Source organism: Halanaerobium saccharolyticum, assembly GCF_003053565.1.
GTDB lineage: Bacteria > Bacillota > Halanaerobiia > Halanaerobiales > Halanaerobiaceae > Halanaerobium > Halanaerobium saccharolyticum_B.
In genome coordinates this window covers 1-54288 of sequence record NZ_QAXS01000022.1, presented here as the reverse complement: position 1 = coordinate 54288, position 54288 = coordinate 1, and the positions used below count along the sequence as shown (strand labels likewise).

The 54288-nt window shown below is 29.9% G+C and carries 38 protein-coding genes, 3 pseudogenes and 1 riboswitch; of the genes and pseudogenes, 32 read left to right on the top strand and 9 right to left on the bottom strand.

Features of this window, described 5'->3' with window-relative positions:
• Window positions 1–264 (bottom strand): annotated as a pseudogene (locus C8C76_RS09495) (RNA-guided endonuclease InsQ/TnpB family protein); the annotation flags it as partial.
• Between the two features lie 300 nt (window positions 265–564).
• Complete coding sequence (locus C8C76_RS09490; RefSeq protein WP_166637186.1) at window positions 565–819, bottom strand: AbrB/MazE/SpoVT family DNA-binding domain-containing protein; 255 nt, start codon at window positions 817–819, stop codon at window positions 565–567.
• A gap of 190 nt (window positions 820–1009) precedes the next feature.
• Between C8C76_RS09490 and C8C76_RS09485 the strand changes: the two genes are divergently transcribed.
• Entirely contained in the window at window positions 1010–1450 is a 441-nt protein-coding gene (locus C8C76_RS09485) for a hypothetical protein (RefSeq protein WP_108141049.1), read from the top strand.
• 242 nt (window positions 1451–1692) lie between these two features.
• On the opposite strand, the gene C8C76_RS09480 is transcribed toward C8C76_RS09485, so the two are convergent.
• Window positions 1693–2340, bottom strand: a complete 648-nt coding sequence (locus tag C8C76_RS09480; RefSeq protein ID WP_108141047.1) for a hypothetical protein — start codon at window positions 2338–2340, stop codon at window positions 1693–1695.
• A gap of 193 nt (window positions 2341–2533) precedes the next feature.
• Here C8C76_RS09480 and def point away from each other — a divergent pair, with 193 nt between their 5' ends.
• The 10 genes and pseudogenes from def to C8C76_RS15370 all read left to right on the top strand — a co-directional run bounded on the left by def (window position 2534) and on the right by C8C76_RS15370 (window position 10425).
• Entirely contained in the window at window positions 2534–2986 is a 453-nt protein-coding gene (gene def, locus C8C76_RS09475; protein ID WP_108141046.1) for a peptide deformylase, read from the top strand.
• Window positions 2987–3081: 95 nt separating this feature from the next.
• On the top strand, window positions 3082–4152 hold the full coding sequence (locus tag C8C76_RS09470; RefSeq protein ID WP_108141045.1) for a glycerol dehydrogenase: 1071 nt from the start codon (window positions 3082–3084) through the stop codon (window positions 4150–4152).
• A gap of 236 nt (window positions 4153–4388) precedes the next feature.
• Window positions 4389–5348: a hypothetical protein gene (locus tag C8C76_RS09465; protein ID WP_108141044.1), complete on the top strand. Its 960-nt coding sequence runs from the start codon at window positions 4389–4391 to the stop codon at window positions 5346–5348.
• A gap of 29 nt (window positions 5349–5377) precedes the next feature.
• A complete protein-coding gene (locus tag C8C76_RS09460; protein WP_108141043.1) occupies window positions 5378–5887 on the top strand; it encodes a hypothetical protein in 510 nt (169 codons plus the stop codon).
• 170 nt (window positions 5888–6057) lie between these two features.
• Window positions 6058–7200, top strand: a complete 1143-nt coding sequence (locus C8C76_RS09455) for an XRE family transcriptional regulator (RefSeq protein ID WP_108141040.1) — start codon at window positions 6058–6060, stop codon at window positions 7198–7200.
• Between the two features lie 290 nt (window positions 7201–7490).
• A complete protein-coding gene (locus C8C76_RS09450; protein ID WP_108141038.1) occupies window positions 7491–7865 on the top strand; it encodes an HIT family protein in 375 nt (124 codons plus the stop codon).
• 128 nt (window positions 7866–7993) lie between these two features.
• The gene (locus C8C76_RS09445) at window positions 7994–8317 is read left to right on the top strand and encodes a helix-turn-helix domain-containing protein (protein ID WP_108141036.1); all 324 of its coding nucleotides are present in this window, start codon (window positions 7994–7996) and stop codon (window positions 8315–8317) included.
• 59 nt (window positions 8318–8376) lie between these two features.
• Window positions 8377–8476: riboswitch (SAM riboswitch) on the top strand.
• Between the two features lie 77 nt (window positions 8477–8553).
• On the top strand, window positions 8554–8856 hold the full coding sequence (locus tag C8C76_RS09440) for a hypothetical protein (RefSeq protein ID WP_108141034.1): 303 nt from the start codon (window positions 8554–8556) through the stop codon (window positions 8854–8856).
• 55 nt (window positions 8857–8911) lie between these two features.
• The gene (locus tag C8C76_RS09435) at window positions 8912–9280 is read left to right on the top strand and encodes a hypothetical protein (RefSeq protein ID WP_108141032.1); all 369 of its coding nucleotides are present in this window, start codon (window positions 8912–8914) and stop codon (window positions 9278–9280) included.
• 173 nt (window positions 9281–9453) lie between these two features.
• A pseudogene (locus C8C76_RS15370) lies at window positions 9454–10425 on the top strand (type II restriction endonuclease).
• On the opposite strand, the gene C8C76_RS09420 reads toward C8C76_RS15370, so the two are convergent.
• A complete protein-coding gene (locus C8C76_RS09420) occupies window positions 10426–10656 on the bottom strand; it encodes a helix-turn-helix domain-containing protein (protein WP_375135307.1) in 231 nt (76 codons plus the stop codon). It lies immediately after the preceding pseudogene.
• A 130-nt stretch (window positions 10657–10786) separates the two neighbouring features.
• On the opposite strand from C8C76_RS09420, the gene C8C76_RS09415 reads away from it, so the two are divergent.
• Window positions 10787–11707 (top strand): DNA adenine methylase, encoded by a 921-nt coding sequence (locus C8C76_RS09415; RefSeq protein WP_108141026.1) that lies wholly within the window; start codon window positions 10787–10789, stop codon window positions 11705–11707.
• Here the strand turns inward: C8C76_RS09415 and C8C76_RS09410 are convergent.
• On the bottom strand, window positions 11698–12378 hold the full coding sequence (locus C8C76_RS09410; protein ID WP_108141024.1) for a MutH/Sau3AI family endonuclease: 681 nt from the start codon (window positions 12376–12378) through the stop codon (window positions 11698–11700). The genes C8C76_RS09415 and C8C76_RS09410 overlap by 10 nt on opposite strands.
• Window positions 12379–12465: 87 nt before the next feature.
• Between C8C76_RS09410 and C8C76_RS09405 the strand changes: the two genes are divergently transcribed.
• The 16 genes from C8C76_RS09405 to C8C76_RS09330 all read left to right on the top strand — a co-directional run bounded on the left by C8C76_RS09405 (window position 12466) and on the right by C8C76_RS09330 (window position 36661).
• Window positions 12466–13269 carry a DNA-methyltransferase gene (locus tag C8C76_RS09405; protein WP_108141017.1) on the top strand — a complete coding sequence of 268 codons (804 nt, stop codon included), beginning with the start codon at window positions 12466–12468 and terminating at the stop codon, window positions 13267–13269.
• A gap of 86 nt (window positions 13270–13355) precedes the next feature.
• Window positions 13356–14147, top strand: a complete 792-nt coding sequence (locus C8C76_RS09400; RefSeq protein WP_089655516.1) for a TRM11 family SAM-dependent methyltransferase — start codon at window positions 13356–13358, stop codon at window positions 14145–14147.
• A 134-nt stretch (window positions 14148–14281) separates the two neighbouring features.
• On the top strand, window positions 14282–14737 hold the full coding sequence (locus tag C8C76_RS09395) for a hypothetical protein (RefSeq protein ID WP_089655514.1): 456 nt from the start codon (window positions 14282–14284) through the stop codon (window positions 14735–14737).
• A 474-nt stretch (window positions 14738–15211) separates the two neighbouring features.
• A complete protein-coding gene (locus C8C76_RS09390; protein ID WP_181248186.1) occupies window positions 15212–15349 on the top strand; it encodes a hypothetical protein in 138 nt (45 codons plus the stop codon).
• 545 nt (window positions 15350–15894) lie between these two features.
• The gene (locus C8C76_RS09385; RefSeq protein WP_089655510.1) at window positions 15895–17832 is read left to right on the top strand and encodes a MotA/TolQ/ExbB proton channel family protein; all 1938 of its coding nucleotides are present in this window, start codon (window positions 15895–15897) and stop codon (window positions 17830–17832) included.
• On the top strand, window positions 17832–18599 hold the full coding sequence (locus tag C8C76_RS09380; protein ID WP_200769819.1) for an OmpA family protein: 768 nt from the start codon (window positions 17832–17834) through the stop codon (window positions 18597–18599). Before C8C76_RS09385 ends, C8C76_RS09380 begins: the two co-directional genes overlap by 1 nt.
• Window positions 18600–18603: 4 nt before the next feature.
• Window positions 18604–19800 (top strand): EH signature domain-containing protein, encoded by a 1197-nt coding sequence (locus C8C76_RS09375; RefSeq protein ID WP_181248185.1) that lies wholly within the window; start codon window positions 18604–18606, stop codon window positions 19798–19800.
• 2 nt (window positions 19801–19802) lie between these two features.
• Window positions 19803–22622, top strand: coding sequence for a DEAD/DEAH box helicase (locus C8C76_RS09370; protein WP_108141015.1), 2820 nt, complete (start codon window positions 19803–19805; stop codon window positions 22620–22622).
• Window positions 22623–22698: 76 nt separating this feature from the next.
• Window positions 22699–24480 carry an ATP-dependent nuclease gene (locus C8C76_RS09365; protein ID WP_108141014.1) on the top strand — a complete coding sequence of 594 codons (1782 nt, stop codon included), beginning with the start codon at window positions 22699–22701 and terminating at the stop codon, window positions 24478–24480.
• Window positions 24464–26425, top strand: a complete 1962-nt coding sequence (locus C8C76_RS09360) for a UvrD-helicase domain-containing protein (protein ID WP_108141013.1) — start codon at window positions 24464–24466, stop codon at window positions 26423–26425. Before C8C76_RS09365 ends, C8C76_RS09360 begins: the two co-directional genes overlap by 17 nt.
• Window positions 26426–26520: 95 nt before the next feature.
• Window positions 26521–29613: a DUF499 domain-containing protein gene (locus tag C8C76_RS09355; protein WP_108141012.1), complete on the top strand. Its 3093-nt coding sequence runs from the start codon at window positions 26521–26523 to the stop codon at window positions 29611–29613.
• A gap of 12 nt (window positions 29614–29625) precedes the next feature.
• Entirely contained in the window at window positions 29626–30162 is a 537-nt protein-coding gene (locus C8C76_RS09350; RefSeq protein ID WP_108141010.1) for a DUF3780 domain-containing protein, read from the top strand.
• 42 nt (window positions 30163–30204) lie between these two features.
• On the top strand, window positions 30205–33120 hold the full coding sequence (locus tag C8C76_RS09345) for an anti-phage-associated DUF1156 domain-containing protein (protein WP_108141008.1): 2916 nt from the start codon (window positions 30205–30207) through the stop codon (window positions 33118–33120).
• A gap of 10 nt (window positions 33121–33130) precedes the next feature.
• Window positions 33131–35812, top strand: a complete 2682-nt coding sequence (locus C8C76_RS09340) for a phospholipase D-like domain-containing anti-phage protein (protein ID WP_108141006.1) — start codon at window positions 33131–33133, stop codon at window positions 35810–35812.
• Window positions 35813–35864: 52 nt separating this feature from the next.
• Window positions 35865–36254 carry a hypothetical protein gene (locus C8C76_RS09335; RefSeq protein ID WP_089655495.1) on the top strand — a complete coding sequence of 130 codons (390 nt, stop codon included), beginning with the start codon at window positions 35865–35867 and terminating at the stop codon, window positions 36252–36254.
• 167 nt (window positions 36255–36421) lie between these two features.
• Window positions 36422–36661: a DUF4357 domain-containing protein gene (locus C8C76_RS09330; protein WP_258222465.1), complete on the top strand. Its 240-nt coding sequence runs from the start codon at window positions 36422–36424 to the stop codon at window positions 36659–36661.
• 129 nt (window positions 36662–36790) lie between these two features.
• Here C8C76_RS09330 and C8C76_RS09325 read toward each other — a convergent pair whose 3' ends face one another.
• Window positions 36791–37318 (bottom strand): hypothetical protein, encoded by a 528-nt coding sequence (locus C8C76_RS09325; RefSeq protein ID WP_108141004.1) that lies wholly within the window; start codon window positions 37316–37318, stop codon window positions 36791–36793.
• 113 nt (window positions 37319–37431) lie between these two features.
• Between C8C76_RS09325 and C8C76_RS09320 the strand changes: the two genes are divergently transcribed.
• From C8C76_RS09320 to C8C76_RS09300, 4 genes are all read left to right on the top strand, one after another.
• Window positions 37432–39219, top strand: coding sequence for an McrB family protein (locus C8C76_RS09320; RefSeq protein ID WP_108141002.1), 1788 nt, complete (start codon window positions 37432–37434; stop codon window positions 39217–39219).
• A 29-nt stretch (window positions 39220–39248) separates the two neighbouring features.
• The gene (locus C8C76_RS09315; RefSeq protein ID WP_108141000.1) at window positions 39249–43349 is read left to right on the top strand and encodes a hypothetical protein; all 4101 of its coding nucleotides are present in this window, start codon (window positions 39249–39251) and stop codon (window positions 43347–43349) included.
• Window positions 43350–48203 (top strand): DEAD/DEAH box helicase, encoded by a 4854-nt coding sequence (locus C8C76_RS09310; protein ID WP_108140998.1) that lies wholly within the window; start codon window positions 43350–43352, stop codon window positions 48201–48203.
• A 517-nt stretch (window positions 48204–48720) separates the two neighbouring features.
• On the top strand, window positions 48721–49722 hold the full coding sequence (locus C8C76_RS09300; RefSeq protein WP_143422718.1) for a plasmid pRiA4b ORF-3 family protein: 1002 nt from the start codon (window positions 48721–48723) through the stop codon (window positions 49720–49722).
• A 63-nt stretch (window positions 49723–49785) separates the two neighbouring features.
• On the opposite strand, the pseudogene C8C76_RS09295 reads toward C8C76_RS09300, so the two are convergent.
• The 3 genes and pseudogenes from C8C76_RS09295 to ppk1 all read right to left on the bottom strand — a co-directional run.
• Window positions 49786–50043, bottom strand: a pseudogene (locus C8C76_RS09295) (transposase); the annotation flags it as partial.
• Window positions 50044–50430: 387 nt separating this feature from the next.
• Entirely contained in the window at window positions 50431–52206 is a 1776-nt protein-coding gene (locus C8C76_RS09285) for a methyl-accepting chemotaxis protein (RefSeq protein ID WP_258222466.1), read from the bottom strand.
• Between the two features lie 188 nt (window positions 52207–52394).
• Window positions 52395–54206: a polyphosphate kinase 1 gene (ppk1, locus tag C8C76_RS09280; RefSeq protein ID WP_181248184.1), complete on the bottom strand. Its 1812-nt coding sequence runs from the start codon at window positions 54204–54206 to the stop codon at window positions 52395–52397.
• Between the last annotated feature and the right edge of the window lie 82 nt (window positions 54207–54288).

The window sequence follows — 54288 nt, the reverse complement described above, 5'->3', positions numbered from 1 at the left end:
AGCTTTGAACTCTATATTTTCTTTTTTAGAGTTAGACTTTAAAAACTGTTTATAAAGTGCTTTAACTTCTCTAATATTCTGATTTTTAACAGCAGAGGGAAGGTTAAGCTCTTTAAAATCAGCAGAACTCAAGTTGATTTCTCCTGCTTTAAGTTTGGCAGCGACAGCCTGACGATTTTTAACTACTTCAGCAATGTTATTTAAGAATATATTTTCTTTTCTTTTGGTTGGTTTTAATAACTCCAGCACATATGTTAATTGCATATCAAACACCTTTTTCATTAATTATTAATATCAATGATATTTTAATCCCATGCAAAAAACTTTATTACTAAGTATATTATACCACTAAAAGAACAAGTGTTCAACATATAAATTAGCCGATTCATCCCCGCCCATTGACATAAGCGAGGCTTTCTCGGCTAAATTAGGTAAAAAGTATAAGAAGTGCTGTCTGGGGAAAGACTAGAGCAATCCCTGTTTTTTAAGAATTTCAACTCTTCTTTTTGATGTTTAAGACTTTTTAAGTCATCTTTTATTGATTTAATAATCTCAATTGAATAATTATTCATCTAGAATAATCCCTTCTTCTTCTGCAAAATCTCTTAGATTTTGTGTGTTTCCATCTTTATATTCTTTTTCTGCATAGGCAGCTAATTCTACCAGATGGTCCTCAATAGCTCGGGTTAATTCTACCCTGCCCGGGCTTAAATTCATAAACAGAATATCCCCTGATTCAATATCTGCTTTTTTGCGCGCTTCTTTAGGAATTGTAATTCTGCCTCTAGAATCTACTTTTACTACTAATTTATCCCTCATTTTATCACCACCTTGAATTTTTGTGGGTTCTACCCACATATATACTATATTATAAGCTAAATAAGTTAAGCAAATATTTGGAGGAAATTTAATGCAGCAGTTTGATGTGACGGCTCATAATTATTACTTCGTTTTGCTTCCTATGACCTAAAGTTGTATAATAGATATAAAATCAATATTTCTTCCCCTGATGAACAGTGATCAGGATATGGTTAAACGGGTTAAAGAAACTATTGAACTGGAAGATAAGCTGGATGCCGATCAAAAATTTAAGAATAATTTGGCTGCTCTGACTATTGTGTTGTGTGATAAATTTTTAAGCAGTGAAAATATGATAGAATTATGGAGGGATCGCAAAATGGTTAAATTTTTTAAATATGTTGAAGAGCAGGGTAAGAAAAAGGGAAAAGAAGAAGGTAGAATTGAGGGTAAGATTGAGGGTAAGATTGAGGGAAAACAGGAAGAGGCAAGATTAATCCTGATGAGGCAAGTTAAGGCTAAATTTAAGAATTCAGATAATGAAATTATTGATTTAATTAATAAAGCTGAGTTGAGTAAAATTGAAGACTTAAGCGAAAAAATTATAACTGCAGATTCTAAGGAAGAAATAATTGATTTTTTAAAGCATTAGAATATAAACTAAAAACCCTTTCTCATATTGAACATGCCCTGTCAAGTAGACAGTAAAAATAATATGAAATTATCTAAGCGGCTAAGTCCCTAAACTCTAAAGGACTTAAGCCGTTTAGTTTTTTTTTGCAATCTTTTTTCATTATAGAATTATTTTTTCCCCTAAGCAGCACAAAAAAGTTTATTGTTTAAAGATAAATCTATAAACCAAAAATGAAGTTATTGATATTATAAAAGCCAAAATCAAATAGGTAGAATTCTCTTTTTCGACAAAGATTCTGGTATCCCACCAAATTTTGGCATTTTAATTAGATCCCTTAGACTCCAGACTTCTTTCCGGCCGATGGCAAGGGTATATTTGCCCTGGGCTTTTTCTGCTAAAAATACTTCCAGATAATAAGTTCCTGCTGCTGGAGCTGCAGTTGAAAACTGCTGCCGCCTCCAGTAAGATGTCCTGGTAAAGGGTTCAAAAAAGATTTTGGGATCAGCCTGATCATCTCTAACAATAATTATCTTTTCATCTGGATCAAGTTTTAAGAAGGAATTAATATAATTTTTATCATAACCGGCATAATTATTTTCTAAACCCGGACCAATTAGGGCAACATCAGGTCTAAAATTCTGATATCTTTCAATTTCAGGGATAACCATACTGAAATAAATTTCCTCACCCTGCTCGACCTGAAAACTGTAGTAATCTACATCACCTGCATTATCTAATTGATTGTAGGCTGCCCAGGAGATTTGATGATCCTTCACAAATATCGGCTCTGCTTTAGTTGCAGAAACAGAAGTATCTAATGGTATATGAGCCAGTGCAGTTGATTTTATAATTAAGCTAAGAATCAGGATAATTAATACTGCTGAAAATGAATTTATCATAATTCTCATTTTTATTCCCCTCCTGATTTTCAATTCCCCTCTATATATAATTATACTCCTAAATATGAATAATTAATAGTATGTGATTTAAGAGCAGTTTTTTTAACTTTAAGGGCAGCCTCAATATCTGCTGTTAAATCTCAAACAGTTTATTGACATATGTTCAAAAGAAACTTATAATATGATTTAGGAGGTAGATATTATGAGCCCTTTGCAAATCAGAAAAATTGGTGACCCAGTTTTAAGAACTAAGGCTAAAAAAATAGATGAGATCACTGAAAAAATTAATGATTTAATTGATAATATGTTTGAGACAATGTCTTCAGAAGATGGGATTGGTTTAGCTGCTCCCCAGGTAGGTATTTTAAAAAGAATAGCAGTAGTTGATATTCAGGAAGATAATAAAATTGTTTTAATTAACCCTGAGATTATAGAAGAAGAGGGAAAAGCAGTTATGGAAGAGGGATGTCTGAGTATTCCCGGAGAAACCGGTGATGTTATTAGAGCTGAAAAAATTAAAGTTAAAACTTTAGATCGAGATGGAAATGAAATTGAGTTTAAAGCAGAAGGTCTGGAAGCAAGAGCAATCCAGCATGAAATTGATCATTTGGATGGGATTTTATTTCTTGATAAAGTTGTAAAGATTGTGGATTGATTTTATTAAAATTTTCAATCAAACTCTAATTTGATATCTTCAAATAACTGTAGTATAATTAAATTGTGAAAAAAATATTAAAAGGAGTGGTTTTAATGATAAAAGTTTTAACATCACCAGGTAAATATGTTCAGGGCAAAAATGTAATTAAGGAAATGAAAGACTATATTAAAGATCTTGGCGAAAAAGCTTTAATCATTGCTGACACTATTGTTGAAGAACTGTTTTTATCTGATCTGGAGGCAGGACTTACGGAATTTGATTATGAAATTGAATTTTTCAATGGAGAATGCTCAAAAGTAGAAATAGAAAGACTAAAGGAAAAAGCTGCTCAAGAAAATGCAGAATTAATAATTGGAATGGGTGGAGGTAAGACTTTAGATACAGCCAAAGCTGTTGCTCATTATTCTGAACTACCAGTAGTTATTGTACCAACTATAGCAGCAACAGATGCTCCCTGCAGTGCATTATCTGTTATTTATACTGAAGAGGGAGTTTTTGAAGACTATCTATTCTTACCTAAAAACCCAGATGCAGTAATCATTGATACTGAAATTGTAGCAAATGCACCTGTTAGATTTTTAGTTTCTGGAATGGGAGATGCGCTGGCAACTTATTTTGAAGCTGCTGCTTCTGCTTTGACCAGAAAAAAAGCAATGTCAGGTGGAGCACCAACAATGACAGCTCTAAATTTGGCTGAACTCTGCTATAATACATTATTAGAATATGGAGTTAGTGCTAAAAAAGCTGCTGAGGCTGGTGTGGTAACTGAAGCATTAGAAAAAATTGTTGAAGCCAATACTTTATTAAGTGGACTTGGTTTTGAAAGTGGTGGCTTAGCTGCAGCCCATGCAGTTCACAATGGTTTCACAGTGTTAGAAGAGACACATACTAAGACCCACGGAGAAAAGGTTGCATATTCTACTTTGGTCCAGATGGTATTAGAAGATAGAGATCCAGCAGAAATCGAAAAGGTCATGAATTTCTGCAGAGAAGTTGGACTACCAACCACTCTAGCTGACTTAGGCATTACAGATGTGAGTGATGAAAAAATACTAAAAGTAGCAGAAGCAAGCTGTGCTGAAGGTGAAACAATCCACAACATGCCTTTTGCTGTAGATGCAGAAATGGTTAAAGATGCAATTTTAGCAGTTGATGTTCTTTAAATAACTTTTATCAAAAACTATAAAAATAACCAATATTTTTAACTGATGTGATCAACCCTTCTCATTTGAGGAGGGTTTTTTGCGTTTTGTTCTTCCTAAATTGCTTTGATTTTTAATTGGTTAAGTTAATAAATAACCAAAAAATTGATACCTATAGACATTATTTCCTTGAACATATGTATTATAAGTATTATAATTAAGTTAATAATACTTTTCACAAGAAGGGGAGATAATAAATGGGTATCGAGATTGGTCTGGCAGTAAATCCAGAGAAAATTGATAGTTTGCAGTGGCAGAATTGTTATTTAAAGACGCTTAAAATAATTGATGATTATCCGGCAATGGCGTTAAAATCTGAAAGCCATCTGGGAGAAAAAAGACTTGTTCTCACTTCTGATGTGGAAAAAAATATTAATGATCTTAAACGCAGACACTGGAGTATCTGTGGAAACATCGAAAATAATTCCCGAGCTGAAACTTTCTCTCTATACTATAATCTGGACTATTATGATACCTGGAGTAGTTATGATAATGACGACATTTTATTCAGCTATCTTGATTTTGATAAAGATCTCCGCTTTATCTATAAACGCAAAACTCAGGGGGAAGACTACCACAAACTAATTCTGGCTATTTCAATTTTAATTGAAAATTGTTTTCCTGATAAGACAATTGTCATGGGAGATTTTGATAGTGAAGAAGTAACTGAGGCAGTTAACTGGTTAGAAGAAATATTTGAGCAAAAATTTGAGTGGCCAGTTTTAGCAGCTAAGGAAAAATTATTTACTAAACTCAAAAGCAGATTTGCGGATCATGATGTTATTAAAAATTTCTATCATTTCTATCGTGGTGATCAGAATGAAATGATGCATTATTTTTTCAAAAAACTGGGTCAAGAAACTGTTTCAGAATGGCTTAAAGACTATTTAAAGGCCCGCGAATATACAGTACACAGCAAAGGTGCTATAGATTTATTTATACTCTGGCTTAATGAAAGTAAAGACCTGGAATCATTAGTTAAAATGGCCTGTATTGATGAGGATGGTCCCTGCTATGAAATGAAAGACTTTATTGAAGTGTTAAATGATATCTGGATATTTGTTTTTGATGAGTACAGAGACTATTTTGACAGATTTGAGGAATTTGAGAAAAAGTCTAATAAAGATCCCTTTTTAAAGATTTATTCATTGTTTTAGATCTTCACATTTCAGGTAGAAAAACAAAAGTGGGTTTTAAAGAAGCTGAATTATTTGAGATATTAGAAAAATATTTTCCTGAAGAAAAAAGCGAATTGATAGAATTTCATCGTGAAAAGGCCGAAGAAACAAAAGAAATATTTGAGCAATTTGAAGAATTAGATAAAGAAGAGTTAGAGGTGGAGAGTGAAGAAGAGACTAATTTTAATAAAGAGTTTAATAATTTCATTAGTGAAGAGACCCAGAATAAGTTGAAAATGAAAATTGAAGAAGTTGAAAAAAAACTGAAAAATGCAGGCGTTGAAACTTTAGATGAGCATTATAAGCTTTTGATATCCTTTATTACTGAAGCCGGAAAAGCACTGACTGAAGAGACCTGGTCTAAACTTGACCAGATTGAAAATGTAGATCTGATTAATTTTTTTATTTTTATGTACTATGGACATGTTGATGACAGATTGTTTAATTTGTTCAGAGACTATATAACTGAGAATGTTGATTTTTTAGAAGCAGAATTAAAAAAATACAAAATTATTTAATTGTTAATCTTTTTGAGAAGCAGCTGGTTGGTGATTATTGGTCGGTAGATGTTGTAAAATGACTTTTAATTAGCTGGTATTAGTGTTATGATGTTAATATAATATAACAAAAATTAATTTATGAATAATATATAAGTTATATATATTTAACATTATAAGGAGGTGCCATTATGAAAGTGGCAGAAGTAATAGCTAATAATTTAAAAGAGCTGCAGGATGAATTTAACCTTAACCAGACTGAAATGGGAGAAATCATAGGTGTTACTAGGCAGACTTTTGCAAAGTATTTAGATGGAGAAAGAGTAATGGATAGCGGCAAATTATATAAATTAGCCAGATATTTTGATAAAGAGATTGATTTTTTTCTAAGCGAAAAATCAAGAAGAGAAAAAGTATCTTTCATGTTTAGAGCTGATGATCCAGAAAATAATTTTGATGACAAATTAAAAAATAAAATTGCAGAGAAATTTAAATTGTATCATGAAATTATAGAACTAAGTGATGACCCTGTAAAAGATTATTTACCAGAAGAATATAAAATAAAAATTGAAGGTAATAAATTAAATAAAAAGGAGAAAGCTGCTATAGAAAAAATTGCAGAAAAACAGAGAAGATATATGGGGGTAGATGATGCATTAAATTTCAATGTCTTTACTCTTTTTGAAGAAAATAATATTAATGTAATTGCTCAGGAAATTAAAGATGCTAATTTAGATGCTGTTTCTGCTTACTCTGAAGATAAAGGAGCCTATATTTTTATCAATGACAGCAGAGATATTCCCGAAGAAAGAAAAATCTTTTCTGCAGTCCATGAATTAGGTCACTTAATACTTCATCGTGATCAATACAGTAAAGATATTAGTGACTTTAAATATGCTAACACTCGGATAAAAGATATAAGAGAAAAAGCAGCAGATCATTTCGCGATGGCATTTTTAGTACCTGCTAAAGTTCTAAAAAATTATAATTATTATTTTGATGGTTATATTGACCTGGATCTGATTATTGAGAAGAAGAAAGAATTTGGTGTTAGTGTAAAATCTCTGATCATGACTTTAAATAAATATGGCTATATAGATGCTAAAATATTAGGTGCTCTATTCAAAAAACTCAAAGAAGCTGGATATGATAAAAAAGAACCAGAACCGAGAGATTATATAAGAAAAAATGAAAAGCTATTCGCTCTGGTTAGAAAATTAGTTATTAAAGAGGAAATAACCATTAATAAGGCTGCAGAAGTATTAAATATTCCAGTTTTAGAAATGAGAAAACTGGCAAAAAAATGGAAGAATTATGAATACAGAACGGCTTAAAAACTACAGAGGAGAAACAATAGTAGTCGATAATAATATACTAGGGAATTATTGTTGGGACGGCGTACCCACATCTCTTTATACCTGAATTCAGGTGCGGTAGATGCCTGTTCTACCCTCAATAATCCTCTCTAAAAATCTTTTATTGTAAGTTAATCATAATTTTTTAAAATTAAATTGTCAAGTTAAGATCTTCAAAAATAAAAGTATTTAATAATCTTTCAATCAGGAATTACTTAAGCTTCTATATGAATCTAAAAGCTTTGATTAATAGAAAGTAGGCTGAATAAATGAGCTGTGTATTTTGTGAGTATCCAGAAAAAGATTATATTATAGAAAATGAACTGGCTTTTGCGATATACGATAAATCCCCTGTCAATGAAGGTCACATGCTGGTGATTCCAAAACGGCACTTTGCCAGTTATTTTGAGGCGACTGAAGAGGAAGTAATGGCTATCTTTGAACTGACAAAAGAGTGTAAAAAAATATTGGAAGCAGAATATGCTCCAGACGGCTATAATATTGGCTTTAATGTCAACCATGCGGGAGGTCAGACTGTTATGCACCTGCATCAGCATATTATTCCCCGCTATGATGGAGATGTAGAGAATCCACGAGGTGGAATCAGGAAGCTGAAAAAGCAGCTGGTTTATTATGATGGGTGAATAATAAATAAATTCTGCCATAATTTACAATTAAAATATTATCATTATATAAAATCATTCTTTATTAATTATAACATCAATGTTATAATCAATTGAAGTGAGTGAAAGTTGATTAGGGGGTTAATACAATGAACAATTTGGATGAATTTGATCAAATAGTAAAGTCGTCTATGTCAGAAGAAGAGTATGAGCGTCATATTTTAATATCTAAAATTTCAGCTGATTTAATAAGATTAAGACTTGATCAAAACATGACTCAAACAGATCTGGCTAAAAAATCTGGATTAAAGCAGTCGGCGATTGCCAGGCTGGAGTCAGAAGAAGTTCTGCCTAAATTAAGTACACTCCTTAAATTAGCTAAGGTTTTAGATGCTAATATCAATTTAAATCCTAATCAAGAAAGTATAATAAAAATTGAATTTAATAAAATAATTGATAATAAAGCTGGTTAAAAATATTTTGCTATAAATCAAATTCTATGTTAATATATAATCACAATTTAATAATTCTACTCTTATTAAGAGTGGTGGAGGGAACGGACCCGGTGAAACCCAGCAACCCCCGTCAGGGAAGGTGCTAATTTCCGCAGCAGTTGTGCTGAAAGATAAGAAAGAAGCTGATGATTATTTATAAGCTCTTCTCTTATTGAGAAGAGTTTTTTTAATGTCTAAAAAAGGAGGTTTTTACTATGACTTATACTACTGGCCTGACAGTTTTTAATAAAGCTCCAGGTGAAAAAGAAGAAATGTACTGTAATGTCTGTGACAGCAAATGTGAGGTAAAAAGAAATGTTTTAGACTATAAAGATTTTGGCTCAGCAATGGCCAAAAAGAAAACAAGATTTGATCGTTTTAAATGTCCTCATGCAGAAGAAGAGTGGCACCAAAATCTTGAAAATATAGTTAAACAGAAAAGAGATAATTACAGCACAAAAATTGATCAAATGCTGCAGGAAGAGATTGAAGAAATTAAGACTGAGCATCTAGGATAACTTTCAGCCGGGTCCATCTCTCTAATATTAAAAAATAATATTGGGAGATGATTAAATGTTATTAGAACTGCAGAAAGATATTGCTGAATTGGAAAAGAAATATAAGGAACTGGATACTTTTGAAATTGAAATGAAATTAATTGAGTTTGAAATGACAGTAGTTAAATTATTAAATGGGAAGAAATTTTTAGTTAAGCCGCCTGTTGAGGAATTAAAGTCTGATATAAAAAGTATTAAGAATGAGCTCTATAATCTAAAACCTGAGGAACTTAATAATTCAATAAAAGAAATAAAAGATAAAATTGATTATATTATTGATGGGCAGATGACGGCTGAAATCGGTGGAGCAGGTATTTATTTTAGAAATATGAGAGAGGCAGCCAAGAAGAAAAGAGAAGAAATTAATAGAAATATAAAATACTAATTATTAAGACTCCTTCTTATTTTGAGGAGGAGTTTTTCGAAATACATTAGTTTGCTACATAATCGTGTCAGCGGCCTGATTTATAATATATAAAATTACCTTAAAAGAAGGTTTTAAGTTGTTTTCAAAGAATATTAATATTAGTAAATAACAATTATTTTTTATGTATTCCAATGAGTATTTTTTATTTCTATAAGTTATTAAAATTTAGTGAGGGAGGAAATAAATTGAACTATTTAAATTGCTATTCTGAGTTAGGAGCTAATGAAGATCAAATATTTAATTACATAATTAAAAATCTACGGCATTCAAATCGAACTTTTGACTATTTTATTGATTGGTCAAAGATATTTCATAAAGTTAAAAATATCGAAATGGAATTAAATTTGTTAAATTATTTAATTGGGAAAGAAGATATTAAAACAGAATTTAAAGAATTAATAAAAAAACATCCATCAGTAGTAAATGTAATCCCAATACTTGTTGCAATTAGAAAGAAAAGTGTAGAAGTTTTGGTTGATTATCGTGGAGATGACTGGAAATATAAAAAATATAGTTTTAGAAAAAAGAGTAGCTATACAGAAAAAGAGATCGAAGATATAATAGAATTTTGTGATGGTATTGGACTTTTAAAATTATTAAAAAATAAGCAGATTAAAAATATTGTAGATTATATGATAGGCTTAGAAGTTGGAATTGGTACTAATGGCAGGAAAAACAGAAGTGGTTTTTTAATGGAGAAAATCACAAAATGGTAAATAGAAAAAGAATGTAATAAATTAGGATTAGAATATCTTGAGCAGGCCAGCAAAAAGAAAATTTTAAGAAAGTGGAATATAGAAACACCAGTTGATAAAAGTTCTAGAAGATATGATTTTGCAATAAAAAAAGGAAATAAAGTTGTTTTAATTGAAACTAATTTTTATACTTCTGGTGGTTCAAAATTGAAGTCAGTAGCTGGAGAATATATTTCTTTAAATAATCTCTTAAAACCTAAGAATAACGTAGAAGCTTTTATTTGGATCACTGATGGTAAAGGTTGGAAAACAGCAAAACGACCATTACGAGAAACTTTTGATAAAATTGATTATCTGTTTACAACAAAATTGATTGCAGAAGGAGCTTTAGAAGAGGTATTAAGATAGTTAATCAAAAAAATCTTTTATATCTATTTCTAAAGTTTCTGCAATGTTAACTAAAAGATCTAAAGAGAAGCTTTTTCTACAGTTTTTGGCTTCAATTTTTGAAAGATAACTAATACTTATATCTAGTTTTTCAGCTAACTCTACTTGAGTTAGCTTTTTTTCTTTTCTATACTTTTTTATTTTTTGACCAATCTGGTTGTAAATTTCATTTCTTTTTTCCAATATTATCACCTACAATGATATTATAATATAAATTTGAAGAATTATCTTTCACTTATAGTGAAAATATGATAAAATAACAGACAGAAAGTATAAAATATGTTAGAATAAATAAGGAAGTTTTGAATGGGAGGAATTATTTATGTTAGCTACTGAAATTGAAGCAAAACCATTTTTAAAGTGGGCTGGAGGTAAAAGACAACTACTTGGGCAGTTTGAATTAGAGTATCCATTGACTTTAAAAAATAATGAGATTAAAACATATATTGAGCCTTTTGTAGGTGGAGGTGCAGTATTTTTTGAATTAACAAAACACTATAATTTTGAAAAGATAGTATTAAACGATGCAAATCATGAATTGATAAATACCTATAAATCTGTAAAAAATGAAGTAGATGCAGTTATTGAACGGTTAAAGGAAATGGAAGAAGAATACTTACCTTTAGAGACTGAAAATAGAAAAGAAATTTATTATGCAAGAAGAGATAATTTTAATGATGAAAAAAAAGAACTTAATTTTAATCAATTTACTAAAGCTCATATCGAGCATGCAGCTAAATTTATATTCTTAAATAGAACTTGTTTTAATGGTCTTTATAGACAAAATCAGAGTGGAGAATTTAATGTTCCAATTGGACGTTATAAAAACCCGACTATTTGTAATGAAGAAAACTTAATAGCAGTTAGTAAAGCATTAGAAAACGTTATTTTAACTTCTGGTGATTTTGAAAAAACAGAAAAATATATAGAGGATCAGACATTTATTTATATTGATCCCCCATATAGACCGTTACCAGGAACTAAAAGCTTTACTAAATATGCTAGAGCAGACTTCAATGAAGAAAGTCAAAAGAGATTAGCTGATTGGGCAGAAAAAATTAGTGAAGAGGCCTTTTTAATGCTTAGCAATTCTAATCCCAAAAATACAGACTCCAAAGATGATTTTTTTGAAGAATTATATTCTGAATTTGATATTTCAGAAGTATCAGCCAAGAGATCAATTAATTCTAATGCTGCTAAAAGAGGAGAAATTACTGAACTAGTTATTAAGAATTATAACTGAATAGGATAACTAGAAGAAAACTCTTGAATTTTTTTGATAAATTCTTTTTTGAAATAAAAAGCCCTGTTTTTATCAGATACAATCCTATTATAGACATTTGAATAAATAGCATTATATGGTTTACTATCTTTTGTTCTAATTTGAATATACTTACCATTACAAGTGTGGAGATATGAGTTTTGACTTTTATCTAATTGTTTTTTCATTAATTTACAAATATTATAATAATCTTCTTCGAGTTGTTTTTTAAGTTGAGGATGTTCTGATAGTTTTATATGTATATATGGAAGTAGTCTCCATTCTTTTCTATTTACTTTATTTTTTCTTGAACCTTTATACACGGGAACATGAAGTATATTATTTATTTTTTTATATAGCTTAGTCTCAAAAAAATTTTTTTCGGAAAGCAAATCATCAATCATACTTGATATTTGTTTTATGTACATAGTTTCAAGTGGTTTACCATCAATATCTACTTTATTTGATTTTAATTCACCATCTTCAAAATCAAGATTGCGCGAAGAATTTTCTAAACCTAATTGTAATTCCAATAACTGTCCTGTTAAACCTTTATTAATTCTTATACCTTTCATTTGTTCATCAGTTAAAAAATCTTTAAATGGTTTATTTGTTATTGGTTCTAAAACTTGTATTGCATTTTCTAATTTCATATTTTCAACTCCTTTATAAGCTATTACAATAATTGTATCTCAAAATAATAATTATAAAAATTCACTTATAATGAAAGTAGGATTATTATGAAAGAAATATTAAAATCAATTGATAAAGAAAATATATATTATAATAAAAATAATTTCACCTTGCTTAAAGGTGATAGCATAGAGTTAATGAAGAATTTAAAAGAAAAATCTATTGATATGATTTTTGCTGATCCACCCTATTTTCTTTCTAATGATGGCATAACCTGTAAATCAGGTAAAATGGTATCAGTAAATAAAGGAGAGTGGGATAAAAAAGATAATATCAATGAAATTCATGAATTCAACACTCTTTGGATCAAAGAAGCACGAAGAATTTTAACTGAAGATGGAACTATCTGGATTTCAGGAACTTATCATAATATTTATTCTTTAGGAATGGCTTTACAACAAATGGATTTCAAAATTTTAAATAATGTGGTCTGGTTTAAGAAAAATCCACCACCTAATTTAGGATGTAGAACTTTTACTCATTCTAACGAAACAATTATTTGGGCTAAAAGATCTGAAGATAGCAATCATTATTTCAATTATGATTTAATGAAATCAATGAATAATAATAAGCAGATGAAAGATGTCTGGATGATTGGTTCATTGAGAAAAAAAGAAAAAAAGCATGGTAAACATCCTACTCAAAAACCAATAAATTTATTAAAAAGAATTGTTCAAGCTTCAACAGAAAGAGATATGGTTATATTAGATCCATTTAACGGTAGTGGAACAACTGGAATGGCTGCAGCAGATTTAGGTAGAAAATATATTGGTATTGATCTAGAAAAAGAGTATCTTGATCTCACAATAAAAAGACATAAAGAATTTAGTAGGAAATTAAAATTATTTTAAAGGCACATAATTTAATGTGTCTTTTTCTTTTGCTATTTTTTACAAATAATGGTATAATAGTAAAAAATATTAAGAGGGGCGATAATATGACTAATACTAATTTCAAAAGAGAGAATACAACTGTCTGGTCATTTCCTAAAAGAGGAAGTTGGAAAACACATAGTTCTGAATATAGAGGTAATTTTGCACCTCAAGTTCCTAGAAATATTATTTTGAATTATTCTAAAAAAGGAGATCTTATACTAGATCCTATGATGGGCGGTGGCACTACTTTAATTGAATCTAAACTTTTAAATAGGCGCAGTATTGGTATTGATATCAATCCCGAAGCTGTTAAAATAACTGAAAATAAATTAAAATTTGAAGATGATTACAAATATCAGCCTAAAATAATACTAGGTGATGTTAGAGATTTAACTGTTATTAAATCCAGGAGTATTGATTTAATAATAACTCATCCACCCTATTTTAATATAATTAACTATTCTCAAGGTAAAATTAAAAATGATTTATCTACAATAAATAGACTAGAAATATTTTTAAAAGAAATTTCTAAGGCTGCAGCTGAGTTATATAGAGTTTTAAAAAATAATTGCTATTGTGCAATTTTAATTGGTGATACCAGAAAACACAGTCACTACGTGCCTTTATCTTATTATTTATTGAATATATTTTTGAAGAAAGGATTTATTTTAAAAGAAGAAATAATTAAATTACAGCACAACTGTAAAAGAAGTTCTTATTGGCAAAACAAAATCAAAAATTATAATTTTTATTTAATTAAACATGAGCATTTGTTTGTTTTTAGAAAGCCTAAAAAAAATGATGATTTGGACAAATATAAGTATAGCAGTAAAATTGATGTAGACAATAAATAAGATTTTACTGATATTGCTAGATAATGTAAAAAAATAAACTTTATGATGGTAAATATACTAAATTAATCCAGTATCATAATCTGCTCTTTTAGGATATAATATTCTTTAAATAATCCTAAAAGGAGGCAGAAATATTGAGTAAAGTAAATGGATATAAAATGTATATACAACTCCAGCAATTAAAAGAAATGGGGTTCAGCAAATCCCATATTGCAAGAAAGCTTAAAATTAGTCGGCCAACACTCAATAAGTACTATGATTTATCACTGGAAGAAATTGACGAAATACTTGAATCAATGAATACCAGAGCTAAAAAGGCAGATAAATATCACGATGAAATCTTAGATTTGCTTAAAAAACATCCTAACATTCTCTCATCTGTAATATATGATCGAATTGAAGAACTAGCTCAGGGTTATCCTGGATTTACTGAAGGTACTCTCAGAAACTACATCAGATATTTAAGAAAAGAACATGATATTCCCAGATCAAGGCACACTAGAGATTATGAGGCAGTTGAAGATCCAGCAATGGGACAGCAGATGCAGGCTGATATGGGTGAAAATGGGTCTACAAAGCAGATGAATTAACAGGATAAACTCTCTATCTGATAGCTTTTGCTCTCTCCCATTTTCGCTACAAATATGTAGATGGTTTGATAGACCATTAACCACAGCTGATGTAATAGCAGCTCATGAAAATGTTTTTCAATACTTTGAAGGAATACTAGAGGAGGCGGTCTATGACCAGGATAAATTGATAATGTATACTGGAAGTGTATATTAAAATTTCATCCTATAACAAAGCTACACAGCGAAAATATCAAAGGGGTTGGGGATTATAATCTGGATGCCCCCTTCTTCCCCTATTATCGAAGTACTGACATCTATGGAAGTTAGGCAGCTGAAGACAGAAAAGAAGAGATGAATGATCTAGAACCATTCTGAATTTTTGAAAATGAAGAGGAAGAAAATTATGCTATAGAAAGACATATCTCCTGTTATCCGATGAGCAGGGCAAGCAGCCACTTAGATCAGCTGAAAAAATCACTGGCAGTCTACAGAATGGCTTTTGGGCAGGCCAGACAGGAGGATTTAGTTGATTTTATTGAAGAGAATCTTTCTGATTATTATAGAAAAAAAGCTGATGGATTACAGGATAGATTTAGCTCAATAATTTTAATATTATGTTTGATCTACTAATTTAAAATCAATAATAATGCTAAGAATTTCTTGTTGCATTTAAACTATAATGCTATAGTATAAATATAAGAAATCAAAAGTATTGATGGGGTAATTAATATGAACAAAAAAATTGAAATAGAGTATCCTGACACATTACCTGATTTGCTTCAAGAAAGTTCAGAAGTTTTTGAAAGAGAAGCAAAAATGGCAATGGCTGTTAAATTATTTCTGCAATAAATAATGGAGAGAATATTGGTCTTAAAAAGGCTATTAATAATATGAGAAACAATGGTATTTGGATAAGTGAAAAACTTGAAGAAAAAGCATTTGAATTAATTTTGAATAATTTATAATTATCCCTTCTCGTTTGAGGAGGGTTTTTTGCATTTATACACCAGTTCGCGACATAAGGCTGTCATACTTTTATGTTAGGCTAAAGAAAAACACCTTCAAAGCAGGAAAACACCAATATTTAACGAATATTTAATATTAGGAAATAAAAGTTATTATAAAAAATATATGTGACAAATTACGACTTTAATCGACATAATATTTAGAATGAGGTGGTTATAATTAATTTAAATCAACTAATTAATGAAATATCAATAACAATTGGATTATCTATTAATTGGCTAATAGTTATTATTTTTGTTTTATTTACAATTGGATTTACAATTTATCAGTGGTATAAAAATATACTTCCAACTAAAAACTTAAAAAATAATATTTTTAAATTAAGAACTACGCTGGATAAGAAATTAGATAATAATTCTTTAAATAATATTTTAGAAATTGAGTCCTTAATTGGAAAAAATAATTTTATCATAAACGATATATTAGAAGATTATATTATTATGATTAAAAATAACAATAATAAGAACATTATTGATCCAGAACATTACATAAATCAAAATAGTATATTTTCAAATTTTCTTAATAAAAAAGTGTCTGATAATATACCAAGTACATTAACTGCAATAGGTATTTTGGGTACTTTTTTTGGTTTAATTATTGGTTTATGGAATTTAAATATTGCAAATGCTGAGAATATTAGAAATAGCATTCCACCATTAATAAGTTCAATGCAGATTTCATTTATTTCTTCCTTAGTTGCAATTTTTTGTTCTATAATTTATAACTATTGGAATAAAAAATATAATAATATTACTGAAAAAGAAATTAATAGATTAAACAATACATTGAGAAAATATTTGCCAATTAGAATTGAGAGTAATCTCATAGATAATATTGTAGAAAACCAGGAAAAACAGCTGAGGGCTACTCAAGAATTTTATACTGATACTCTTATTCCAGAATTAGTTAACGGAGTTAAAGAAGCAGTTGATCAAAGTTTAAAACCTTCTATGAACAGTATTGATAATAATCTAAATAATTTTGTTGAAGCTTCTAAAGAAAACCAAAAGGATATGATTGAAGGTGTAGAAAAAATTGTTTCTGAAAGTATTGCACCTCAAATTGAAGAAATGCATAATATTATGGATAATTTAGCTGATTTATCAATTGATAAACAGAGTGAAAGTATAGATAAAATGGTTGATAAATTTATGAAAACATTTAATGAGAGTTTTGATAATCAATTTACTGCCTTAAGAGTTACTTTAGAAGATATGATCCGCTGGCAGAAAGAAAGTAAAAAAGAAATGGAAAGTTTGATCTCTACTTTAGAGCAGGGAGCAGTTAAGCAAAATGATATGCTTGATTATACCGAGAAGTTATTAAATAATGTTCAGCAGTATGTGAAGCAGTTTGATGATTTAAATGCTAATTTAAATCATAATATAAAACAGTTAAATACACTGGGGGAGAAACTTAGCGGCTTAGAAGAAAAAACTAATGATAAATTAGAAATCTTAATTGAGCAGCAGGAGAAATTTGATCAGAAGAAAAATTCACATATTGACGAAATGGAAATACAGTTAGATAATATAGAGAAATACTGGGATAATGTGCAGTCCAGTTTTACAGAACTTAATAATAACTTTAATGGAGCGATTGAACAATTTGCAGATAGTACTCATGAAAGTCTTGAAAGAACCTTTACCAGCTTTGATGAAAATTTAAGTGAAATATCCGATAGATTAGCAGTTACAATTACTGAGGTTAATAATTCTTTAGAAGATATTCCAAACTCATTTAATCAATTAAAAAATCTTTTAGATGAATTTAAAATTGATCGAAAGGAAATATTGGATGTTTTAGATAAACAAGAATCGCTTTTAGGTGATAAACTGACAGATATATCTAAGGCTGTCCAGGAAGAAAATAAAAAAATTGAAACAATTTTAGAAGAAAATAATAAAAATTTAAAAAATGATGTTAAAAAAGAAGTTGAAAATAATATTACACCAATTAGTGCTGAATTAAAAGAAGAAAGAGAAAAACAAAAAGAAATTATTGATCAATTAAATTATATAAGAGATAAAATGGAAGAGAACGAAGATAAATCTAGTTTTTTCTCTCGGCTGAGGGGGGATAATTAGTGTTTAATTTTTTTCGTGAAAGTAAGATTGATAGTCAAGAAGAAAAGGCCAATTTTTGGATTTCTTATGCTGATATTATGGCTGCTCTTTTATTAATGTTTATTCTGCTGTTATCTGTAATTATGTTAGATGCAAGAAGTGCAGAACAGGCAGCAGTAGAAGCTGAAATTAAGGCTACTGCACAAGAAGAGAAAATTGAAAAGCAAAAAAATGAAATAGAAACAAAAACAAAAGAGATAGATAAATTGTTAGGAGTTAGAGAAGAAATAATTATTGCTTTACAGCAGAAATTTGCTGATACAGATTTAAGTTTAGAGATTGATTCTCAAACAGGAGCTATTCGCCTGCCGGGCGGAGTGTTTTTTAATACAGACAGCACTGAGATAACAGACGAGGGTATTAAATTTTTAGAAAGCTTTATTCCTCAATATGTTGAAATATTATTGGGTCCTGATTTTAAAGAATATGTAGCTCAGATTATTATTGAGGGTCACACTGACGATGTGGGCAGCTATATGTATAATTTAGAATTATCACAAAATAGAGCGTTTGAAGTTGTTACTCAAATTTATGATGAAAGTTTTACTGATTTTAAATATAAGAATAGATTAAGAGATTATCTAACTGCTAATGGTCGTTCATATAGTCAGCCAATTAAAAATAAAAATGGAGAAATTAATAGAGAAAAATCTCGCAGGGTAGAATTTAAATTTAGACTTAAAGATACTGAAATGATAAATGATATTAAAAATACATTGGGAGAATGATCGTATGAAATTTAATAGCTTTTCTTTTCAGCCATCTAAATTAATTGCAGTGAAAAATAAAATCAAAAAAACATTCCCCACCAAAGCAGACATTTATAAAATTAAATCTCAAAAAGCAAAAGAAGTAGACTTAGAGGAGTTATTAAAGAAAATAAGAGAATTTAGTCTAGATAAAATAATATATTTAGCAGATTCATTAAAAACTGAAGAAATAATTGCCTTAGCAATTAAATATAGCAATATTCCTCATGAGTTGTATAAAAAAATAAATAATATCATATTACATAAAAAAGATAAATTTATAATTAAGATTTTGTGGAATAATTTTGCTGAGGATTATACAAATAAAGATTTAAGCAGTTTGCTTGGTAATTTATTAGCTTCATTTTCTAAATTAAATGATCAGGAAAAAGTTTTAGATACTATATTTAAAGATTCTTCACCTCTAATTAATATGAGAAAGTATATTGAAAACAATAAAATTACTTTATTTTATTTTTTAGACAAGCTAGATTTAATATTTGAGAATAAAATTTCTAAAAGATTAGCAGCAGATTTACTTAGTAAAGGTACTAAGCCGGTCTTTCTTAGAGAAGATAAGAACAATTTAATCAAAGTTTTTAAAGAATTAGAAATCAAAAATCTAAAAGCAGTGGTTGAAAATTATCTATTTGTTTTTAAAGATAAGGAATATGAAGAAGAGCTGATGTATATAATTAAAGATCGTTTGGGTGATCCAAGAGAAGATTACAGCACTGCTTGGAATGAGATTGATAAAAAGGCTAAAGAAAAGGCTGCAGCTTGGTTTAACTATAAAAAACTAAAAGAGTTTTTTGACAGCATAACTACTGACCAAGAAGAAGCTCAGAAAAGATTTTCTTATTGGGAAAAACAGGTTGATATTATGGAAAAGGTAGATTATGTTAAAAAATATCTGCAGTTATTTTTAACTTTTGATAATTTTGTGGTTGTTGAATTTGGTGATTTAGGTAATGCAGTTTATTTTTATAAAAAAGATTTCTTTGAACAAAATTTGGCACAATATATGAATAAACACAATGCTGTAAATAATAATTCATTAAAATATACCTATGAAGCAAGAAATATGGGAAATAAAAATGTATATAAAGTTAATCATATGAGCAGCTGGCAGCATAAAGCAGATAAAATGATTAAAGAACTTAGAGCTGGAAGGAGATAAATATGTTCAACTTCTTTAAAAATAACTTCAAAACAAATAAATCAGAGCCTGAGATAGAAATAAAGCGGACTCTTTTAGAAAATGGAATTGAGTTTGAAATTAACAAAATTGATAATGGGCAAAGAGAGAAGCTAAGTTTTCCAATTACTTATGGCAAATATTTTGATTTAAGAAATTTAATCAATAAAGATTTTTATCTTTCTCTGCAGATTCTTGAAGGTACCTGGCACAGTGAGGAATTAATAGAAAAAGGTGATGGAAGTTATTTTCTGCATATTGATACAATATATCAGTATCAAAATTCTGCCGAAGATGAAGAGAGTTTGGGAGAAGGTAACAGAAAATTAAATGAACTGCTCGGACTTAAACCTGATGAAGACTTAGAAATTACTATAGATAACAGTGGTGTTATCGGCAGCAGTAATTTCAAATTAAAATATATAATCAAAGCTGAGCAGGAAGGGTATATAAGTAAGTTTTATCAAAGAGCTGGCCCATTTTTTCCTTTAAATGATAATCAGGCTTATGTTTTAAATAAAAAACTAACTGAAGTCCTTGATTTAATAGATAATCCTCCAGAGGAAAGAGAAGAGCAATTTGAATATTTTGCTAAGGTTAAATCTAAAGCAAAAAAATTAAATATTAAATTCAACCCATATTTAGAGGGAGAAGAATATTTCTTTCCTGAAGATTTAGATATAGATATTGAATTAGAATCTATTGATTATTTAAAACTCAACCCTAAATTTAATGATTTGGATGATCAGTTAAATCAAGATGCTGAAAAAGCAATAAATAATAATGATAATTATACAGTTAATAAAACTGGCGGCAAAAACCAAAGAGTCTTTATTGGGCCTGAAAGTAAAGAAAGTTATAAACAGGCATCAGCAAATAGAGAATTAACAGGATCCCAGGTGCCTGACTTTATTGAAAATCCTATGAAGTATCTACCAGATAACATAGATTTAGAAAAGTTTAGTGAAAGAGTAAAAGGACTTAAAGAAAGAGTTTACAAAGCTCAGCCATATGTTAGTTCTTCCAAAACTGATCAGATTGACTGGTTTGATATCGATGTTGGAGTTAATATTAAAAATGAAAGTGATGAAGCTGATGAGGAACAAATTGAGCTCAGTGAATTTGAAAGGCTGGTAAAAGAAGCTAGAGAAAAGGGTGAAGACTATGTGCTTTATAATGATAACTGGGTTAAAATTCCTAAAGAAAGTGAAGATTTTATAGAAGGAGCAAAAGAAGTAGATAAAATCAAGACCAATGGTAAAGTAAATAAAGAAAATCTTAATTATATTTTTGACATTTATGAAAATATTGATCTGCTTGAATATAATGAGCAGATGATAGATTTTAGAAGTAAGCTGCAGGAAGATGGTGTTATTTATCAATCACCAAGCTTATTTAAGGGTGAATTAAGACCCTACCAAAAAAGAGGATATGTTTGGTTGCATAAATTAAAAGATTCAAAATTAGGTGGTTTATTAGCTGATGACATGGGTTTAGGAAAAACAATACAGGTTATTGCTTTGATGGCCAGCTTAAAAGCAGACAATAAATTGTCTCCCTCCTTAATAGCTGCCCCTAAATCTCTATTAGAAAACTGGCAGCATGAAATAAAGAAATTTTCACCAGAAATCAACAAAGTATATATCCACTTAGGTGGTTCTCGTAATAAAAATAGCAGAGTTATTAAGCAGTCTGATGTAGTTTTAACTACCTACAGCACTTTAGTTAGTGATCAGGTTCTGTTGGGAGAAATAGATTGGACCATATTAGTCTGTGATGAAGTTCAGGCTATTAGGAATCAAAGCACTTTAAAAGCTCATGCTGTTAAAGCTCAAAAGGCAAAGCTGAGGTTGGGTTTATCCGGCACACCTGTTCAAAATACTGTTGCAGATCTCTGGTCTATTTATGATTTTGCCCAACCTGGTCTTTTAGACAGTTTTAAAGAATTTAAAAATAATTTTGTGAAACCAATTGAGAATTCAAATACTCCAGAAGAATATGAAAAATATGAAGCTATGCTGAAGGAAAAAATTCAACCTGTATTTTTGAGAAGGACAAAAGAGGGTGAGCTTAAAGATGAACTGCCTGAGAAAAAAGATATTACCAAAACAATTGAAATGAGCCAGAGACAAAAAGAAAGATATAAAGAAATAATAGAAAAAGAAAAAAATTCTAAGGGTAGAACTCATTTAGGGACACTGCAGTCTTTACTACAGTTATCTTCTCATCCAGCTCTTTTGGATAAGGATTGGAATCTAAAAAGCGCAGAAGAATTATTAAATGAGGGTCCAAAGCTGAAATCTGTTATTAATATATTAAGAGAAGTAGAAAAAAATAACGAAAAAGCTCTAATTTTTACTACTTTTAAAATTATGCAGCTTATCTTGCAGAGAGTAATTCGGGAAAAATTTGGACTGCAGGAGATTCCAATAATTAATGGTGATTCAAAACAGCGTTTAGCTTCAGTGGATAGGTTTAATGAAAGTGAAGGCTTTGGCTGTATGATATTATCTCCAAGAGCGGCTGGAACCGGCTTAAATATTACCGGAGCAAATCATGTTATTCATTATACCCGCTGGTGGAACCCAGCTGTAGAACAGCAGGCCACTGATCGTGTCTATAGAATCGGCCAAGAAAAGGAAGTTAATGTCTATTATCCGATTATGACTGCAGATAGAGAAACAGTTGAAGAAAAGCTGCACCGTCTTTTAGAGGAAAAGAAAAGATTAGCCAAAAACATTATTGTACCTAATAACCCTATTCAGGGAGAATTGATGAAAGAAATGGATCAAGAAATGGGATAAATAATTAAAAGGTATTATAATATGATTAGAGAATTATTATTAAGTAAGCAATTACTAAAATTAGGAATGATAATTAATGTATTTATCAAATTTAAAACTCTGGAACTTCAGAAAATTTGGTTCAAAAGAATTAGATATTGAATCTCCAGATCTTAATTTAGATTTTAACAAAAATTTAAATGTTCTTATTGGAGAAAATGATTCAGGTAAAACAGCAATAATTGATGCAATTAAGATGGTATTAAAAACTCATAGTTATGAATGGATTAGGGTAACTGAAGATGATTTTTTTTATAATTCTGATAGATTTAGAATAGAATTAGAATTTAAAGATTTACAACCTGAAGAAGCAAAATATTTTACAGAATGGTTAAGTTGGGAAGGCGAAAAAGAAGAAGCTGACCCCTTTTTAAAAGTTAATTATGATGTGAGTAAAAATGAGGAAAGAATTCTTCCAGCAGATATTAGAGCTGGGAGTGATAAAGAAGGTTATCCTTTAAATGCTGAAGCAAGGCATTATTTAAAAACAACTTATCTAAAACCATTAAGAGATGCTGAAAGTGAGTTAATTCCTAAAAGATATTCTCGCTTATCCCAAATCCTAAAAGGCCATGATATATTTAAAGATGAAGAAGAAAATGATTTATACAAGAAATTCAAAGAGTTCAATGAAGATATTTCTAGTTATTTTAAAGAATCAGAGAATGAAGGTTACCAAGTTAAAGAAGTAATTGATGATTTTATTCAAGGTTTTTATGATAAAAATAAGGAAAGTGAGTTTAGAACTTCTGAAGCAAATTTAAGAAGTGTTTTGGAAACTTTAGAATTGACGATCTCAGATGTTGATAATCCTGGTTTAGGAACTTTAAATCGTTTATTTATGGCTGTTGAATTATTACATTTAAAAAGAGATAGTTGGCCTGGTTTAAAACTGGGGTTAATTGAGGAATTAGAAGCACATCTTCATCCTCAAGTGCAGATGAAAGTAATAGAAAAATTACAGGATAATAATGATATCCAATTAATTCTAACAACTCACAGTCCAAATTTAGCTTCAAAAATAAAACTTGAAAATTTAATAATTTGTACTAATGATAATGCTTTCCCTATGGGGAGTGATTATACTGAACTAAATGAAAAAGATTACATATTCTTAGAGAAATTTCTTGATGTTACAAAATCAAATTTGTTTTTTGCTAAAGGTGTTATTTTAGTAGAAGGTTGGTCCGAAGAAATACTTATTCCCACCTTAGCTAAGGAAATTGGATATGATTTGACTGAAAATGAAGTTTCTGTTATCAATGTTGGGAATGTGGGTTTTAATCATTATTACAAAATATTTTTGCGAAAATATAATCCTGATGCCATGAATGTTAAAGTATCGGTTGTAAATGATGTTGATGTTACAGCATATACAAAAGATAATATAGAGAAAAAGGATGAAGAATTTTATCAAAGAAAATGTAAAGAAGAAATCACTAAAAAGAAAAATAAAATTAAATATCTTGGCAAAAGTAGTCTGGAAAAACCACAAACAATTGTAAAACCATTCATTTCATCTGGATGGACTTTGGAATGGTGTTTTTATAAATCTGATTTTTTGAACAAAATTTTTATAAAATCAACAAAGCAAGTTCATCCTCAGATTTTTGATACTGAAAATTATGAAGAGGAATTAGCAATTAGATTGTTAGATTCTAATTTAAGTTTTAATAAAACAAAAATTGCTTACCAAATAGAAGAGTCACTTAGAAATGAAAGTGTTTTAAAAGGAATTAATCTAAATGAAGAAGAGACATACCAGGATGATCCAATATCATACTTAATTGAGGCGATAAAATATGCCTGCGGAGACTAATATAACTGATAAAGATATTAAATATGCTGAATCAATATTATTAAATGAGGATGAATCGTTTAAGGATGATAAAAATGAGAGAATTGATTTTATAAGAAATCTTGAAACAATAGATTTGCATGCTGTTCCAGGAAGTGGTAAAACAACAGCATTATTGGCTAAATTATTGATTTTAGAAAGAAAATTGCCATTTGAAGATGGTTCAGGGATACTGGTGATTTCTCATACCAATAATGCAGTTGATGAAATAAAAAATGAAATAGGAGAATATTGTGCTAAATTATTTTCTTATCCCAATTTTATTGGAACTATTCAAAGTTTTGTTAATCAATATCTGGCTAAACCGTTTTTTAACCAGGTTACTAAAGAGAAAATTTCAAAAATTAATGATGATTTTTATAATGAAAGAGTAGAAAATTATTATAATAATGTTTTAAGAGATAATTTTTGGCTAAATAAAAGAGCAAATACTTTAGATTTTTTGCAAAACATAAGATTTGATGAAAATAATATGTTGATTTCTGGAATTAATAGTAAAACTGATGATTTTGCATTAAAAAATACTTCTGGAAAAACATATAGAAAACTATCAAAAATGAAAAATATTTTACTCAATCAAGGAATTTTATGTTATGATGATGCTTATTATTTGGCTAATAGATATTTAATTAAATATCCTCAAATCAAAAACTTAATACAAAAAAGGTTTTCTTATGTTTTTGTTGATGAAATGCAGGATATGGATATTCATCAACATAATATATTGGAAAAAATATTTTATAATAATGGTAATAGTAAATCTATTTATCAAAGAATTGGAGATAGAAATCAGGCAATATATAGTGGGGGAACTAACTTTAAGTTAGAAGAAATCTGGAAATCTAGAGAAAATACTCTTAAAATAACTGGAAGTTATAGGTTTTCAAAAAACATAGCTGATGTTTTACAGAACTTTGCATTAAATTCTACAGATATTAAGAGTATAAAATTAGAAAATACTGAAATAAAACCACATTTATTAATTTATAATGACGATAATTATCAATGTCAGGTAGTTCAGAGATTCATTAAAATAATTAATGAACTAAAACTTGATGATAAAATTCCTGCTGATTACAAATATCCAATAAAAGCAGTATCTTGGATTACTAAAAAGAAAGAAGATAATAAAAATACTCTTCCAGATTATTGCCCTAAATTTAATAAAAATAAATCTACTTCTAAAACAGAATATACTTCATTAGAGAGCTATCTAATCAATTCTAAGAATAATTACAAAGAAATTTATAATAATTTATTAAATTTACTTTTAAAAATACTTAGGATAGAAAATGTAATTAATATAGATAATGATAGATATTACACAAAAAGGAGTCTCTTTTGGTATTTAAAAAAGAATAATAAAGAGCAATATGAAAAATTGAAGTTAAAATTGTATGATTGGAGCACTAAAATAATTAAAGGGAAAAATTCTGAGGTTTGTGAAGATATTAAAGATTATTTGGACGGTTTCCTTGGTGTTTTTGGAATTGAGAAAAATAAATCTATTGAATTTATTAATAGGGTTCCTAAAAAAATTATAGTTGAAGAAAAAAATAATTTTGATTGTCATTTGTGCAAGATTAATAATAAAAAAATTGAATTAGGTTCAGTCCATTCGGTTAAAGGAGAAACTCACACTGCTACATTATATTTAGAATCTTTTTATCAAAAAGATGGAAGTGGTGAGAATGCAAAATCTTATGAATCTCAGAGGTTGAATAAGCAATTCAAGAATGAGAAAATTACAGATTCAGATAATAAAAGAACTAAAAAGTCTGCTCGAATAGCTTATGTTGGTTTTAGTAGACCGACACATTTATTAGCATTTGCAGTTCATCAAGATAGATATGAAAAATATCTATTTGATATTAATAAAGATGTCTGGGAGGTAATTGAGGTATAATTATTTCAATTAAATCGCGCTCAAATTTAAAATTTGTTTTGAAAATAGAAAAGAAATTGATATTATATATTATTAAGAGGGGGAACAGATAAATTATGAAAACTCTTGCTAATTCAGTTAAGGTTAGAAAAAGTGTCTTCGATAGAACAATGAAAGATGAGGTCTTAGATCTTTCAGACTTGAAAAATGGTAACATTGATCCTGAAAGATTTTTTAAAGAAACATTTATCACCGACAACATGGAAACAGTTTTTGATACCGCAATGAATAAATTTAGAAACAGATCAGGAAACAGCATTATTAAACTAACCCAGGCCATGGGTGGAGGTAAAACTCACAACATGATTGCTCTGGGATTATTAGCTAAATATCCTAAATTGAGAAAAGAAATTCTTGAAGGCAAATATAATGATGTAGAAGGTGAGATTAGAACAATATCTGTTACAGGTAGAGAATCTGATATGAATTATGGCACCTGGGGAGAAATTGCCAAACAGCTGGGAAAAAAAGAACAGTTTAGTGAATATTATTCTCCACTTCAGGCGCCGGGTCAAACTGCCTGGATTAACCTGCTGGAAAGTTCTACACCTACTCTTATATTATTAGATGAGCTGCCGCCATATTTAAATAATGCTAAGACTAGAACTTATGGTCAGGGTACACTTTTAGATATTGAAACAACAGCAATCGCAAATTTATTAAATGCTATAAATAAAAAAGAATTATCTAATGTCTGCTTAGTTATATCTGATCTTGAAGCTACATATGAGGAAGAATCAGAAATAATTCAGGGTATGTTTAAAGAACTCGATGGAGAAATAAATCGTTTTTCTTTAAATCTAGAACCTGTATCAAGCAACAGTAATGATCTTTATGATATTTTGAAAACTAGAATGTTTGAAGGATTACCAGATGAATCTGAAATCAATAAAGTAGCTAATGGCTTTAAAAACAGCGTCAAAGAAGCTGTAGAAATGGGTTATACAGATGAGGCGCCTAGTGAAATTGCTTCAGCAGTTAGAGATACATATCCCTTCCACCCTTCTTTTAAAGATTTAGTCGAAAGATTTAAGGAAAACCAGGGTTTCCAAAAAACTCGTGGTGTTATCAGGTTGACTAAGAAGATGCTTAAAGGTATTTTTAGAGAGTCAGACAAAGCTGATAATCTATATCTAATTAATCCTTATGATATTGATTTAAATAATGCTGAAATGGCTAATGAAATTAAATCAATTAAACCAGAGTTTACAAATGCCATAAGCCATGATATTGCCAATAACGGCCACTCTGTTGCAGAGAGAATCGATAAATCTACAGATTCTCAGGATGTTCAGGATGTTTCAAAACTTATCTTAATGTCTTCTTTATCAAAAGCTACAGAGGCAATAGTGGGTCTATCAGTGAGTGAGATCTTTACTTATCTTGTTGCTCCAAATAGAGATATCACAAAAATCAGAAGCGGTATTGAAGAACTGCAGGAAAAAGCCTGGTATTTATATAAACATCATAACAAACTGCTCTTTAGACAGACTAAAAATGTAGTTGCAGAAATGCAGGATGAAATAAAAAATCTAAGCCGCAGTCAGGCTAAATTATATATTAAAGACTTACTCGAAGAGGAGTTTGAACCTAATGATAAAGATTGCTATCAAAACTTAATGGTCTTCCCTTCAATTGAAGAAATTGAACTCTCTAAAGAAAAAGTTTCTTTAATAATTTCTGAACCTAGTGAGGGCAGTGATGGCCTAAAAAGTGAATTAAAGCAGTTTTTTGAAGAAGTAGAATATAAAAATCGAGTTATGTTTTTAACAGGTCAAAAAAATGTTATGAATAAGCTTTTAGAAACCGCCAAAAAAGTTAGAGCAATTAATAATATAATTTTTAGAATGCAGGCCGATAATGTCAGCGACAGAGACAGTGAAATGCAGCAGGCTATGGATTTAAAAGATAAAACTGGCAACAGGTTGAATTCCAGTTTAAGAGAGACTTTTACGACTTTGTATTATCCCAGAAATAATGTATTAAAAAATACTAATTTAATTATGAAGTTTTCTCAAAACAACTTTAATGCTGAAAAAGAAATTAAAAACACTTTAATCAGTGAAATGAAGTTTACTACAGATATTGAACCAAAGAAATTACGGAAACGATTTGATAAAATTATCTTCACAAGAGATAGAATGACTTGGAATGAATTAATTGAAAGAACTGCTACTGAAACAAGGTGGCTGTGGCATAAACCGGATGCTCTTGGGGAACTAAAGGAAGATTCACTGCAGAAAGAAATCTGGTTTAAAGACGGTAATTATATTGATAAAACTCCTCCAAAAAAAGAAACTAATGTTAATGTTACAAAAATGAGCACTGTAAGTGAAAGTGGTATTTCTACACTGCGCATTACTCCAGTTAATGCAGATGAAGTTTATTATGAGATAGGTCAAGAGCCGACTACGGCTTCCAAAAAAGTAGAAAACTATAACTCGTTTGAAGCAACTGATTTAGTCTACTACTTTTTAGCAGTTGATTCAGAAGGTGTTAATGAAACTGGAGATCCTGTAAAATGGGAGAATGATATAAATCTGCAGTATAAAGAGTTAACAATTAAAGGGAAAGATGCACTAAAACTGCAGGCAACACCAAGTAATTGTGAAATCAGATATACTACGGATGGTTCTTCTCCAAAAGAAAATGGAGGCGTTTATCAGGAACCAATTATTATACCTGAAAATGCAAAATACATTCAGGCAGTTGCAGTAAATGAAGAACATGATATAGTATCTGATGTGCTGCAGTATGAAGTTAAAGAAAATGAAGTTACAGTTGATAGCGATAAGCCTGTCAAATTAACAGAAGCTCAAACTCCAAAAGGAACAAAAGCGACATATGAGGAGCTTGAATTTTTAAATGAAACAAATGCGACTTTTAAACAGGCACAATTTATTATCACAGGTAGAGGTAAAGCTGATTTTTCTTTGACTTTTATGATAGATAAAGTAGAAATAGATGATATGAATATGTTAGAAGAACAACTAAAAAATATTAAAGATAATTTTGTTGGAGAAAAGCCCCATGATTTAACTGCTAATATTACAGGGATAAAATTCAAAAGCGGCAGAGATTTTTTAAGATGGCTTGAAAAAAATGAATTCAACCTAGAAATGTATAAAAATAGATTTAGTCAATATTAAGGAGATGATCTTTTGAGCCAAGTAAAAACCTATGGATTTGGTTTTAATCCAAAAGAAACCAATCATCATTTCCTCTTAGAAATACCAACTGGAAATGCTAAAATAACAGTATATGAGAGATTTAACTGGGATCAAGATGAGCAGGTTAGTGATTTAAATGATAAAGATAAAAAAGTGATTTTAAGTAAGACCAAATGGAATAAAGTTAAAAATGTAATCAAAAAAGAATTTAATAGGCGTTTAAAAGATGAAGGACTTCCAGCAGGAGATTTTGACAGTTATTATGTACCTTTAGAGCGTTTATATGGTAAAGAATTAATGCTTCTGCTTTGGGCTATAGAAAATGCTGAAGTAGGGGTTATTGATTTAGCCATCAAAAACTGGCTGGGTTTATCACCTGAAGAGAGATGGTGGCTTTTTACAATGACTAATGCTTCAACGGGTCATTACAGTGACAACCGTGGCTGGAGAATAGCTTTAAGATATGCACTAACAGAAAACCCTGTAGATAATAAATTAGCAGGCAGCTTTGTACAGCGATTATTTTAAGATAAACTAGATAAATCTCAAGAAATTTAGAGGAGGATTATTTTGTTAGATTATAATAAATCATTTATTGAAGTTCAATTTCCAGTTTCAAGAATATCTAAGGAAAGTTATAAAGAAAGAAAAGCTAATCTAGGGCAAACACTTACTGGGTTAGGTAAATGGTGGGGTCGAAAACCACTGGTTATGGTTAGGGCAGCTTTATTAGGGACCTTATTACCAGTTTCAAATAATTACAATAAAGATAGAGAAATATTCCTTAAAATTATGACTATGGATGAAGAAGGTTTGTGGTTAAGAAAGTATAAAAATATTTCTAAAAAGAAATTATGGCAGCTTACTACTGAAGAAGAAAAAGAACAATATTTTCGAGAGGGTTCAACTGCTAAAAAGCCTAAATATCCTAAAGGTATGTCAAGAGAGAACAAGAAGGAGATGAAAGAAGAACTACAGAAAATAGCTTTTAATAGATTATCTTATGATGATAAATTAAGATACTGTAAAAGACCTGAAGAAGTCGAATTGACTGATGAAAAAGAATGGGAAATTATTAATGAACATTTAAAAACTAATGCAACAGATTTACAAGAGTTAATTCAAGAGTTAGGGAAGAAAAAGTTTAATCATATTCCTAAAGTTGGTGACTGCTTTTCTGGTGGGGGTTCAATTCCATTTGAAGCAGCAAGAATGGGGGCTGAAGCTTTTGGGTCTGATTTAAATCCAATTGCTGCACTTTTAACATGGGCTTCGTTAAATGTTGCTGGTGCTTCTGATGAACAAATTAATGAATTAAAAGAATTTCAAGAAAAAGTCTATAAAGAAGCTAATAAACAAATAAGTGAATGGGGAATTGAGCACAATGAAAAAGGACATCGTGCTGATTCTTATCTTTATTGCAATGAAGTAGAATGTCCAGAGTGTGGTTATACAGTTCCATTAGCTCCATCTTGGATTATAGGAAAAGGCACAAAAACTGTTGCTATATTAAGGGAAGACAATATAAATGAAAGATTTTTTATAAATATTATTCAAAATGCTAACAAAAATCAAAGAGAAAAATCTAAAAAATCATCTACCATTGACAATAATAAAATTTATTGTCCTCATTGTGAAACTAAGACCCCTATTACAAGCATTAGAAATGATAAAAAAACAAAAGATGGTACTATTTTTGGTTTGAACACCTGGGGGAAAAATAAGTTTCAATATGGAGATGAAGATGTTTACAAAGAGAGATTATATGCAATAAAATATATAGATGGGAATGGAAATAGATATTATTCTTCCCCAACTCAACATGAGTTAAAACAAGAAGAAAAAGTTATTGATTTATTATCAGAAAGATTTAATGAATGGCAAAAAAACGGATATATACCTTCTGGCAGAATAGAAAAAGGTTATAACACTGATCAAATTATGAGAGAAAAAGGTTGGGAGTACTGGCATCAATTATTTAATCCTAGGCAGTTATTAACAAATGGTTTGCTAATGAAGTATTCTGATAAATTTTCTCAAACAAAAAAAGAAAAAGTAATTCAATTACTTGGTGGAAACAAATGTTTAGACTGGAATTCTAAATTAAGTATGTGGGATAGTTATAAGGGGTGTGAAATAGTAAAAAATACTTTTTCAAACCAATCTTTAAATACATTATTTAATTATGGAACTAGAAGCTTATTTCTTTTAAGTAATAGTTGGTTTTATAATATTAACAATTATGATTTTAAAAACAAAAGTAAAGTTTGTCCAATTGATGCTAGACAAATTAATAAAAACCAAGATGTTTGGTTTACAGATCCCCCTTATGCAGATGCTGTTAATTATCATGAATTATCAGAGTTCTTTTTGTCTTTAGATCAAAACTTTTTAAAAGATATATTCCCAGAATGGTATACAGATTCAAAAAGAGTATTAGCTGTAAAAGGGACAGGCCAATCTTTTAATGAGAGCATGGTTGAAATTTACAAAAATTTAGCTGATAACATGCCTGATAATGGCTATCAGATTGTAATGTTTACTCATCAAGATGTAAAAGTTTGGTCAGAACTTACTATGATTTTATGGTCAGCTGGATTAAAAGTTGCTTCAGCTTGGAATATATCGACTGAAACTAACTCTGGGGGATTAAAAGAAGGCAATTATGTTAAAGGAACTGTATTATTAGTTCTTCAAAAACAAAGTTCTGATGATTTTGCTTTTCAGGATGAAGTATATGATGAAATCCAGATGGAAGTTAAAAAAATGATTGATTCAATGAAAGGTATTGACTATAAAGATATTCCTGATTTTACTGATGCTGATTATCTGTTAGCATCTTATGCAGCCGCACTGAAGGTATTAACGGGTTATGGAGAAATTGATGGTATAGATATTGATTATTGGCTTTCCGGTGATAGAAATGAGGAAAGTCCAGTTGAAAAATTAATTAAAAAAGCTCGTGATGTAGCTAACAGCTACCTTATTCCAGAAGAATTTGAAAAAAATCACTGGTTTGAGTTATCTAATGCTGAACGATTCTTTATTAGAGGTTTAGAACTTGAGATGAATAATGAGCATACAATAGGAGCTTATCAGGAGTTGGCAAAAGGATTTGGAGTTAAAGAATATAAAACAATGTTTCACAACTTTGAAGCCAATAATGTCAGACTTAAAACTCCTTCAGAATATAAAACAAGTTATCTTGAGAATGAATTTAATGAAAAAGACTTTAACGGCTCATTGTTAAGACACTTGCTGGTTGCAATTTTAGAATCAGCTAAAAATGATTCTACAAACTCCGGTAGAACCTATCTTAAAGGAGTATTTAATCAAAGCCAGGATTACTGGTATAAAAAACCTTTAATGCGGGAAATACTAACGTTTATTTCTAAAATAGAAATGGTAGATCATATGGAACACTGGCATGAAGAAGCTAAATATGCCAAGTTATTAAGAGAAGCATTAAAAAATGAAGGTGTATAGGTGAATATATATGATAAAAAGATATTCTTCCAGAAGAGAGTCTATTTCAGATTCTCTTCTCAATAAAAAACTAAAAAAAGCAAAATCATATGATAGAATTGCAGGATATTTCAGCAGTTCTATCTTTGAAATTGCAGGTGAAGCTTTAGACAATATTGAAGGAAAAATTAGAATCGTCTGTAATTCTGATCTGCTGCCGGAAGATATAAAGACTGCTAAGAGAGCACAAAAAGCTATCAGAAAAGAATGGTGTCAAAGTGAACCAGAAAAAATGGATAATAAAAATTTTCGTTTCAAAAAATTATACGAATATTTAGTCTCCGATAAATTAGAAGTCCGGGTGCTTCCTAATAAAAAATTTGGATTAGTTCACGGTAAAGCTGGTGTAATAACTTTTAAAGATGGAGGCCAAACATCATTTTTAGGCAGTGTAAATGAATCTAAAAGCGGCTGGAATATAAACTATGAGTTAGTCTGGGAAGATGATTCTAAAGAAGCAGTTGAGTGGGTGCAGGAAGAATTTGATGCTTTATGGAATAGTTCGGCAGCTATTCCCTTACCCGATTTTATTATCAAAGATATTAAAAGAATAGCAAATAGAGAAGTTATTGAGGAAGTTGATGATTTTGAGGAAGAAGATAATGTACCGGCAGCTGCAAACATTGAATCTCCCATTTATAGAGAGAATTTAGGGCTGTGGGAACATCAGAAATATTTTATTGAAAAAGTTTATAATGATCACAAAAAATTTGGGGGAGCTAGATATGTTTTAGCTGATCCTGTTGGTTTAGGTAAAACACTTCAATTAGCTGTCAGTGCTCAGTTAATGGCTCTATATGGAGATAAACCTGTCTTAATAATAGTGCCCAAAACTCTAATGAAGCAGTGGCAGGATGAATTAAATGACATGCTCAATCTGCCTTCAGCAGTCTGGGACGGTACAAACTGGGTTGATGAAAACGGCATAAAGTATCCCAATAGGGGTCGAGAAGATATTGTTAAATGCCCAAGGAAAATTGGAATTATATCACAGGGCTTAGTAACAGCAAAATCTGAATCAGTTGATTATCTGCTTTCAAAAAATTATGAGTGTGTAATAGTTGATGAAGCTCACCATGCTAGAAGAAAATCAATTGATCAAAACAACAACTTTTATTCTTTTCAAAAGACAAATTTATATGAATACTTACTGAGAATAGCTACAAGAACAAAGAGCTTGCTGCTGGCAACAGCTACTCCAATCCAGTTACACCCAGTAGAACTCTGGGATCTTTTAAATGTACTATCTCAAGGCTCAGATAGAGTTTTAGGGACTAAAAGTTCATTATGGAGAAAAAAAGGATCTATCAACCAGGGGTTAGAGTTAATTAAAAATCGTGGTAAAAATTTATCCTCAACTGAAAAGTGGCGCTGGATTAAAAATCCTTTTCCTCCTTCTGATGAAGGACCTAATTATTCAATATTAAGATCATCAGCAGATATGGATGAAGAAGCTGTTGTATATCCAAAACAGTATAATGAATTAAAATATCAAAACAAAGCAGCTGCTGGATTTTTAATGAATGATTTTTTTGAACTGCACAATCCATACATACGGCATGTAGTAAGGCGGGAAAGGGAGTATTTAGAAAATAAAATTAATCCTAAAACCGGAGAACCATATTTAGATACGATTGAAGTGGAGATAATAGATGAGCCCCCTTTAAAATTAACAGGGTATATGAAAGATGCTTATGATTATGCAGAAGAATTTTGCCAGCTAATTTCTAACCGTGTAAAAGGTGGAGGTTTTCTTAAGACCCTGCTTTTAAAAAGAATAGGAAGTTCTATTGAAGCAGGTAAAAAGACTGGGTTAAAGCTCAAAAACAATTGGGGCGAAAATTTGAATGAAATTAGTGAAGAGGAAGAGGAGGAAGGAAGCAGTGGAATTAAAGATTTAACAGCCGAAGAGCAGAAAATGCTTGATAAATATGTTAATGCTCTTTTATCTAATGAAGCTGAAGACCCTAAATTTGAGAAGTTAGTTAAACTCTTAAAAAGGGATAATTGGATTGATGAAGGGGTTATTATTTTTTCTCAATATTATGATACTGTTGAATGGATAGCATCTGAGTTATCGGAAATATTTACTGATCAAAAAATTGGTATCTATGCAGGCAGCGGTAAAGCAGGATATTATATTAATAATAAATTTTATAAAAAAACTAAAGATGATATAAAAGACATGGTAATGAGCTATCAGCTGAAGATCTTATTAGGAACTGATGCAGCGTCAGAGGGCTTAAATCTTCAGGCTTTAAGAAGGTTAGTTAATATTGATATGCCGTGGAATCCAACAAGGCTGGAGCAGAGAAAAGGACGTATTCAAAGAGGGGGACAGAGATTTGATAGAATTTATTTATATAATATGAAATATAAGAATTCTGTTGAAGATAGAGTTCACAAACTGCTTTCTAAAAGATTTAAAAATATTACTGCTATCTTCGGCCAGCTGCCAGATGTACTGGAAGACGCCTGGATTAATGTTGCTTTAGACCAGAAAGAAGAAGCTAAAAAGATAATTGATAAAGTGCCTGAGAAACATCCGTTTGAGGTTAAATATAATGAGAAGGTTGAAGCCTCTGATTGGGAGAACTGTACTAAAATTTTAAGTGAAGAGAGTAAGCTGAAGAAGCTGAGGAGTTCATGGTGATGAAAATTAGTTTTTATCTTTTTGTTTAAATTTTAAAATCGGGGGATTGTAAATGAGTAATAATATTGATAAATCTAAATTAGTTTATGTTAATATAGTCTGGATGAAATATTATAGAGGACTAAGTGAAAAAGATGAAATCAGCCCAGAAACAGGTGGTGGATCTCACCCACAAGAATATCTAGATGCTATAGAAACAACAATGAATTCTAAATCAATACCAAAAGATTATAATATATTTGTCGCTGCAGAAAATGCATATTTAATTAAAGAAAAATTTAGAGATTTCAAAGTGCCACGTCAAAAAGATTTAGGCTATGGTTTTGGTCAATCTAATATCTGGTATGCTGAAGAGGAAAAAGCGGAAAGATTCAAAAATAAAACTATTAATTATATTAATGACTTAAAGGGAAATAATCGATTAAAAATAATTCAGCCTTAAACTGTTGTGTTTTGATTAGAATTAAAGTTTGATATTTTTTAGATAGTGGAAATAAGAAAGATAAACAAAATAAAGATGAAAATTATTTTTATATAGATTCTGTTAGAGGGGCAAAGGGTAAAGGGCAAATTACTAGTGAAGGTTTTGTAGTACTAAAAGGATCTAGAATGTCTAATAATACTGTTGATTCAGCTCAAAATTGGGTAATTAAAAAGAGAAAAGAGCTATTAGAAAAAGAAATTGTAGTTGAAAATGATGAAAATTATATTTTCAAAAAAGACTATTTGTTTTCTAGTTCTTCTACTGCAGCTGCAGTAGTTATGGGTAGAAATGCTAATGGTTTAAGAGAATGGAAATTAAAAAATGGAATGACCTTAAAAGAATTTGAACAGCCTAATGAAGAATAAATTTTAATTATAAAAAAGAAAAAACACCTGATAAAATATCAGGTGCCTTCATAATTTTAATTTTGCCCATTTAAGAGCTCTTTATAATTTTATTTTCTAAATTAATAATACTATTTTATCAGTCAATTGTCAAGTAGTTTCAAACAAAAATTCACTTATTTTTTGGTTAAGATCTGCTGGTTTTTCTTTGATGTCATATATAGATTTTTGTTCATTAATTCGCTGGATATCAATTGCTCTCATATCACTTAAATGAAGTCGAGAAGTTTTATCATTTTTAAAATCTTTAATTTTAATATCAATTTCAATTTTAGAATTAGGAGGATTAGAATTTTCTTTTACTGATGTTGTAGGAATAACCAAATATTTTGATCCAAAATCTTTTAATATATAGCAGTAATGACCACCATAAATTTCTTTTGGATATCCTCTTCTTAAATTAAAATATGCAATTTGTCCTGTGGTTGGCCTAGTTGCTGGTTTTATTTTATAAAAAGAGGTTGATGGATCATTCGTTTCGTTTGGAACAATTATATTGTAAAAAAAGTGTAGTTCTCTAATCCAATATTTTAATTCTCTAGCAAAACCGTTAATATCATAGTTTTTAATTTTTTTGAGCGTAGCTTTAGCTTCCTTCACATCATCAGAAAAACTCATATTTGGTTCACCTCCATTAAATTATATTAATTATAACATAATTTCTATAAAAAGGAAATAAATTTCTGTAAATTTCAGAATATTATACGGAAAAATAAAAAGAGGTAGATACAATGTCATCAATTAAAGATTACTTAGCCAAAATAGTTTCAGAATATAAAGAAGCAAGATTACATGAAGAATTTGCCGGCCATCACCTAGGAGACTTAATGCGACATCAGTTGCCAGAATTTCTAGAAGAAAAGCTTTCTTCAAATTATAAAATAGATAATTATATAATCAAAGGTTCAATTGGAATGGGTAATTGGGCTAAAGTTCCCTGGCTTGCAATAATGAATAAAGATATAACAACTACAACTCAAGAAGGAGTCTATGTAGTTTATCTTTTTTCTCAAGATATGGAGAGAGTCTACTTAACCTTTAATCAGGGAGTAACTCGCAGCACCAAAGAAGAATTTACAAATAACCGTGATAAATTAAGATCTAAGATGGATTTAGGTGATTTTAAAACTGATAATGAAATTGATCTTGCTGAATCTGGTAAAGGTAAGGCTTATGAGTTATCAAATATATGTTATAATAAATATGAAGCTGAACAATTAATTAATAATCAAATTCCAGAATCAGAATTAATAGATGATTTAATTCAAATGATGAAAATTTACCAAAGATATTATGAACAATATTATTTAGAATTAGATGAAGCTGAAATTGAAACAGGAGAAGGAGTTTCTGAAAATATGGATGACTTAACAACAAAAGAAAAACTAACTCAAATCAAAAACTACATCAAAGCTCAGGGCTATACCTATCCTGACAATTTAATCGAAAACTTTTATCTTTCTCTAAAAACAAAACCCTTTGTCCTGCTTGCTGGTATCTCAGGTACAGGAAAAACAAAACTGGTAGAACTATTTGCAAAAGCTATTGGCTGCAGTTCAGATAATGACCTCTTTAAGTTGATTTCAGTTAAACCAGACTGGAATGACAGTGCAGATCTTTTAGGTTACAGCAATATCAGAGGAGACTTTCAGCCTGGCCCGATCTTAGAAACAATCAAAAAAGCTTCTGAAGATCCTGCTAATCCCTATTTGGTCTGTCTTGATGAAATGAACCTGGCTCGAGTAGAATATTATTTCAGTGACTTTTTATCAAAGATGGAAACCCGTCACTATGATGGTGATCAGATAAAAACAGATAGATTATTAAATGAAAATGATTTTGATCAAAATGACAGCAATGATTCTCAGGCCAAATACTCAAATCTACATATTCCGGACAACCTATATCTCATTGGAACGGTTAATATGGACGAAACAACCCATCCTTTCAGTAAAAAGGTATTAGATAGAGCAAACACAATTGAATTCAATCAGATTGATTTAACAGCCTTTTTAGAGGAAGATTATTCAGTGCAGGCTCAGAGCTTAAAGGTAAATAATCAATTTCTAAAAACAGAGTATTTAAATCTAAAAGATCTGCTGCCTGCTAAAAAAGATGAAGTCCAAAGAACAACTGAAGAACTGGAAAGATTAAATAAGATTCTTAAAAAAGCAAACTTACAGGTAGGCTACAGAATCAGAGATGAGATTAATTTTTACATAGTCGAGGCTTTGGATAAAGAATTATTAGATAAGAATACTGCCTTTGATAAGGAAATTCTGCAAAAGGTATTACCCAGGATCCAGGGTAGTTCAGCCATCATTAAAGAAATACTGCTGGAATTATTTGATTTTTTTAGTGGAAGCAGCTTCAGTCAAGAAAACGGTCAGCTGTCTAATAGAGTCTGGAACTATTATCAGGCAAATCAGGAAAGCTTTAAGTATCCGGAGTCAGCAGAAAAAATAGCATATATGCTGCGGCGCTTTGAAGAAGATGGTTTTACTTCTTACTGGCTGTAAAAAATATATTTTTTAAAAGAGGGGTTATTATGTTTTATAAAGCTAATATTGATAAATCTAATAATATAAGAGAATATGAAGAAACTTTTATCAAATTAATTCCTAAAATATCATTATTGGGGCAAATAGATTTAAATGAAAATCAAATAAATAATATTAGTGAGATTATGAAAGATAAAATAAAAATTTTAAATACAAATCCTTCTTATCTTAAACGAAAAGCTCCTATTACTACTGCACTCTTTTTGTTATATACCGGAATTAAAGATTATCAAGAGGGCAACTTCTGGGGACCTGTATATAAGGAACTTGAATTAGAAGAGGACAATACACGGTTGCATGAAAAACTAGGAGAAGTATTTTATTATACCCTTGAAAAATATAATTTAATTAAATTTGACCCAGGTAGAAATAAATATGTCAATCAAATACTGGCCCATGCTTTAATAGTTAATAATTATTTACAGGAGTATTTTGAGGAGTTTTTATATAAAGAATGTGGAGATTTCCTGGATTTTTCTTTCACTATAGAAGATGTAGAAAAAAGAATTGTTAATATTCGTAAGGATCATAAAGGACATAAAAATTTATGTGAAAATATCTCTACTCTTAAAAATAAAACAAAAAATCTCAGAGCAAAAATTAATGATTATCAGCTTGCTTTAGAGAATCATCAACAATTAATAAAAATAAATAAACTTATTAAAAATAGAAATAATATAACAGAAATTGATCAATTATTGGAATTACCATCTGATTTTTTAGAACAAAAAACTAACAACCTTACTGCTGTCGAAGGTGAAATGAGTAATTATGAAGCTAAAATAATGGAAATTGAATCAATAAAGGAAAAGAGTAATGAATTACTTAAATTACAGAAAGAAGAGCAGCAAAAAATTAAAAATCTAAAAAATAAAAAAGAAAAAATACAGGCTAAAATAAGAGAAGAAAGTAGTGGAATATTTGATCAAGAATTAGATTTAACAGTTGTCAAGGTAATAAAAAATATTAATTTTGATGAACTTACAATAAAACTGTCTAAGTATAAGAAGTATAATAATTTTAAAATTGATGCTGAGACTCTTAAAAATATTTTCAGTAAAATTATCTTTTGGTTTAAAAATCAATATTTTATTTTAAAAGGCGAAAAGAAAAAAATAAAAAGTGATATCCAGGAAATACTTAAAGATTTACCGTTAAAAAATCATATGTATGATGAACTACCATCAGTATTTTTTCCTAAATTAAAGTCAATAAATGATTTAATATTAAAAAAAGAAAATATAGAAAATGAAATAAAAAAATCAAAAGAAACTAATTCAACTTATCAAGAGGAATTAAAAGAGAAGCTTTCTTTTTTAGAGTCAGAAATAAAAATGAATTATTCTTTTATTAAATCAGAAATAGATAAAAAAACAAAAATTATAGAAGAAGAGATTTCAGCGTTAACCTATCGAAAACGTTCACTGTTAGAAGAAATTAAAAATTATAAAATGAAATTAAATATTATTTCAGGAGATAAAGGTATTGAAATCGGGAAGAGTATTTTAGAAGAAGAAAGAAAACAGCGAAAGAAGTTGAATAAATTAAAAAAAGAATTAGATTATCAAGAACATAAATTAAATAATTTGCTAGATATTGTTAGTTCTAAAAATAAAAGCGAAATAAAAAATTTATTAATTCATTTAAAATCTAATTATAAAAGCAAAAAGAAAAAATTGAAAACTGATCAAAAAAAATTAGAAGCCTATCCTGAGCGACTATATTCTTTAATTGAACCCAGCCGTATTTTTCTTTTTCAAGCTGAAGATATAGCTGTAGATTTTGTATATAAATCTTTAATCACCTTAGAAAAAGAAAAAGATAATAAAAGCCCTTCAGTTCTGACAAATAGAATTAACGAAAGATTAAAAAAATGGTGGAATGACTTTGATAAAGCAAACCTCCCAAATAGTGATAATGGAATTTATAATAAGAATCCATATTTAGAATATATCAGCGAAATAAATGAATTATTAATTTTAGTACCAGAGCAAATAATAGAATATCCCCAATCTAATAAAATAAAACAGCCAATTTTAGTTATCAAAGATAAAGATAATGAAGTTATTAAAAAAATAAAACTTGATTTACGGGTTCATAAAAAAGATTTATTGAAAACTGAATCTAAAAGTATAAACTTTCCTCAGAATCAGAAAATGATTTCTTTAGAAATTATTTTTAAGGAAGAAGTGATATTAGAAACTGAATTTGAACGAGAAAACTTTTATTTTTTACAATCAAATAGAGTACTCTCGTTAAATCCTTTGGCTTATCAGGAATTAGGTTTAATTTTAAAAAATAACTTTAAAATTGAGCCTCAAAATATTGTTATGCAGAAAGAAGACTTATCTGGTAATTTTTCAGAATATTCCTATTATCAATTATATATGGATGATATTGAAATTTTAAATATACTAAATGAAAATGGTTTAGTTATTGAAACCTTTAAGAAGACCAACTATTTAGAGCCTCAATTAATAGCAGGAGAGATCAGCAGCAATTTAAAAAGCAAAAATAAAAAAGTATATTTAGAAAAAGCACCAATTTTATTGTTTACTATTAAAGAATTAACAAACTTAAGACTATGGCAGCTAAGGATATCAATAAATAAAGGTAAAAAAATTGTTAATATTAATTTAAGAGAATTAGAAAATCAGATTAAAATTAAAAATAAGATGGTATATATTTATTTAAATAATTTCTTCAATTACAAATATGGCTTATATGAAATAAGATTAAGAAAAAGAAGTTCAAAGCACAGTATGATAAAAAATATTGATTTTTCTTTTTTAGTTCTTCCTAAATTCATTATTAAATATGATAAAGATGTTTATCCTCCAGTTATTAACGGAGAAGATTATGCTGAGGTAAAATTAAAGTTACCTGAGAATTGTTATTTTGATTATGAAGATGGAGAAGTAGTCAGCAAAAATCAGCTGCTAAAAATACAATTTAATCCTGGAATTAAATTATTGAATGGTTATTTTATTTCTGAAATCAAAAATAATGAATTTAAAGTTTCCTTATCCCTGATTATTCCTATTATTAAATGGGAAATAAAGAGTCCACAATTAAATTTAACAGATCAAAGCAGAGTTAAAGAAATTTGGCATGAGGATCTATATAATCAGGAAGAAGCTCAACTTGTTATTAATAATATTGATAGATTTGACTTTGATAATGCAGATTTGATTTTAAATAATGATCAACAAAAAATTAGATCTAAAAAATTAGGAAATAAACTCATCTTTGATTTAATGAGATTAGCTGATGATATAAAAAATAGCAATAATTCAGTACAGGAGATATCTTTAAAAACAGGAAATGATAATGTTTATAATTTATTAAAGATTAGAACAAAATGGGAAATAATAAATCCTTCTGTAAATTATAAAAAAGAGAAAAATATAGTTAAATTAGAATGGCAGCAGTTGGGAAGAGATTATGGTAAAAATATAATATTGTGGAATAAGAAGAGCAAAGCAAAGATTTTTTCTGAAGAAAGCAATAACAATAATGAATTAATAGTCAATTTAAAAGAAAAAATACTTCCCAATCAATACCGGCTTCAATTTAAAGAAAAAGATACCTGGAATTCAGGAAAGGCTAAATATCCAGCAGATAATACCTTGAATGTTTTTGATTTAACTATTGGAAATAAAAAGGATTTTATTGCAGTTATTAAAGATAAAGGACTTGTTATAACCAAAGTAGAAGACGAAAATGGAGATAAATTTCCTTTAAACTATGATTATAAAATAACAGAAATTAGAGATGCTTCTAAATTAGAATTTGAAAATGAGGAAAGATATGAGGGGAATTTAATAATTTGTAATAAAAAAGAAAACAATTTACAGCCTGAAAAATTAGAATATAACCCTGTAAGTTTTTATTATAAATTCGAAAATTCTGTATTATCTCTTTTTGTTGATCGAGAAAAAGATGGTTTTACTTATTGTAAAAAATGCCAAAAATTATTTTGGGATACTATTGATAAAAATCATTTTGAATATAAGCACAGCAAATATCATATATTAGCTGTTAGATACTATGTTGACTATAATAAAATTAGTGAGGAGTTGAAATAAATGAGTCTTGATCCTATAAAAAGCACTAACGAAATAGTAGGTAAATATATTGATTATTTAGCAACTACTTTTTCTCTAAAAGATTCAGAACTACAAACACAGTTGATAGATGAATTTAATAAGAGCAATAAATTTAGTAAGGGACCAATTTTAGAAGCAACACCACCTTTTATAAAAGGATGCTCAATAAGAGATTTAATAAAAGAAAATATTTTGTCTGAAGAATTTTATGATTTGAAAGTGGAAGAATTACCACTTGATAGGGCTTTATATTTACATCAGGAGCAAGCAGTTAGAAAAATTATTGATCAAGATAGAAATGTTATTGTAGCAACAGGAACTGGTAGTGGAAAAACTGAAACTTTTTTAATTCCAATCTTAAATAGTTTATTTAAAGAAAAAGAAAATAACACCTTAAATCCTGGAGTCAGGTCTTTATTGCTTTACCCGATGAATGCTTTAGCAAATGATCAATTAAAAAGATTGAGGGATTTATTAAAAAATTATCCTCAGACTACTTTTGGCAGTTATACAGGTGAAACAGAAGAAAAATACGAAAAAGCTAGAGAACGCTATCATAAAATGTATAAAGATGCTCCCTTACTTGAAAATGAATTAATTTCTAGAGAGCAGATGAAGAAAACACCCCCTAATATCCTCATAACTAATTATGCAATGCTAGAGTACTTAATGCTGCGGCCAAAAGACCATACATTTTTTGATGGTAAGCATTCTAAAAGCTGGCAGTATATTGTGCTTGATGAAGCACATACTTACACTGGAGCAAAAGCAATTGAAATGTCTATGTTACTTAGACGTTTAAAGGCTAGAGTTTCAAACCCAAAGACTAAAATTAAATGTATTGCTACCAGTGCTACTATCGGTAGTAGTGAAAATGATTTTAACGAGGTAGCTAATTTTGGTCAAAAATTATTTAATGAGCCTTTTGAGTATAAAGAAGATGAGCCTAAGCAGCAAGATGTTATCAAAGCAAGCAGAAAAAATGTTGAAATTAGTGAGATGAACAACTCCTGGGGCGGTATAGATCCATCTATTTATTTAAAATGGGAAAATATAATTGAAAGTGAAAGTGATAATGAAATAATTTTTGATAAAATTACTAAAATTGCAGAAAAAAGCAATATTCCACAACGTTTTATTGACACTGCAGTTGATTCTTCTGATGAGAAATGGCAAAGATATCTGTATTTTATTTTAAAAAGTGATAAAAATTTAATCCACTTACAGCAATTATTAGAAGAAAAAGCACAATATTTTGTAAAAACAGCGTCAATTATTTTTCCTGAGACAAAGAAATCTAATGATTATTTGACAGCATTAGTTTATTTAGCAAATAAGGCAAAATCTATGGAAGAATCGGTTTCTTTATTACCTGCTAGATATCATTTATTTATTAGAGCAGTTGAAGGAGCATATATAACTTTTCTTCCTGAAAAGCAGTTGTTTTTGGAAAGAAAAGAAAAACATAGATATCAAGATCAGGAGTTTCCTGTATTTGAAATTGGTAGTTGTAGACAGTGTAATGCTCTCTATTTAATTGGAAATATGGATACTATAAATAATGAAAATTATTTAAGCCAACCCAGCCAGAAATATTATAAAGATAACAACAGTTTATCATATTATTTAGTTGTTGATGATCAAGCTTTTAAAACTATAGATAATGAAGATGAAATTAAAGCAATAAATAAAAATAAAAATTATGAAGAAGAATATTTACTTTGTCCAAAGTGTGGTAATATAAGGGCTAATGGAAGTTTGTTTTCTGGTTGTGATTGTAATCTTAATCCAATTAAAGTTATAAAAGCTGCTGCTAAAAAAGGAAAAGTTCATAAATGTTCAGCATGTAGATCAGTTAGAAGTATCGGCTCTATAGTCTGGAGATTTCTTTTAGGAGGAGATGCAGTTACAAGTGTATTAACAACTTCTCTCTACCAACAGTTAGCTTCTGAATTAAAAATAGAACAAAAAGAGGTAAATGAAAACAAAGTTGGCTGGGGATCTAAAACCAATGAAACTGAAGCCAGAAAGAAAATACAATCTAATAACAACAAAAGCCAATTATTAGTTTTTTCAGATAGCAGACAGGAGGCAGCATTTTTCCCTACTTATCTTGAGAGTACTTATCAGCAGATTGTTAGAAGACAATTAATTCTAAGAACTATCCAAAAAAATAAAGAAAAAGTTTTAACTAATAAATGGAGAGTTAAAGACTTGGTAAATGGATTAAAAATTTATTTAAATCGAAAACAAATTTATCCAGCGAAAAGTCTTCAAGAGATTGAGGATTTAGCCTGGAAATGGATATTATATGAATTTTTAGTTTTAGATAGAAAAAATAGTCTAGAAGCACTCGGGTTATTGGGTTTTTCTCTACAAAAACCTTCATCTTTTTCTGCAGGACCACTGAAGAAATATGGTTTAAATGAATATGAAGCCTGGGAACTTTTTCAAATTTTATTACACAGTTTTAGAAAATATGGAGCAATACTATTTCCTGATAATATTTCTCCAGAAGATTCTTTTTTTGAACCCCGTAATAGAGAATATTATTTTAAAAAACAATCTTCAGAATATAATATTTATAGCTGGCTCCCTACCCGCAAGGGGATATTAAACTCAAGATTAGATTTCTTACAGCGTTTATCAGAAAAGGGATTAGACAATAAATTATCAAGAAAAGAATGTTTGGATATTTTGAGGCAAATTTGGGATTCAGGTTTAAATATTGATAGTGAATCAAGCATGTTTAATGATTATTTTTCCACTATTCATAGCCAAAATCTAGGTCAAATGTACCGTTTGAAACTGGATTATTGGCAGCTAAAACCTGCAATTGTTGATTCTTCAATTGATTGGTTTTATTGTCCTACCTGTAATCGAATTACTCTTCATAATGTTAAGGGCACCTGTCCAACTTATCAATGTTCTGGTCGATTAGAAAAATGCAGTCCAGAAAAATTATATAAAAATAATCATTACCGGAATTTATATTTAGATAAGCTGCCAGTTAAAATGAAAAGTAAAGAGCATACAGCTCAGTTAACAACTGAGGCTGCAGCAGATATACAAAGTCAATTTAATGATGGAGATGTAAATGTTTTAAGCTGTTCTACTACATTTGAATTAGGAGTAGATGTTGGGGAATTAGAATCAGTTTTTATGCGAAATGTTCCTCCAACACCAGCAAATTATATCCAACGTGCAGGCCGGGCTGGAAGAAGGACTGATTCTACAGCGTTTTCTCTGACTTTTGCTCGTAGAAGATCACATGATTTAACTTATTTTCAAAATCCTTTAGATATTATTAGCGGGAATATTGAGCCTCCACATTTTAAAATTAAAAATGATAAAATAATTAGAAGACATATTTATGCTGCAGCCTTAGCTAATTTTTGGAGAAAGTCTCCTGAATATTTTGGTGCTGTAGAAGATTTCTTTTTTTCTAATGGCATTGATAAATTCTACAGATATTTAAAAGAAAAACCGATTGAATTGAAAATAATATTAGAAAAAATTATGCCTGATGCTTCAGAGATTAATTTAGATAATTGGAAATGGATCAATAAATTAATAGGCGAAAAAGGAGTTATGAATTTAGCTCGTTTAGAATTAGAAAATAATATTGAACAGTTAGAAAAGGTTCAAGCTAATTTAGTAGAGCAAAAGAAGTTTGGTAAAGCAAATGTTATCAATAGAGTTATTAGAACTTTAAAAACTAAATATTTGATAAATTATATGTCACAAAACAATATAATTCCTAAGTATGGTTTTCCAGTTGATGTAGTTGAACTAAAAATTGCTCATCATGGAGATCAGGCTAAAAACCTAGAGTTAACTAGAGATCTTAAAATAGCTCTATCAGAATATGCTCCAGGCAGTCAAGTAGTTGCTGGGGGGAAGTTATGGACAAGTCGTTATTTAAAAACTTTACCAAATAAAGATTTAATTAGACGTAAATATGCAATATGTGAACATTGTGGTCATTATCAGAGTGAAATAGCAGAAACTGAAAATGAATTAGATAGATGTCAAGCCTGTGGTGAAAAAATAGGGAAAATGAAGGGTACTTATATCACGCCTGAACTTGGATTTATATCTGATAAACCCGAAGAACCCAAATTGAGTAGACCAGAGAAAACTTATACAAGCAGACAATATTTTACTGGAGAATATAATCAAGATTCTGAGTTAATAAAAGAGTATAATTTTAATGGAATTGAGGCACAGCTCATTTCAGCTAAAAGAGGAAAATTAGCAGTAATTAATCATGCCGGATTTAATAAATTTTCAGTTTGTCAAAATTGTGGTTATACCGAAATTAATACTAATAAATCTATTAGCAAACATAAAACACCCTGGGGACAAGATTGTACAGGTAAAAGAAGAGTTTTTTCTTTAGGATATGAATATAATACTGATATTTTTCAATTGAAATTTAAAAACTCATATTTTGGTCAGGAAAAAGATGGATATTGGGAATCAGTTTTATATGGAATGTTGGAAGGTATTAGTCAAGCTCTAGGTATTGAAAGAAGAGATATTGATGGTTGCTTATATCCTTATACTGGAGATCCTTTAAATCCTGCTTTAGTTTTCTATGATACTGTTCCAGGAGGTGCCGGACATGTAGAAAGAATTATTAAAAAGAATAATTTTGAAAAAGTATTAAAGAAAACCAGAGAAATAGTAAGCAGATGTAAATGCGGTGGGGATGAAGGAGATACTAGTTGTTATGGTTGTTTAAGGAATTATAGTAATGAATACTGTCACGATATTTTAAAGAGAAAATATGTCATAGAATTTATTGATAATTTGAAGTTGATAGATTAAATTAAAAGTCAAAAAATTAATCAGCAGAAAAATAGCATATATGCTGCGCCGCAGAGCTCTGTTCCTGGCTGCTGGCTGCGATTTCCTCAGCGAATTCTCTTATTTCATCACCTAGCAGGCGAAAAAACTAGTGATTTATGATGAGTAAAGATCGGGCAGCAGTTGAGCAGCGCAGGACAAAAGAGACTGAAATTATTGCCAGTGTAAATCTGGTTAAAAAGAATACTTTTATAAAAAGTATTAGGTCTGGAAATTTTCAGGTTCTGGGATTTTATTTTTTTATAAATGTTCTTTTTTAAGACTTTGTGTTATAATACTGTAAAAACAGTTGGGTTAATTTTTAATCCCGATAAAATTGGAAAGGAAGGCGAAAACTATTATAAATAAAATTAAATTTGAGACTAAAATAATAAGTGACTTTGATAATTTTCTGGATAAAATTAATAAAGAAAAAATTAAAATCAGCAAAACTCAGGAATTTATTAATGGGGGCACATTACTGGAGTTAAATGAACTGATGGAGACAGATCAGCTTTCTGAATGTCATAATAGAATTCCTCAATATAAATATTTACTTTTAAATTTCTTTTATTATCTTGCACTTGCCGGTAAAGTTTTAAAAATTGATTACAGCCGCAGCACTAAGTACCTAATTAAGGGTAAAAACTTTGATGCTTATAAACAATTATCAGAAGCAGAAAAATATTTATTTCTACTGGAAACATTCTGGCTTGACTGTGATCTTGAAAAAATGCAGACTCCTAAAAATGATAATAATATTGAAATTAATCTAGAAAGATATTTAAATAAGTTAATGGCTAATGAAGATTTAAATGTCAATGATCAGCTTAAATTTTATCTGGGAGCTTTTCTCAAATATTTAAATTATTTGGCGCTTTGGCGGATAGATTTTATGAAACTCAGGTTAACTGAAGCTGGAAAATCAATAATTCCAATCCTGATAAATAATTGGTCCTTTAGAGATTATAATTTGCCTTTTTTAAGGAAGATGGGTTATGAATTTGGAATTTATGGTGCCAGAATGGCCTATCAAAATCCATTTTGGATCGATTTTGCTGATATTTTTCCAGAAATTAGCGGTACTATTTCAAGAGCTGCAGGTAAAAAGGTGCAAGGTAATTATATTTTTAAAATTAAGCTGGGGAAAGTCTGGCGCAAGGTGAAAATTGCTGCTTCCGCTGCGCTTGCCGATTTACATCAGGCAATTCAAACTGCTTTTGATTTTGATGATGATCATCTTTATTCATTTTTTATGTCAAATAAGCCCTGGGATGGTCCGGGATATGGTCGAATCGAAGAGGGTACAGGGTTTAATGCAGTAGAAAAAAAGCTTTCTGAGTTGGGACTGGAAGTAGGTCAGGAATTTTTGTACATTTTTGATTATGGAACAGAATGGAGATTTAAAATTAAAACTGAATCTTATCTGGATGAAGTAGAACTGGAGCAGGCGGAGATTATTGCTTCCAAAGGTGAAAATCCTGTGCAGTATCCTTTTTAAGGGGAAAATTTACAATTCTGTAATAATAGAGTGATATAATTTAATTTGGATTGTCAACCCTTTTTAAAACAATTTTTTATCGAACATTAAATATCTATATTCAATAGGTGTTAGATAATCTAACGACCCATGAATTCTGTGGTTATTATACCAGTTAACATAGTCAAATAGCTCATATTCCAGTTCTTCAAAGCTGTTGAAGATTCTATCATAAGCGAATTCAGTCTTAACTACTTTAAAGGCTGCTTCTGCCACTGCATTATCATAAGGACAACCTTTATTGCTTAAGGAACGCTCAATATCGAAGCTGTCTAAAATATCACCTTACATTATAACATAGGTTAGATTACTGACAACAACATCATAGTTGAAGCTCTGGATAAAGAACTGCTTGCTGAAAATACTGCCTTTGATAAAGAAATTCTGCAAAAAGTATTACCCAGGATCCAGGGTAGTTCAGCCATCATTAAAGAAATACTGCTGGAACTATTTGATTTCTTTAGTGGAAGCAGCTTTAGTCAAGAAAACGGCCAGCTGTCTGCAGGAGTCTGGAACTATTATCAGGCAAATCAGGAAAGCTTTAAGTATCCGGAGTCAGCAGAAAAAACAGCATATATGCTGCGGCGCTTTGAAGAAGATGGTTTTACTTCTTACTGGTTGTAAAAAATATATTTGTTCTTCTCATAGCACAACTGCCGAGGAAAAAAATTAAATTTCAAAGTGTTTAATGCTTTGAAGTAATTTTCTGGACATTGCAGCTAAACTGCGGGTTGATTCTGTTATTTCATGGGTGGCAGAGCTCTGTTCCTGGCTGCTGGCTGCGATTTCTTCAGCAGAACTGGCGGTTTTTTCGCTAACCTCAGCAATATCTTTAATTGAAAGCTGCACTTCCTCACTGTTCTGACTCATATTGAGGGCGGCCTCAGAAATTTCATTAATTAATTTTTTCAATTCAACAGCTGCTCTATCAATTTCTGCAAATGAATTTTCACTGTTCTGGATAGCCTGCACGCTATTTTCTACAGCTTCTCTGGTAGCATTCATATTTTCGACTGTATGTTTAACACCACCCTGAATGTCAGTAATTAATTTAGAAATTTCCTCTGTAGCCTGGGAACTTTCCTCAGCTAAATTTCTTATTTCATCAGCAACTACTGAAAAACCTCTTCCAGCCTCTCCGGCTCTGGCAGCTTCGATAGCTGCATTTAAAGCAAGCAGATTAGTCTGGGAAGAAATACTGCTGATTAATTGGATTATATCTCCAATCTTATCTGAAGATTTTCCCAGTTCACTGACTGTGTTTTCAACCCGATGGGATTTTTCTCTAACATTTTTTATTTCTTTAATTGAATTCTTAATTGAGTTATTTCCGTTTTCAATGTTATTTATCACAATTCTGGACTGCTGTTCCATATTAACACTCTTATTATCTATATTTTTTATTTCCTGGCTGAGTTCTATTATATTAGCTTTAGTTTCATCTACCTGAGCTGACTGTTCTTCCATTGCTGCTGCCATCTCATGGGTGGAATTTCCAACCTCTCTGGCTGAAGTTGATATTTCTTCACTATTATCTTGGAGTTCATGACTGGCTGCTGATAATTGTTTTGAGACATGAGAAATACTGCGGACAATTTTATCAAGACTGCTAATTAAGTTTTCGATTGAACGAGAGAGGATGCCAATCTCATCAGTTCTATTTAGATATTTTTCTTTAACTGTTAGATTTAATTTACCATCTGATGTTTTTTTGATAACCTCAACTAAATTAATAATTGGTGCTGTAATTTCTCTGCTGATTATGTAAATTACTATTAAGGCAAAAATAAAGGCGGCCAGGCCAATGTAAGAGGTGTATTGTTTAAAGATTTGAAGCTCAGAGAGTATAGCTGATTCTGCTGCAGTTAGTGCCAGGGACCACTTAGTTGTGTTTATTCTGGCAGCAGTAATTATGTTATTTTGATTATTAAGCTTGAAACTGCCTGTGTATCTATCATTTTCTCTGATTAGATCTAAAACTTTTTTTAATTCTGAGCTGGAGTTTTGATAATAATCCTGGGCTCTAATTAGTTCTCTTTCTGGATGAGCTAAAAGTTCTGACTTCTGATTTAAAATCATGCCATAACCGCTGCCGTTTAAATTTAAATCGGTTATTAGATTCTGGATATCACTTAATTTAAGCATTCCCACTAAAAATCCCTGTAACTTATCATAGTCATCTGTAATTGGAGCTGCAACTGCAAAAACACTTTCTTCAGTAAAGAAATCAACATAAATTTTTGAAAAAACACTTTTTTGCTGCTCCAGAGCCTGTTTAAAATATTCCTTTTCAGAAATATCACCAAAACTACCTGAAGTGGCTTTAAATCTACCATTCTCTTCAACTAACATTATATCCATAAAATTTGTTTTTTCCTGAGTTCTTCGTAAAATAAGCTGGGCAGAATTCCAGTTTAACCCCTGAACACTGTTGATATTGGTCAGTGTTTCTAAAAGATTGATTTCGTGTTAACAATAGCAAAAAAATTGAAGATTTCAGTCTAATAGTTGATCCTGATAATAGTATGGCTATTCTGGATGAAGTAGAACTGGAGCAGGCGGAGATTATTGATTCCAAAGGTGAAAATTTTGTTCAGTATCCTTTTTAGGGGGAAAACTGATTGGAAAAATTATTAAAATATATAATCCTGTGGAACTTTAAACTGTTTGTTTAAAACCTCTTTTTGAAAAGAAGTTTTGGCCATTTCAAATAATTCAAGCTGTGATTCATAATTATTACCATCATCAATCTTTTTGTATTCCCCGTTACTCTGGAGCAGATGTGCTTTTTGACTGTCATTTAAAACTGTTTTAAGCACATTAATTACCTTTTCTTTTTTCTCTGGGTCTTCAATCGGAAAAGAAATTTCTACCCGGCGGTCAAGATTTCTAGGGCGCCAGTCAGCACTTGATAAAAATACAAGTGGCTGATTGTTATTATAAAAATAAAAAATTCGGCTGTGTTCGAGCAGTTTACCAATTATACTTCTCACAGTAATATTTTCACTAACACCTTTTATTCCAGGAACAAGACAGCAGATGCCTCTGACAATAAGCTCAATTTTTACACCGGCCTGAGATGCTTGATATAGTTTTTTTATTATTTTACTGTCCACAAGGGAATTCATTTTGGCAATAATCTTTGCTTCCAAACTATTTTTAGCATTATTAATTTCACCCTCAATTAATTTAAGAAAATCATCTCGTAAATCAAGAGGTGCAACAGAGAGAAGCTTCCACTCAGGTGGTTTAGAATAACCTGTCAGCAGATTAAAAAGTCCTGCAATATCACTGGCAAAATTGTCTTTAGAGGTCATTAGTGCCATATCTGTATATAATTCAGCTGTTTTATCATTGTAATTACCTGAACTCATATGAACATAACGTTTGATACCTTCTTTTTCCGCTCTGACAATTAAAAGAGCTTTGGCATGTACTTTTAAACCCTTGATTCCATAAATAACATGACAGCCGGCCTCTTCAAGTTTCTTGGCCCAGGCAATATTCTGTTCTTCATCAAATCTGGCTTTTAACTCTACCAGGACAGTTACCTGTTTACCATTTTCAGCAGCTGTTGTTAGATGTTTAATCAGGGGAGAATTACCACTTACCCGATATAAGCTCTGTTTGATAGCAAGCACTTTTGGATCTACCGCAGCTTTTTTTACAATTTCAATTACAGGATCAAAACTTTCAAAAGGGTGGTGTAGAATAACATCTTCTTCTTTTAATAATTCAAATATATCATCAGCGTTATAAATTTTAGGATTGGGCTGAGGTATGATTTTTTTAAACTTCAAGTGCTCATGATTGTCAAGTTTTGAAGCAAAGTCCATAAAAGAACCAGGGTTGACAGGTCCATTGACTTTATAGATGTCATCTTGCTCAAGATTTAGTTTATCTTTAAGAAAATTTAAAATATAATTATTATAATTTGAGTTGATTTCAAGCCTTACAACAAATCCCCAGCGTCTTCTTTTGACATATCTTTTCATTTCTGAGAGAAGATTTTTGCTTTCTTCATCAAGAATTACTTCTGCATTTCTTGTAATGCGAAAGGTATCAACTGCTACAATCTGATTACCACTAAATAGCTGGTCAAGGTTCGCCTTAATAATATCTTCTAGATAAATAAAGACATTTTTCTTGCCTGAAGAAGGTAACTTTATGAACCTCTGTAGATTTGATGGGACTTCAACAACTGAAAATATCTGTTTTTCTTTAATATTGGAAAAGACGTTTTCATCTTCATTTTTTTGCAGGAGTATACCCAGGTTTAAACTCTTATTTGAAATTAGTGGAAAAGGATGGCTGGGATCAATTGCTACAGGAGTTAAGACAGGCAAAATAATTTCATTAAAGTATTTTTTTGCATATTCTTTTTCTTTATTCTTTAGTTCATTATATTTTTTGAAATAAACTTTTTCAGTTTGGCTCTTTGACAAATGTTGTGAAATCTAAATAGCACCGTTTGAATCAAGTTATCTCTTTAATTTTTTGAATTGCTCTTAAATACTTAGCAATGAT

Bases quoted from the DNA above. Each gene is read 5' to 3' on its own strand.
- C8C76_RS09490 (WP_166637186.1), bottom strand. From the start codon at position 819: ATGAGGGATAAATTAGTAGTAAAAGTAGATTCTAGAGGCAGAATTACA.
- C8C76_RS09485 (WP_108141049.1), top strand. From the start codon at position 1,010: ATGAACAGTGATCAGGATATGGTTAAACGGGTTAAAGAAACTATTGAA.
- C8C76_RS09480 (WP_108141047.1), bottom strand. From the start codon at position 2,340: ATGAGAATTATGATAAATTCATTTTCAGCAGTATTAATTATCCTGATT.
- def (WP_108141046.1), top strand. From the start codon at position 2,534: ATGAGCCCTTTGCAAATCAGAAAAATTGGTGACCCAGTTTTAAGAACT.
- C8C76_RS09470 (WP_108141045.1), top strand. From the start codon at position 3,082: ATGATAAAAGTTTTAACATCACCAGGTAAATATGTTCAGGGCAAAAAT.
- C8C76_RS09465 (WP_108141044.1), top strand. From the start codon at position 4,389: ATGGGTATCGAGATTGGTCTGGCAGTAAATCCAGAGAAAATTGATAGT.
- C8C76_RS09455 (WP_108141040.1), top strand. From the start codon at position 6,058: ATGAAAGTGGCAGAAGTAATAGCTAATAATTTAAAAGAGCTGCAGGAT.
- C8C76_RS09450 (WP_108141038.1), top strand. From the start codon at position 7,491: ATGAGCTGTGTATTTTGTGAGTATCCAGAAAAAGATTATATTATAGAA.
- C8C76_RS09445 (WP_108141036.1), top strand. From the start codon at position 7,994: ATGAACAATTTGGATGAATTTGATCAAATAGTAAAGTCGTCTATGTCA.
- C8C76_RS09440 (WP_108141034.1), top strand. From the start codon at position 8,554: ATGACTTATACTACTGGCCTGACAGTTTTTAATAAAGCTCCAGGTGAA.
- C8C76_RS09435 (WP_108141032.1), top strand. From the start codon at position 8,912: ATGTTATTAGAACTGCAGAAAGATATTGCTGAATTGGAAAAGAAATAT.
- C8C76_RS09415 (WP_108141026.1), top strand. From the start codon at position 10,787: ATGTTAGCTACTGAAATTGAAGCAAAACCATTTTTAAAGTGGGCTGGA.
- C8C76_RS09410 (WP_108141024.1), bottom strand. From the start codon at position 12,378: ATGAAATTAGAAAATGCAATACAAGTTTTAGAACCAATAACAAATAAA.
- C8C76_RS09405 (WP_108141017.1), top strand. From the start codon at position 12,466: ATGAAAGAAATATTAAAATCAATTGATAAAGAAAATATATATTATAAT.
- C8C76_RS09400 (WP_089655516.1), top strand. From the start codon at position 13,356: ATGACTAATACTAATTTCAAAAGAGAGAATACAACTGTCTGGTCATTT.
- C8C76_RS09390 (WP_181248186.1), top strand. From the start codon at position 15,212: ATGGCTTTTGGGCAGGCCAGACAGGAGGATTTAGTTGATTTTATTGAA.
- C8C76_RS09375 (WP_181248185.1), top strand. From the start codon at position 18,604: ATGAAATTTAATAGCTTTTCTTTTCAGCCATCTAAATTAATTGCAGTG.
- C8C76_RS09370 (WP_108141015.1), top strand. From the start codon at position 19,803: ATGTTCAACTTCTTTAAAAATAACTTCAAAACAAATAAATCAGAGCCT.
- C8C76_RS09365 (WP_108141014.1), top strand. From the start codon at position 22,699: ATGTATTTATCAAATTTAAAACTCTGGAACTTCAGAAAATTTGGTTCA.
- C8C76_RS09360 (WP_108141013.1), top strand. From the start codon at position 24,464: ATGCCTGCGGAGACTAATATAACTGATAAAGATATTAAATATGCTGAA.
- C8C76_RS09355 (WP_108141012.1), top strand. From the start codon at position 26,521: ATGAAAACTCTTGCTAATTCAGTTAAGGTTAGAAAAAGTGTCTTCGAT.
- C8C76_RS09340 (WP_108141006.1), top strand. From the start codon at position 33,131: ATGATAAAAAGATATTCTTCCAGAAGAGAGTCTATTTCAGATTCTCTT.
- C8C76_RS09335 (WP_089655495.1), top strand. From the start codon at position 35,865: ATGAGTAATAATATTGATAAATCTAAATTAGTTTATGTTAATATAGTC.
- C8C76_RS09330 (WP_258222465.1), top strand. From the start codon at position 36,422: ATGTCTAATAATACTGTTGATTCAGCTCAAAATTGGGTAATTAAAAAG.
- C8C76_RS09325 (WP_108141004.1), bottom strand. From the start codon at position 37,318: ATGAGTTTTTCTGATGATGTGAAGGAAGCTAAAGCTACGCTCAAAAAA.
- C8C76_RS09320 (WP_108141002.1), top strand. From the start codon at position 37,432: ATGTCATCAATTAAAGATTACTTAGCCAAAATAGTTTCAGAATATAAA.
- C8C76_RS09315 (WP_108141000.1), top strand. From the start codon at position 39,249: ATGTTTTATAAAGCTAATATTGATAAATCTAATAATATAAGAGAATAT.
- C8C76_RS09310 (WP_108140998.1), top strand. From the start codon at position 43,350: ATGAGTCTTGATCCTATAAAAAGCACTAACGAAATAGTAGGTAAATAT.
- C8C76_RS09300 (WP_143422718.1), top strand. From the start codon at position 48,721: ATGGAGACAGATCAGCTTTCTGAATGTCATAATAGAATTCCTCAATAT.